Origin of the sequence: Acidovorax sp. LjRoot74 (assembly GCF_964254355.1) — a bacterium.
Lineage (GTDB): Bacteria > Pseudomonadota > Gammaproteobacteria > Burkholderiales > Burkholderiaceae_C > Acidovorax.
On the sequence record NZ_CAXUTI020000001.1, the window covers coordinates 3,623,824 to 3,679,573 of the forward strand.

Below are 55,750 nucleotides of genomic sequence, written 5' to 3' on the forward strand. Positions count from 1 at the left end.
GCTTTCTTGTTCGCGGACACGGCCACCATCGTGCTCAAGCAGCCCGAGGACTTGACCATGCTGGTGAAGGCGCGCGTGGCCGAACATCAGGCTGCAGAGCAAGCCCGTCTGGACGCCGAGCGCGAGCGCATCCGCAAGGAAGAAGCAGACCGCGCCGACCGTGAGGCGCGCGAGAGGCTGGCCGCCGAGGAACGCGCCGCGCAGGCGGCCATCACGCAGGCGGCGAAGGCGGAAACGCTGCACCCTGCAGTGGCGGCCGACCTGGGCGGCCTGGTGCGCGAGCAACACGCCGAGGCAGTGGCAACACTGGACGCCCAGCAGGTGATCGGGACCGCGCAGCGCATGGCCGCCGCTCCGGCTGCAGCACCTGCAGCCCGATCCAGCGTGCCCACCCTGCGCATCGGGACCATCAAGGAGCGGCTGCAGCACATGACCGTGACGGCCGAAGACCTGCGCGCCCTGGGCTTTGAGCCCGCTGGCCGCGAGCGCGCTGCCCCGCTGTACCACGACGACGACTATCCGGCCATCTGCGATGCCATCGCGGCCCGAGCCCTGGCGTCCAAGGCTGAGTTCCTGCAATCCCGGGCTGCTGTCGCCGCCTGAACCCGCCCCACCCCGCAACCAAGGCCCGCCACGCGCGGGCCGCTTTCATTCTGGAGACCCCCATGAACATCAACCGCATTGAACCCGCCGCTTTCTCTGACGAGCCCTACACGCCCATTCCCATGGTGCAGGTCACCAGCAACCAGGTCGCCTGCATTGGCTACGACCCCAGCACCAAGACGCTGGCCTGCCAGTTCACGCGCGGCCCCGGGCACATTTACCACTACCCCAACGTGGAGCCCGAGCTGCACGCCCAGTTTGTGGGCGCCGAGTCCATCGGCACGTTCTTCGGGGAGCACATCAAGCCGCTGCCGTTCAAGAAGTTCCCAGCGCCGAAGGCGGTGGGTGAAGAGGCCAAAGCAACCGCCTAACGAATGAGCAATCCAGCCACTGGAATGACCACGGATGCGATGAGCCACTTCCAGTGATGTGCTGCCCAAGCTAGCACTCGCCACCTGACTGTTTCCATCGTGCGTGGCATCAGCCGCCATGCACGAACGGCTGCTTCATACCCTCCATTTCTCTCGCGGTAGATACCCCAGAGACGTTGAGAGGCGCTTGCGTTTCGGCTTTTGTAGTAGGTCATGCGCCGATGTTCGCAGCAAACCAAAAAATCCTTCTGCGGTTCGATTTCGCAGTTAACCCAAGCCCGCCGAGTGCGGGCTTTTTCATGGAGTCCCCATGTTCAAAAACCTGATCGTGTACCGCATCACCCAAGGCTGGGCGCCAGACCTGCAGGCCGCCGAGGAAGCCCTGGCCAAGGCCCCATTCATGGAATGCGGCGCCACCCAAGAGAAATCCATCGGCTGGGTGCCACCGCGCGGCGAGGCCCACGGAGCCCTGGTGGAGAGCATCGGCGGCCAGTGGATCGCCCGCCTGATGACAGAAACCAAAGCCATCCCCGCCAGCGTGCTGGCGCGCAAGGTCAAGGAGAAGGCTGAACGCATCGAGCAGGAAACGGGCCGCAAGCCCGGGCGCAAGGAGTCCAAGGAGTTGAAGGACGAGGCCAAGCTCGACCTGCTGCCCATGGCCTTCACCAAGCAGGCCAGCATGTGGGTGTGGATCGACCCGGCCGCCCGGCTGCTGGTGCTGGACACGGCCAGCCAGGGCCGCGCTGACGAGGTGGTCACGCTGCTGGTCGAGGCCCTGCCCGGCCTGTCGGTTTCGCTGATCAACACCCAGACCAGCCCCCAGGCCGCCATGGCCCACTGGCTCAAGGAGCAAGAGCCGCCCGTGGGCTTCACAGTGGACCGCGAGTGCGAGCTCAAAAGCGCCAGCGAGGAAAAGGCCGTGGTTCGCTACGGCCGCCACCCGCTGGACATCGAGGAGGTTCAGGCCCACATCGACGCAGGCAAGCTGCCTACCAAGCTGGCGATGACCTGGGATGACCGGGTTTCGTTCCTGCTGACTGAGGGCGGCCAGGTGCGCAAGCTGCAGTTCCTGGACACCGTTTTCGAGGGCCAGAAGGCAGACGCAGGCGGGTTCGACACGGACGTGGCCATTGCCACGGGCGAGCTGGTCAAGTTGGTCCCGGACCTGATCGATGCGCTGGGCGGCGAGGCCGAAACAAGCATGGCACAACCTGGAGGCGAAGCATCATGACCGACCACCGACCACCGACCACCGACCACCGACCACCCGGGCGCCGTGGCTTCCACCCGGCACGCTGAATACGTGGCGCTCCGCACAAAGGCCCAGGGGTTGAAGATCCGCGCTGCAACGCTACGCCGCGAGGCCAAGGCCGCTACGTTGACAGTGGATGCCCACAAGTTCCGGCTGGACGCCAAGGCGGCAAGCAATGAGGCCCGGGAACTGCTCGCCCGTGCCAAGGCCGTGAAGGCCGACGTGGAAAGCAGCATCCGAGCAGCGGCGCAGCTGCTCACCAGCCGGATGCCGCCCGACTACAGCCAGTGGGGCGTGGTCAAGACGCGGGCCTATGTGAAGGTGCTGGGCGTCGTCTCGGCGCAGAGCAAGCGCTCAGCGCCGAATCTGGCCCTGGCTACCCACGGGATCGGCCTTCTGCTCAGCCACAGTACCTGGAGCGAGTCGGTGCTGTCTCAGCTCGCAGCCATCACCACCATGCCGAAGGCGCTGCCCTGACGGGCGGCCCCGCAGCTCATCACCAAAACACCGCAGCGCGACACCACCAAACGCCTGCGGACAGGAGAAACACCCATGGCATCAGTCAACAAAGTCATCATCGTCGGCAACCTGGGCCGCGACCCTGAAATGCGCACCTTCCCCAGCGGGGACCAGGTGGCAAACGTCACCGTGGCCACCACCGACAAGTGGAAGGACAAGCAGTCGGGGGAAATGAAGGAAGCCACCGAGTGGCACCGCGTCATCTTCAACGGGCGCCTGGCAGAGATCGCGGGGCAGTACCTCCGCAAGGGCTCGCAGGTGTATGTCGAAGGCTCTCTGCGCACCCGCAAGTGGACCGATCAGAGCGGGGTTGAGAAGTACAGCACCGAGATTCGCGCAGACAGTCTGCAGATGCTGGGTGGCCGACCTGATGGCGCGTCCGCACCGACTACTGCCGCCCGCCCTGCACCTCCACCGCAACGACAGGCCCCAGCGCCAGCGCCGCGCGGCTCCACCGGATCGGGTTTTGACGACATGGATGACGACATCCCGTTCTGACCCACCCAGCAACCCCAACCCTCAAGCCCGCCCAGTGCGGGCTTTTTTACGCCCCTACACACCATGCGAATCATCACACTGCTTCTGTTTGCCCTGCTGACCGCGTGCGGCGGTGGCGGCTCCCTGTACTCGGACGGGTCGCCCGACTACTACGATTTCAACTACCAGCCCGAGCTGGACGAGCCGCACTATGCGCTGGGCCCCGGTGTCACGCTGCAGGCCCGCATTGTGTGGGACGGCACGCCCGGCGCACCCATCGAAACCACCCAGCATGTCCCTATGGGGTTCGTGCAGATCACCGACAAGAACACCGTGAAGAACTCGGACGGGCAGCCCATTTGGACGCACGGCGCCGGGGCGTTTGTTGGGGCCAATGGCCTAGCGCTGGAGCTGTGGAGCCGCGTGGACGGCGTGACCGTGGGCACGTTCTGGACGCAGGCAAGCAACCGCTGTGTATTCAACACACTTGGAACCTCGGTGGGCACGGATCAGTGTTTGGCTGATACCCCAAATCCAGCTGGGTATCTGACCCCGGCGCCAGGGTTCCAGCTCAAGAAGGGCACGCCGTACATCCTGACCATGTACCTGCAAGAAACGTCACCAGGGTGGATGACGCTACGGGCGAAGCTGTACGAGGCCACACAGTTTGAAGCTGTGGAGGTTCAGTCTGGACTGATCGGGTTTGAAAAGGCCCGCCACTTCCCGGACCAGGGCCAGCAGCTACGGGCGGCCATCGCGCGCACGCCTGGCAGCAAGGGCGAGCCTTCGGTGAGCTACGACTTCTTGGGAGACCTGATCGCCTGGGAGGACACTGGGCGCAAGTTCAGCGCCAAGGAAATCGCCATGCTGGCGGGGGAGTGAGGACGAAATGAGCACCTTCCTGAACTCCAAGGAGCTGGCCGAGCTCACTGGCGTGCGCATTGGCAAGGACGGCAAGACGCGCGAGCAGCTGCAGGCGGCAGAACTCAAGCGCATGAAAATCCCGCACTACGTGAACGCACGCGGCTGCCCGGTGGTGGCCAGGGCGGTTGTCGAAGGCGGGGCCAAACAACCCACACCACAACACAAAGGCTGGGAACCGGCCTTGGCCTGACCATGCAATATTTCCGCTCACGCACCCACCGCTCCGGCACCACGTACTACTATTTCGACAAGGGCGGCAAGCCGCGCAAGGAGATCCCCCTGGGGAAAGACTATGTGCTGGCCGTGCGCAAGTGGTCCGAGCTGATCGCCGCCGAGGACAAGAAGGCCGTTGCCAACTTCAAGGAGCTGGCCGACAAGTACGAGCGCGAGGTGGTGCCGCTCAAGGCCAAGAGCACCCAGACCCTGCAGGCTTCGGACATAAAGCTGCTGCGGGAATTCTTCTGCACGCCCTCCCCGGCCCCGCTGGACGAGATCAAGCCCAGCCACATCCACGCCCTGCTGCAGTGGAAGAAGCACCAGGCGCCGACGGCCAACCGGCTCAAGCGCACGTTCTCCCACATGTTCAACATGGCCCGGGCCTGGGGCTACACGGAAAAGCCGAACCCGTGCATGGGGATCAAGGGCCTGCCGGAGAAGAAGCGTGAGCAGTACATCACCGACGAGGTGTACCGCGCGGTGTGGAACGTCGCGGCGTGGCCGCTTCGGGATGCGATGGATCTGGCTTACCTAACCGGCCAGCGGCCCGCCGACACGGTGGGGATGACGGACGACGACATTGAAGACGGGCGCCTGAAAGTCACCCAGGGGAAGACCGGGGCGAAGCTGCGCATTCGGGTCGAGGGGGAATTGGCTGTGCTACTGGACCGCATCAAGGCGCGCAAGGACGCCTGCAAGATGTGGAGCTCATCGCTGGTAGTGAACCAGGCCGGGGAGGCGCTGTCGCAGAAGGCCCTGGGCGAGGTCTACAAGCGGGCGCGGACGAAGGCGGCAAAGCTGAATCCGAAGCTGGCCGACCAGATCAAAACCATGCGGTTCTACGACCTGCGGGCCAAGGCTGCGGATGACGTGTCCGAAGTGCGCGGCGAAGCGGCCGCCGCCGAGCTGCTGGGCCACGACAGCGTGACCACCACCCAGCGCCACTACCTGCGAAAAGGCCGGGTGGTTGGGCCGACCAAGTAGGCGCAGCAGGTATGATTCGGCACCTGCATAAGGTGAATTTGCGTAGCAATACGCAAGAAGTTAGTAAGCGCTACCGCTGAAAACTCTACTGCCCGTAGCTCAACTGGATAGAGCAATAGCCTTCTAAGCTATAGGTCGGGGGTTCGAGTCCCTCCGGGCAGGCCAAAACAGCATTTCAGACAGTCTCAGAACCTCTCAGAACCCGCACGTTTCCTAGCGTTGCGGGTTTTTTGTTGTCTCACACCATTTCACTACGTACCATGAGATACCGTCACAAAAACGGTATCTCTGACGGTATCTCTGAAGTACCGCACCCCAGATACCGTTAGCAGGGGAAGCAATGGCACTCGCAGACACATTCGTTCGGCAGGTGAAGCACAGCGGCAAAGCCAGCGGAGACAAGTACGCCGACGGCGGGGGCATGTACCTGCTGGTCAAGGCCAGCGGCAGGTACTGGCGGATGGACTACACCCACGCCGATAAACGCAAGACACTTGCATTAGGCGTGTACCCCGAAGTCTCTTTGGCGAAGGCCCGAAAGCGCCGCGAAGAAGCCCGCGAACTCCTGGCCGAAGGGCTGGACCCCAGCGCCGCCAAGAAGGCCGAGAAGCTGGCAACCCGCGTAGCCGCAGCCAACACCTTTGAAGCCGTGGCCCGCGAATTCCACGCCACACAGGCCAGCGGCTGGAGCCCCCGCTATGCAGCGAGGTGGATCGAGCGCATGGAGAAAGACCTGTTCCCACATATCGACAAGCTGACGTTGCCCGCCATCACCGCCCCCGTGCTGCTGGACGCACTGCGCAAGGTAGAGAAGCGCGGGGCCAACGAAACCGCCCACACCCTGCGCCAGACCGCCGGGCAGGTGTTCCGCTACGGCGTGCAAACCGGGCGCTGTGAGCGTAGCCCCGTAACTGACCTGCACGGCGCCTTAAAGCCCATCGTGGTCAAGCACATGGCCGCTGTGCTGGAGCCTGCCAAGGCGGGCGAACTGCTGCGGGCCATTGATGGCTACACCGGCCAGCCCATGACCAAGGCGGCGCTGGCGCTGTCTGCCCTACTCTTTCAGCGCCCCGGCAACATCCGGCAGATGGAGTGGGCGTGGATCGACTTCGACAAAGCCCTACTGACCATCCCATCCCAAGACATGAAGCGGCGGCTGGCGCAGAAGATCAACGGCAGGCCGCACTTTGTACCCCTGGCCCCGCAGGCCATTGCCATCTTGAAAGAACTACAGCCCTTCACCGGCCATGGGCGCTACGTGTTCCCCAGCCTTCGCACAGGCGAGCGGGCCATGAGCGACAACACCATCAATGCAGCCCTGCGGCGCATGGGCTTTGCCTCCGACGAAATGAGCGCCCACGGGTTCCGGGCGATGGCGCGCACGCTGATGATTGAACGCATCCACGGCATATCCGCCGATGTGATCGAAGCCCAGCTGGCGCACGGCAAATCTGGTCCTCTGGGGGCAGCCTATGACCGAGCGGAATTCATGGAGCAGCGGCGCAGGATGATGAAAGAGTGGGCGGACTATTTGGACAAATTACGCAAGGGGGCTGACCTAGTAAAGCTTTTTGCATCAGCATGAAAAATATTTGCTAAACGACTAACGTTTTAAGGGAGGAGCGAAATGCTAGACCAGATCGATGAAGCCGGTAAGAAGTTGTTTCTGAAAATGATACAAGACTCTCTTTTTAATGCAAAAACCGACGCAGATGACCTATATCGACACTTAGACGCATCTTCTCGGGAAAAGGAAACAACTAAGGCGCATTTACTTGGCCTAGCTAACGAGATGAGGACAAAAGGATTCTCTATCGAATTGCCTTTACAGGGCTCGAATAATATTAAAGAAGGTCTTATTACCCAGATTGCCATTGCGGAGCTTCTTGCTGATCAATTCATCGAAGCCAGTTTTTCAGAGCCTGACTTGGAGTGGCTGATGCTCGGAGCTTGGCAAGTCCAAGCTTGTCTTAAAAAAGCAGCAGGCAGTTGCTTGGGTCTACAACTAAAGATAGCCGACATAAGTGCCATCGAGAAAACTCTTAAGGCACGTAAGGCCGCAAATGCGCGCCATGACAGAGCGGGCGGATCCCGCGAGAAAGCTCAGAAAATTCGTGATATTTGGGCTTCCGGAAAATATACCAACAGAGATCGCTGTGCCGAAGAAGAATGTGGAGCACTTAATATGTCCTACTCATCTGCGAGAAAGGCGTTAATAAATAGGCCCGCCCCCCGCTAGCCGGTGCAGCGCATAGGCTAGCCGATGCGCTGCACACGGGGTTCTCCTTCTCAAACCGCGAACCGATATTCGAAGCCGTAACTTCACAGAACGGCACGAAATGTCAAAACATATCTCACCATTCGACGCCCTGCCCGACAGCGCATTCATCCGCGAAGCGCAACTGGTGCAGAGCCCCAAGCGCCCAGACACCCCAGCCCCCCTACCCTTCAGTGCCCCGACCCTATGGCGTATGGTGAAAAATGGCAGGTTCCCCAAGCCCGTCAAATTGTCTGAGCGCGTGACGGCCTGGAAGGTGGGCGATGTGCGTGCATGGATCAACGCACACACCGCCGATGCGTAAAGGGGCACACCATGCACACCGACGCAACCAAGCGGCAGGCCCTGGCCGAGATTCTGGCCGCGCATCCGGGCACCGACACCACGGCGCAATGCACACGCATCCGGGCAGCGCTGGCCCGCTTTGCACTCACCACGTTTGAGGCTTCACGTTATCTGGACTGCTACGACCCGCGCGCACGGGTGATACAACTGCGCCATGCCGGTGATGTGATCCGAACGCACTGGCAGACGGTGGAAACCGAAGGCGGTGGCAAACACCGCGTGGGGCTCTACGTGCTGGAACCCAAGGGGGGCCACCATGCAGAGCGCCATTGACGGGTTCAGCACCGCCATGGAGGCAGCGGGCTTGCCACCACCGCCCACCATCGAGGCCGATGGCAGCCTGCACCGCTTCAACACCAGCGGCAAGCGCGGCGACGATTCGGGCTGGTATGTGCTGCACCCGGACGGCATTGCGGCAGGTGCGTTTGGCTGCTGGCGTAACGGCTGGTCACAGACCTGGAGCAGCAAGCCCGACACAGCCATGACCCAGGCAGAGCGCGAAGCGCACCGCCAGCGCATCAAGGCCATGAAGGCACAGCGCGATGCAGAGCAGGCCCAACGCCAGCAACAGGCGCGCCAAACAGCGGCGGCGCTATGGCAGGCCGCAGCACCGGCCATGCAGCATGAGTACCTGGCGCGCAAGGGCATACAGCCCCACGGCGCACGGTGTGATGGGCATCGGCTGGTGATCCCGCTGCGTGATGTGGATGGCACTCTGCACAGCCTGCAGACCATTGCACCCGATGGCGACAAGCGATTCCTGCCCGGCGGGCGTGTGGCGGGCTGCTATCACTCCATGGGCAAGCCACAGGGCGTGCTGGTGGTGTGCGAGGGCTTCGCTACCGGGGCCAGCATCCACGAAGCTACGGGGCACGCGGTGGCGGTGGCGTTCAACGCGGGCAACCTGCTGCCCGTGGCCCAGGCGCTGCACGGCAAATACCCGGCGCTGCACATCATCGTGGCCGCCGACGATGACTGGCGCACCGATGGAAATCCCGGCCTGACCAAAGCCACCGAGGCAGCACAGGAAGTGGGCGGCGACCTGTCAAAACCTGACTTTGGCGACAGCCGCCCAGAGAAGGCAACGGACTTCAACGACCTGCACCAACTGCTGGGGCTGGACGCTGTGAAGGCGTGCATTGATAGTGCTGCGACGGCATCCACCGACAGCAGTTGGCCTGACCCCGTGCCCTTGCCCAGCGGCCTGCCACCCGTTGCGCCGTTTGATGCAGAGCTGCTGCCCGAGGGCCTGCGGGGCTGGGTGGCCGACATTGCAGACCGTATGCAGTGCCCACCCGACTTCACGGCGGTGGGCGCGCTGGTAGCGCTCTCCAGCCTGATCGGCGCGCGTGCGGTGGTCAAGCCCAAGGCCCGCGACGATTGGGCCGTGACGCCCAACCTGTGGGGCGCCATCGTGGGCCGCCCTGGCGTGATGAAGTCGCCCGCATTGAGCGAAGTATTGAAGCCCCTGCAGCGCCTTGAAAAAACAGAGCGGGAACAATGGCAGGCCGCGCACGAAGCCTGGCAACTCGATTGCAAGGTGGCCGAGCTGGTAGCCAAGGCCAATGAAAAGCAGGCCGCAGCCCAGGCCGCCAAAGACCCGGCCAAAGCGCGGGCGCTGCTGCAGCCAGCCGACAACACAACCGCAGAGCCCACCATGCGGCGCTACGTGGTCAACGATGCCACGGTGGAAAAGCTGGCCGAGCTGCTCACGGTGAACCCGTGGGGGACGCTGGTGTACCGCGATGAAATCCACGGCCTGCTGTGCAGTATGGACAAGCAGGGGCAAGAAGGCGCACGGGGCTTCTACCTGACGGGCTATGACGGCAACCAAGGCCATGCTGTGGATCGCATTGGGCGCGGCGAATCATTTGTGCCCCGCGTATGTCTGGCAATGCTGGGCGGCATCCAGCCCGGCAAGGTGCAGAGCTATGTGCGCGAGGCGGTGGCAGGCGGTGCCGGTGATGACGGCCTGCTGCAGCGCTTTGGGCTGACGGTGTGGCCCGATGTGAACCGCGAATTTGTCTATGTGGATCGGTGGCCCGACACCCCCGCCAAGCAGGCAGCATGGGCAGTGTTTGAGCGCTTGAATCAACTGCAGCCAGCCACCGACAGCGATGCACAGGAATGGCGCTTTACCCCTGAAGCACAGGCCCTGTTTGAAGAATGGCTGATCCCATTTGAAACCGAGCTGCGCGGCGACGAGCTGCACCCGGCGCTGGTGTCTCACCTTGCCAAGTACCGCAAGCTGGTGCCTGCGTTGGCACTGATCTTTGCCCTGGTGGACACGCCCGATAGCGGGCATCTCATCCACAACCGCGAACTGCTCCGTGCATTGGCATTGGCCGACTACCTACGCACCCACGCCGAGCGCCTGTACGCCGCAGCGGTAATGCCCGAAACCAGCGCAGCCAAGCAACTGCTGGACAAGATCAAGGCGGGCAAGCTGGCCGACAGTGACGGCGTTTTGCTGGATGCCTTTGCCCCCCGGCAGGTCGCAGTAAAACACTGGGCAGGACTGGGCACGCCAGAAGCAGTGCGCAAGGCCGCCGACCTGCTGGCCGACTATGGCTGGCTGGAACGTGAGGCCACAACCAGCGGCGCAAAGGGCGGCAGGCCCGGCGAGCGATACGTGCTGCACCCCGTGCTGGTGAAGGGAGGCGCGTGATGAAGTGGCTACAGCGCCTGAAATCGGCAACACAGCCAGACGCCAACGCTACGAAACCTACAGAACCCGGTTTCGTAGGTTTTGTAGCGTGCCCCGATGGGCCTTCTGAGAAATTTACAGCCCCGCAGCAGCCCCCCGCCAACGAAGCGAACGCAGACCCTGACCGCTGGTGCTGGCCCCACGGTGATGCAATGAACATGGCGGAGATTGACACCTTCACGGCGCGGCTGGCGCGCTTCACCGACAAGGGGCTGCCCCTGGATGATGCCGAAGCACTGGCCGACACGCTGGTGAAGCGCGACAGGGACGACGACCACCGCCGACTGTGCCTGGAGTGCGCCCACCTGCAAGGCGTGGGCCGCTGGAGCTGCGGCAACTGGAAACAGGCCGCCGTCTGCACTCGCCCGGCAGACACAGGGCTGGCGCATGTGCTGGTGGTGACGCCCCAACACTGCCCAGGGTTCAAGGGGCACAAACGATGACAAAGAAGACCCAGACCCCGGCGGTGCAAAAAGGCAACACAGACCCCAACACCCTGCAGCTACACAAAGACCCCGCGCAGACAGACGCCGCCCAGATCGCAGCAATGGCGCTGGGCAGCGTTGCGGCCAACGCGATGACCGCGCGCTCCTTTGCAAAGGGCACGTTTGGCACGCTGGACGTTACCGAGTGCGTGATGACGTTGAAACAGCGCGTGGACACCACCCACGGCGGCGACCTCAAGCACGCAGAAACCACCCTGACGGCGCAGGCCGCAACCCTCGATGCAATCTTCAACGAGATGGCCCGGCGGGCAGCATTGAACATGGGCGAGTACCTGGACGCCACCGAACGCTATATGCGGCTGGCGCTCAAGGCCCAGGGTCAATGCCGCGCCACGCTGGAAACGCTGGCTGCCATCAAGAACCCGCCGATCGTGTTCGCACGGCAGGCAAACATTGCCCACGGGCCGCAGCAGATCAACAACGAGGCCATATCAGGCACCACCACCACGCGGGCGAGAAAAACCAGAACACGGCAGAACGAACTATTAGAGGAACCGCAGCATGGCAGCACGCAACTGGACGACCGAACAACGCCAGCGTCAGCGCGAGGCCATACAGCGGTGGAAGCCGTGGAGCCAATCCACCGGACCACGAAGCGCCGAAGGGAAAGCAGTGGCGGCGCGTAATGCTTACAGCGGCGGGCAGCGCGATGCGATGCGCAGAGCCATCAAAGAGCTACGCGAGGCCCTGCGGGCGCAGAGAGACATGCTGGCCGAAGCGTAGGCAACGGCGATGAAAGACTGGAGTCGCTGTTCAAGTGAGGCCACTTGACGGTCGCGGCCTTGGGGATCGCTCGCGGCTTGTTTAACTACACGACCGGCAGGGAAGGTAGTGACGCCTAACAGAAAATCGGGGCAAGCCAAGCTACACCGGGCTTATGAACAAAAAAACCGCCTCGGTTAGCGGTTTCACGGGGGTGCGAAAATCAGTAGCAAGTGGTGTTCACCGTATCAAAAAATCGCGTGCTTCGGCAATTCACCGCTGGCTGTGGCCGGGCCATTTGGAGCAAAAGCAACCCATTGGCGATCTCGCGGTTGGCTTGCTCCTGCCTTGCTCGCTCTATTTGGCGCTGCTGTTCTTCCGCCCGCTGCTGTCGATCAAAATCGGCCCGCAGCGCCGCCTTGCGCTGCTCCTCCGCGTGGGCTGCTGCCATCGCCTGCTGCTCTGCATTGGCCTTGCGTTGCGCTTCGGCCATCACGGACAGCTCGCCAATTCGTTTGTCAAATGCCGCCTGGTTAGCATCGTTTGCTTCAATGACCGCACCCCAAGTCAAATCACCCGAATAGGCGCGAGTGAGGATTGCGCGATACCCCGTTTCAAATGCATCAACGGCCTGCTTAGCCAGGGGGTGATAGTTAACTCGATTGGGTTGATCCAGAGACTGGCAGTTTTGCAGCGCATCGGCCACGAACTCCAGCGACTGCTGCTCCTGCTTGTTGGCCTTGGCTTTGGAGGCCCTCAGAGCCAGCGGGATCGGCGACTGACCAACACCCAAACGAGAGACGACCGGCGCGGCTCGCGCATCTGACCAGACGGCGCGGTAACAGTCACCCACCTTGAACGCTTGCTCCTCCTGTTGCGCATTCGCGAGCAATGGCAGCAAGGCTGCGATCAGCAAAAGTTTCTTCATATCCGACCCCTTAGATTCGTTCGCTCTGCTTGTGAACCACTTCACCAATGATGATGCAATTTTCATCACACAGCTTGCGGCAATTAGAACCCGGTGAAAACATCAACGAAGTTGAGCGCGCACTCATCATGGAACACAACACGTCTGGCAATCAGCCATGGCAACTTAACGACTGAAGCTGCGCGAGTCTGCAGACGTCCGACATCGTGGACACTTTCACAAATGACGGTACTTTTGACGGTACTTTTCTAAATCGAAAACATGAAACTCAGTATCCATGCGGGTTTCAAGGCACTATGTGAACTCCTCCGGGCAGTAAAAATCATCCGACTGGCGTTGATTGCGCCAGGGGAAAATGCCGAAACATCCACTTCGGCCAGGCCACACGCCGCCCCCATCCTCGCTCCATGATGGTTGGCCGAGGAGTGCAACCCTATTGCCGCTAGCGATTGGGTTGCGGCACAGCCGCATAGTTCATCGCAATGGCCTGTACGACAGCGCCAATCAACGCTGAATCCCCGGCACTCTGTGGCAGCACTTCCTTCACAATCTTGACTGCGTACTCCAACTGCTCTTTGGCCAGGGCGGCAGACATGGCGTTTCCACGCTTCTCACTCGGCGACGCATCGCGGACTACCAGATTCATCAGAGACTCCCAGAAAGCAGTTAAACAAGCAGTATGCGCTGCCGTCTTCTCGCAGCGCGACCGTTGGAGAAACTAAATGGGAGTAGCAGGTCGCAGCACCTGGAGCCGGGGCCTAAAAGCCATTGCACAAAGCAAAAAGCGCTGCAACGTTTCCGTTGCAGCGCTTTGCATTTTGGGGTGGCTGATGGGGCTCGAACCCACGACAACAGGAATCACAATCCTGGACTCTACCAACTGAGCTACAGCCACCGTAGCTTTGTATTATAGCCTGGGTTTTCACCCTAAAGGCCAAATTGCTTAATTTTCTGCAGTTCCTTGGGCCACGGTCTCCGGACGGGGCGCTTTGATCTGCACCTTGAAGCGCTGCTTGAGCAACTCGTAATAGGCCAGGCCTTCGGCCGTCGTCAGCCACTGCTCGTACTGCTGGCGTTCTTGCTGCGCACGCTGGACATCAGGCGCCTGGCGAGGCACCACGCGGTTGACCTTGACCACCACGTAGCCCGCAGCGCCCAAGTCCACACCCGTCCAGCTAGGCAGCGCATCGGCAGGCGCGCGCAGGGCGGCATCGATCACCGGGCGCGGCAGGTTCTGGGTTTGCTCACGCGACACTTCGGTGGCAGCCGACAGGCCTGTGGCCGAAGCGGGCGTCGCTTTCCACGCAGCCAACTTGGCCTCGCCTTCCTTGCGGGCCAGCTCTGCCGACTTCTCTGCCACGTAAAGCGTACGAACCCGGGCACGCACTTCGTCCAGAGGCAATGTGCGGGCGGGGGTGTAGGTCGTTACACGGCCTGCGGCCATCTGGCTGGGGCCCACTTCAACCGCCTCGGTGTTGCGCTTGTTTTGCACGGAGTCCGATGCGAAAAGCGCTTCCAGGAACTTGGCATTGGCGAGTGGCCCCTTGGCGCCCGGCGCTGCAGTGCGCGTGACCCCAGTGGCCGTTTGCACCTTGAGCTTGAGCTTGTCTGCCACCGGCTGCAGGCTGTCGGCCTGCTCGTACACACCATTCGTGAAGGACTCAGCCACTTCGGCAAACTTGCGCTGGGCTTGTTGCTGCTTGAGTTCAGCCTCCATCGAAGGACGCAGTTCCTCGAACGAGGGTTGGCGGGGTGTCTTGATGTCGGTCAACTGGATGATGTGAAAACCGAAGTCGCTTTCCACCACATCGCTGATCTCGCCCTTCTTCAGTGCGAAGGCCGCATCCTCAAAGGGCTTGACCATGGCACCACGGGCGAAGAAGTTGAGGTCCCCCCCCACCACGGCCGAGCCTTTGTCGTCGGAGGATTTTTTAGCCACGTCAGCAAAACTCGCGGGCGCCTTGCGCACCTGGGCCAGCAGTTCGGCGGCCCGGGCCTTGGCCTTTTCACGGTCTGCGGCCGGTGCGTCTTTGGCGGCATTGACGAGAATGTGGCTTGCGCGGCGCTCTTCCTTGGCAGTCATCCGCGCCACGTTCTCCTTGTAGTAGGTGCGCAGATCATCTTCGCTCAGCGAGATGGTGGCGCGCACGCTGTCGAGGTCCAACACCACATACTCCACAGCCGCCTGCTCCAGCTGCTGGAACTGCGCGGGGTGGGCCTTGTAGTAGGTTTCGAGGTCCGCATCCGTGGGCGCGACCTTGCTGGCGAAATCGGAGGCATTGAAACGTGCCACCTGAATGTCGCGTCGCTCGTACAAGGCATTCAACGCCAGCTTGACCTGGGCATCCGTGCCAAAGGCAGAGCTCATCACCCCCCCCATGACCTGATTGATGGAGATGTCCCGGCGCACATTGGCCTCAAAGCCCGCAGGCGTGAGACCTTGGCCGGCCACCAGCGTGCGGTAGGCTTCTGCGTCCAGTGTTCCATCCGCGCGCTTGAGCCCTGCAATCGCCGGGATTTCCTGCAGGCTGCGCGCCAAGCGCGCATCGCTGGTGACGAGGTGCATTTTTTGTGCAGCAGCTGCCAGCACGCGGTCGCGCACCAGACGTTCCAGCGTGGCGTAGCGGGCGCTGGGCGAGTCCAGCAACTTGGGATCGACCGTGGGAGACTGCGCACGAATACGATCTGTCTCCATGCGGTGGGCATTGTCCCAGTCTGTCTGCTTGATGTTGTCTCCATCGACACGCGCCACCACTGGGCTCTTTTCAGAGAAGTAGTTGCTGTCAATGCCTACCAGCACAAACGAAGGAATGATCAGCAAGAACAAGAAGATCATCACGATCTTGGAGTGCTTGCGGATGGATTCAAACATGGTCGATCTTTCAGAGGCAAAAAACAAAAGGCGAACTTGCGTTCGCCTTTGTTCGGTGATGGTGGGTCCTGACGGTCTCGAACCGCCGACCTACTCCGTGTAAAGGAGCCGCTCTACCAACTGAGCTAAGGACCCCACCTAAACTTGATCCTCAGTTCAAGGCATCTTTCAATGCCTTGCCAGGACGGAACTTTGGAACTTTAGCAGCTTTGATTTTAATCGTAGCACCAGTACGGGGATTGCGACCCGTACGGGCAGCGCGCTTGCCCACAGCAAAGGTGCCAAAACCGACGAGCGACACCGTGCCGCCCTTCTTCAGAGTCTTCTTGACCGCTTCGATCGTGGATTCCAGGGCGCGCGCAGCAGCGGCCTTGGAGATGTCGGCGTTGGTAGCGATGTGCTCGATCAGTTCGGTTTTGTTCACAAGAAGCCTCTCGGAAAAGAGTTGATGGAATGTCTCGCGGATATCTGGTCTTCACACGTCTGACGGCACAGCCGAGGGCTGATGGAGAGCAGGCGGGGGAATGACTGGCATACACAGCAGTGGCTGCTGCATCAGATTAAAGCCATCGAGTTTCAGAGTGTCAATACAGCACGCCGTTTTGACGCAGCGCTGCAATGAATTCTAGTCGTATTTCACGCTGCGACAGGGCTTGCAGGCCGGTTTTGTCTCAAACACGCCGTATGGGCAGCATCCCGTATTGACACCCCAATCCCTGCGCCACTCAAACGGCCGACAGGGCTTCGGCAATGGCCTTGCCAACGTCCTGCGTGCTCGACTTGCCCCCCAGATCCGGGGTGCGTGGTCCACCACTTTGGGGGTCGAGAACGGCTTCAATGGCAGCCAGCACTGCATCGTGTGCAGCGCGATACCCCAGGAAGTCCAGCATCATCGCACCGCACCAGATCTGCCCGATGGGGTTGGCAATACCCTGCCCGGCAATGTCGGGCGCCGAGCCATGCACGGGCTCGAACAGCGACGGCATGGTGCGCGTGGGGTTGAGGTTGGCACTGGGCGCAATGCCAATGGTGCCAGTGCAGGCAGGCCCCAGGTCCGAAAGGATGTCGCCAAACAGGTTGCTGGCCACCACCACATCAAAGAAGTCGGGGCGCTGCACGAAGTGGGCCGTGAGGATGTCGATGTGGAACTTGTCCACCTTCACATCAGGGTAAGCCTTGGCCATCTCGGCCACGCGCTCGTCCCAGTAGGGCATGGTGATGGCGATGCCGTTGGACTTGGTGGCGCTGGTCAAATGCTTCTTGGGGCGCGACTGGGCCAGCTCAAACGCAAACTTGAGCACGCGGTCCACGCCATGGCGCGACATCACCGTCTCCTGCATCACGATCTCGCGCGGTGTGCCTTCGTACATGCGGCCACCGATGCTGGAGTATTCACCCTCGGTGTTCTCGCGCACGATCAGCATGTCGATCTCGCCGGGCAGGCGCGGGCTGCCGTCGCGGCGCACCACAGGCGCAATCACGCCGGGCATGAGGCGCGCGGGGCGCAGGTTGATGTATTGATCGAACTCGCGGCGAAACAACAGCAGCGAACCCCAGAGCGAGACATGGTCGGCAATCTTCTCCGGCCAGCCCACGGCGCCGAAGTAGATCGCCTCGTGGCCGCCGATCTGGTCCTTCCAGTTGTCGGGCAGCATCTTGCCGTGCTTCTCGTAGTGGTCCCAGCTCGAAAAGTCGAAGTGGTCGAAGTGCAGGTCGATGCCAAACTTGCGCGCGGCCACGTCGAGCACGCGCAGGCCCTCGGGCATGACCTCTTTGCCAATGCCGTCACCGGCCACCACGGCAATGCGATGTTTCGCCATGCAAATGCTCCTGAAAATATAGCTACCAGCGCTTATCCAGCGCGCGCAAGCAGCCTAAAACGCCTGGAATTTACTTGACGCGGGCCCGGATTTCGGGAAGCGCCTTCTGCAGGTAATACACCATCGACCAGACCGTGAGCACGGCCGAGGCCCAGATGAGCCAGGTGCCCCACACGCCTGTGTCGATCACGCCGAACAGCCGCCCGTCGTACAGCAGGAAGGGGATGGCCAGCATCTGCACCGTGGTCTTCACCTTGCCAATCATGTGCACGGCCACACTCTTGCTCGCACCAATCTGCGCCATCCATTCGCGCAGGGCCGAGATCGCGATCTCGCGGCCGATGATGATGAGGGCCACGAACACATCGGCACGCTGCAGATGCACCAGCACCAGCAGCGATGCGCACACCAGGAATTTGTCAGCCACTGGGTCGAGGAAGGCGCCGAACGACGAGGTCTGGTTGAGCTTGCGGGCCAGGTAGCCGTCCAGCCAGTCGGTGGCGGCAAACACCACGAACATCACGGTGGCAATCAGGTTGCGCGTGGCAGGGTCCAGCGGTGCGTAGAACACCCCCACGATCAAAGGTATCGCGACGATGCGCGTCCAGGTCATCAAGGTGGGGATAGTCCAGAACATGGCGGCGATTGTGTCACGGCACAGCCGGGGCACTGTCCATAAGGCTTATCTCAGCGCCCTATAAATTTCTTCGGCCAGCTCACGCGAAATGCCATCCACCGTGGCCAGGTCTTCCACACTGGCCGCCGCCACGCCACGCACGCCGCCAAACCGCTGCAGCAGCCGCGCGCGCTTCTTGGGCCCCACACCCGCAATCTCTTCCAGTTGCCCGCCGCCCACACGCACCTTGGCCCGCGCCGCGCGCATGCCTGTGATGGCAAAGCGGTGCGCCTCGTCGCGGATCTGCGCCACCAGCATCAGCGCGGCCGAGTCCTTGCCCAGGTACACCTTTTCGCGCCCATCGGCAAACACCAGCTCTTCCAGCCCCACCTTGCGGCCTTCGCCCTTCTCCACGCCCACGATCCGCGTCAGGTCCAGCCCCAGCGCGGTGAACACCTCGCGCGCCACACCCACCTGGCCCTTGCCACCGTCGATGAGCACCAGGTCGGGCAAACGCGCCTGGCCCTTGGGCCGGGCCGCTGCTTGCGCCTCAGAGGACTTTGCATAGTCAATACCGCCCTCCTCGCGCTGCGCCTCCACCACCTTGCTGTAGCGGCGCGTGAGCACCTGGCGCATGGCGGCGTAGTCGTCTCCACCGGTGATGCCTTCGATCTTGTAGCGGCGGTATTCGCTGCTCTGCATCTTGTGGTGGTGGAACACCACACACGACGCCTGGGTGGATTCGCCCGCCGTGTGCGAGATGTCGAAACACTCGATGGTGAGCTGGTCCAGGTCTTCGGGCGGCAAGTCCAGCGCCTCGGCCAGCGCCCGCGTGCGGGCCTGTTGAGAGCCTTCTTCGGCCAGCAGGCGAGCGAGCTGCAGGTCCGCATTCTTCTGCGCCATGTCCAGCCAGGCACGGCGCTGTTCGCGGGGCTGGTGGATGGCATTCACGCGCAGGCCACTTTGTTCGGTCAGCGCATCCAGCAGGGCTTTGTCCACCGGCACGCTGGTCACCAGCAACGGCGGCACGGGCACGCCGATGTAGTGCTGGGCGATGAAGGCTTCGAGCACCAGCACCTCCACGGGCCGCGCAGACGGCACAGGCGCGGCGTTTTCCCCTTCAGCGCCCTCAGCAGCGTCAGGCCCCTCACCGCCCTCCTCCGCATACACCGCCGCAGCGTCTTCCACATGCACGGGGAAATACGGCCGGTCGCCCAGGTGACGGCCACCGCGCACCATGGCCAGATTCACGCAGGCGCGGCCACCCAACACGCGCACGGCAAGGATGTCCACATCCTTGTCATCCACCGTCTCGATGGACTGCTGATGCAGCACGCGCGACAGCGCCTGGATCTGGTTGCGCACCTCGGCCGCCTGCTCGAATTCGAGCTTGTCAGAGTGCGCCATCATGCGCACCTCCAGCGCCTGCAGCAGCTCCTGCGTTTCACCACGCAGCAGCGCCTCGGCATGCGACACATCAGCCGCATACGCCTCGGGCGAGATCAGATCCACGCAGGGCCCGGTGCAGCGCTTGATCTGGTACAGCAGGCAGGGCCGGGTGCGGTTGGCAAACACCGTGTCTTCGCAGGTGCGCAGCCGGAACACCTTTTGCAGCAGCTGGATGGTTTCCTTCACCGCCCAGGCGCTGGGGTACGGGCCGAAGTAGCGGTGCTTTTTGTCGACCGCGCCCCGGTAGTAAGCCATGCGCGGAAACACCTGCCCCGGCGCGTCGCCCCGGGTATGGGCGCCCGGCGTGCCGGTGATCTTGAGATAGGGGTAGCTCTTGTCGTCGCGGAACAGGATGTTGAACTTGGGGTTCAACGTCTTGATGAGGTTGTTTTCCAGCAGCAGCGCCTCGGCCTCGGAGCGCACCACCGTGGTCTCCATGCGCACGATCTTGCTGACCATGTGGCCGATGCGCGTGCCGCCATGGTTCTTCTGGAAGTAGCTGGACACCCGGCGCTTGAGGTTGAGCGCCTTGCCCACGTACAGCAGCGCATCCTGCGCGTCGAAATAGCGGTACACGCCCGGCAGCGCGGGCAGCGCAGCCACCTGCGCCAGAAGTTCTTCGGAATGCACATCAGACATGGCGCGTATTGTGGCCTCGGGCGTCGCCTGCCCCATTCACTATCAAAAAAATAGCTGCCAGCGCATATTCAACTAGCGCTTGCAGCCATTTTGATCAAAAACACCGCCCCTCGGTCACTCCGCCTCGATCTTCGAGGTCTTCACCACCTGCGCCCAGTTGGTCAGATCCGCCTTCACCTTATCGCCCAGTTGTGCCGGGGTCTGGTAGTCGGCCGTGGCGCCCTGCTCTTGCGCCTTCTGCTGGAAGGCTGGGTTCTGCACCACGGTGCGGATATCGGCCGTGAGCTTGTCCACCACGGCCTTGGGCACACCGGCCGGGGCAAACACCGCAAACCACGAGGTGGCATCGACCTTGGGGTAGCCCGCTTCGGCGGTGGTCGGCACATCGGGCAGGCTGGGCAGGCGCTGCTTGCCCGTCACGGCCAGCACGCGCAGCTTGCCGCTGGCGATGTGCGGCATGAAAGGTGGCGCCGTCCCAAAAGTCAGGTCAACCTGGCCGCCCAGCAGGTCCTGCAGCGCGGGGCCCGTGCCCTTGTAAGGCACGTGGACCATCTTGATGCCACCTTGCTGCTCCAGCATGGCACCGGTCACATGCTGCAGCGAGCCGTTGCCCGACGAGGCGTAGTTGAGCTTGCCAGGGTTGGCCTTGGCGTAGGCGATCAGCTCGGGCAGCGTCTTCACCGGCAGGTCGGCCCGCACCACGATGATCTGCGGGGCGGAGATGACGTTGGCCACGGGCTGGAAGTCGCTCTGCTCCCACTGCTTTTGCTTGGTGATGTGGGGCGAGATGACGTGGTAGCCCGAGTACTGCATCAGCAGCGTGTACCCATCGGCCTCGGCCCGCTTGACAGCGCTGGCCGCAATGTTGCCGTTGCCCCCGCCCTTGTTGTCTGCGATGACCGACTGGCCCAGCACCGGCGCCAGGGCCTGCGCCAGCATGCGGGCAGACAGGTCGGTGGTGCCGCCTGCGGCGGTGGGCACCACCAGGGTGACGTTCTTCGACGGGTAAGCGCCCTGCGCCGCTGCGTGGCCGATAAATCCCGTGGCCAGTGCGGCGATGGCGAGGGTGGTGAACTGCTTGCGGGTGGTTTTCATGAAAGCGATGTCTCCGTTGTCGTTGTTGTCAAAAATCTGAAAAGCGAGAAACCGTTGGGTGCCAAGAAAAATGCGCGGTCAGTCGACCGTGGCCCCCGTCTCCTTGACCACGCGGCTCCACTTGGGCAGGTCGGATTGCACCAGCGCCGCCAGTTGCGCCGCCGTGCCCTTGAAGGGCTCGCAGCCCACAGTGGCCAGTTTCTCGACCACGTCCTTGTGCTCCAGCGCGCGGGCCACCTCGGCCTGCAGTTGCGCCACGATGGGCGCGGGGGTGCCCGCCGGGGCAAACAGCGCATACCAAGGCGCCTGGCCAAAGCCCTTGATGGTTTCGCCAATGGTGGGCGCATCGGGCAGCGCGGCCACGCGCTTTTCATTGACCACGCCCAGCACCTTGAGCTTGCCCGCCTTGATGAACGCAATGGCCGACGGCAGGCTTTGCACCGACAGCGGCACCTGCCCGCCCACCACGTCGGTGGCAGCGGCGGCAGAGCCCTTGTAGGGAATGTGTTGCAACTGGATGCCTGCGGCCTTTTGCAGCATCTCGCCAATCAGATGGTTCAGCGTGCCATTGCCCGCCGAGGCAATCGAATACTTGCCAGGGCTGGCCTTGGCCAGTGCCACCATTTCGGCCACGGTGTTGGCGGGGAACGAAGGGTGCGCCACCAGCACATAACCCGCAGTCGCCACCGGCGCCACAGGGGCAAAGTCCTTCACGGGATCAAAGCCGGGGTTCTTGTACAGCGCAGGGCCGATCACATGGGCGCTATCGGCCGTGAGCAGCAGCGTGTAGCCGTCGTTGCGTGCCCGGGCCGTGGTGCCCGTGGCCAGCGTGCCGCCCGCTCCAGGGCGGTTCTCCACGATCACGCTCTGGCCCAGTTGCTCACCCAGCTTTTGCGCCACAACACGCGCAATGGCGTCGTTGGCACCGCCCGCAGCCTGGGGCACCACCACGGTGATGGGTTTGGATGGGTATTTTTCCTGTGCGCTCGCCGTGAAGGCGGCAGAGCACAACACAGCAGCGGTGAAGAGGCGGCGGGACAGTGAGTTGGCGAAGGTCATGGCTTTTGTCTCCTGTTGTGATGGGGAATGCAGGCGTGTCCGCCTTCAGCGGGACAGCGCTCTTTCGCGGATGGCATCGAAATCGGCAGGCACCGGGTGCAGCATCAAACGCGGCCCCGCCTTAGCGATCTGGCTCGGAATGTCGTGGCCGATGAGCGCAGGCAACTGCTGCGCGGCGGCCACCAATTGCGCCAAGTCCACGCCCGTGTCATAGCCCATCAGTGCCAGCGCATGCACGATCTCTTCGCTGCACACATTGCCGCTGGCGCCCGGCGCGTAGGGGCAACCGCCCAGTCCGCCCAGAGAGGCATCAAACCGGTCAGCACCCGCTTCAATGGCCGCCAGCACATTGGCCAGCCCCATGCCCCGCGTGTTGTGGAAATGCAGGGTGAACTCCACCCCCGGCCAGCGCGTGCGAGCCGCTATCGTGAGCGGGTGCACCTGCGTGGGGTAGGCCATGCCCGTGGTGTCGCACAGCGTGATGCCGCGCACGCCCAGGTCCACAAAACGCTGCACCCAGCCGAACACATTGGCTTGGGCGACATCTCCTTCCATGGGGCAGCCGAACACGCACGACAGCGACACGTTCACTGCCACGTTGGCGCCCTGCGCCAGGGCCACCACCTGCGCCAGTGCCGCAAACGACTGCTCCTGCGTCATGCGCAGGTTAGCCAGGTTGTGGGTCGCGCTGACGGACATGACCAGGTTCAGCTCGTCCGTGCGCGACTCGATGGCGCGCTCTGCCCCGCGCAGGTTGGGCACGAGCGCGGTGTAGACCGTGCCCGGGAGGCGCGTGATCTCGCGCATCACGATCTCGGCGTCGCGCAGCGCGGGGATGGCGGTGGGCGATGTGAACGAAGTCACCTCGATCTTGGACAGGCCTGCGGCCGACAGAGCATTGCACAACGCAATCTTGTCGGCTGTGGGCACAAAGGCCTTTTCCATCTGCAGGCCGTCGCGCAATCCAACTTCCTGCATGTGGATGCGGCGGCCTATGCCTTGCCAAGCGGTACTGGGTGCATTCATTGCACGACTCCTTTGCTGCGCAGCAATGCAATCTGCTCGGCATTGAGCCCCATTTCTGCCAGCACCGCATCGGTGTCATCACCCAGGTGCGGCGCGCTGCTGCGGATGGTGCCCGGCGTGGCCGAGAGCTTGGGCACGATGCCCGGCACCTCCACGCTGTAGCCATCGCGCGTCTCTTGCGTCAACAGCATGTCGCGCGCGCGGTAATGGGGGTCTTCGGCAATGTCCTTGGCGGTATAGACCTTGCCCGCAGGCACGCGGTCGGTGCCCAGCGCGTCCAGCACCTGCTGCACGGTGCGCTGCGCGCTCCAGGCACCGATGGCGGCGTCGATCTCTTCCACACGGGCCACGCGGCCGGTGTTGTTGGCCAGGTCCGGCGCGGCGCCCAGGTCGGGCCGGCCGATGGCATCCATCAAACGCTTGAAAATGCTGTCGCCATTGCCTGCCACCAGCACCCAGCCGTCCGTGCAGGGGTAGGCGTTGCTAGGGGCAATGCCCGGCAGCGCACTGCCTGCCGCCTCGCGCACCGCGCCGAAGGCGCTGTACTCGGGGATCAGGCTTTCCATCACGTTGAACACCGCCTCGTGCAGCGCCACGTCGATCACCTGGCCTTTGCCACCGTTGACCTTGCGGTGGTACAGCGCCGTGAGCACGCCGATGGTGCCGTGCAGCGCCGCCAGCGTGTCGCCAATCGACACGCCCACACGCACCGGCACGCGGCCGGGCTCGCCGGTCAGGTGGCGCAGGCCGCCCATGGCCTCGCCAATGGCGCCAAAGCCTGGCAGGTCGCGGTAGGGGCCCGTCTGGCCGTAGCCGGAAATGCGCAGCATCACCAGGCCAGGGTTGAGCTGGTGCAACTCCTCGGGCGACATGCCCCAGCCTTCGAGCGTGCCGGGGCGGAAGTTCTCGACCAGCACATCGGCCTCGGCGATCAGCTGGCGGGCGATGTCCTGGCCTTCCTTCTGGCGCAGGTCCAGCGCCACCGAGCGCTTGTTGCGCGACTGCACCTGCCACCAGACGGAGGTGCCTTCCTTGATCAGGCGCCAGTTGCGCAGGGGGTCGCCGGTCTCGGGGGCTTCGATCTTGATCACATCGGCGCCAAACTCGCCCAGCGTCTTGCCGCAGAACGGCCCGGCAATGAGCTGGCCCATTTCGATGACGCGCACGCCTTGCAAGGCGGCGGGGGAAGCAATGGAATCCATGGGTGGGGTTGTCTCCTGCGGCCAGCCCCACGCTGGGACGGCTCGGGGCGAATGATGCGCAGGGCGCGCGGGGCCGTAAATCGCTCAAGCAACAAGATGCCATCGCAAACCGGCATGGCAGTTGCTGCGCTTGTTACCATCAGGCCCCCATGAAACTCGACCCCGTCTCCCTGCGCCTGTTTGTGGCCGTGATGGAAGAAAGCACCATCGCCGCCGCTGCTGCGCGCGAGCACATTGCCGCATCGGCCGTGAGCCGCCGCCTGGCCGACCTGGAAGACGCGCTGCACGTGGCGCTGTTCACCCGCAGCAACAAGGGCACCGAGCCCACGGCTGCAGCCTATGCGCTGCTGAACCTGGCGCGTGGCGTGCTCAATGATTTGGACGGCATCGCCAGCCAGATGCGCGACTACGGCGCGGGCTTGCGCGGCCATGTGCGGGTGGTGGCCAACATCTCGGCCATCACGCAGTTCTTGCCGGCGCAGCTGCAGAGTTTCATGGCGCTGCACCCGCAGGTGGACGTGCGGCTGCAGGAGCAGATCAGCACAGCCATCGCCCAGTCCGTGGCCGAGAACGCGGCTGATGTGGGCATCCTCAACGAGGGCCAGTACGGCGACCGCGTGGTACAGCTGCCCTACCGCACCGACGAGCTGGTGCTGGTGGTGCCCACGGGCCATGCGCTGGCGCGCCGCAAGTCGGCCCGGCTGGCCGACGCCCTGCCCTACGACTTTGTGGGCGCGCACCCGGGCAGCGCCATCAACAACCAGCTGACCCGCGCGGCCTCCGAAGCCGGCCTGCCGCTGCGCCTGCGCATGCAGGTCACCAGCTACGACGCACTGTGCCTGATGGTGGCGGCTGGCCTCGGCGTGGGCGTGATGCCGCGTGGCAGCGCCGCGCTGTACAAGGGCTCGCAGCCCATCCGCGTGGTCACGCTGAACGAGCCCTGGGCGCACCGGCAGCTGGTGCTGTGCGTGCGCTCGGAAGAATCCCTCTCCAGCGTGGCGCGGCTGCTGGTGGACCATTTGCGCGCTGGCGCAGCACCTGAGGACAACAGGGTATGACAGCCAAGCCCCCCGTGAAGCCCGCGCTCCCCGCCCTGCAATGGGACGTGTTCTGCCGCGTGATCGACAACTTTGGCGACATCGGCGTGTGCTGGCGGCTGGTGGCGCAACTGGCCACCCTGGGGCACCACGTGCGCCTGTGGGTGGACGATGCCTCGGCCCTCAGGTGGATGGCGCCTGCAGGCTGCCCGGGCGTGGAGCTGCGCGCCTGGGGGTCGCCCCCGCCCGGCGCCCACGAACGGACGCCCGATGTGATGGTGGAAGCGTTCGGCTGCGAGATTGCTCCTGAATTCATAGCTTATAGCGCATACCAGTCGCGCGCAGGCAGCCAAAAACCTGTGTGGATCAATCTGGAGTACCTGTCGGCGGAGCGTTATGTGGAGCGCACCCACCGGCTGCCGTCACCCCTCCTGTCAGGGCCCGCTGCGGGCTGGACACGCTGGTTTTTCTACCCTGGCTTTACGCCCGCCACGGGCGGACTGCTGCGCGAGCCCGACCTGATGGTGCGGCGCCAGGCATTTGACAGCACCGCGTGGCGCAGTGCGCACGCCAAGGAATTCGGCCTGGGCGAGGCCGCCCCCGGGCAGCGCTGGGTGTCCTTGTTCTGCTACGAGCCCGCCGCCCTGCCCGAACTGCTGCAGCACAGCCAAGCTAGGCCCACGCAGCTGCTCGTCACGCCGGGCCGCCCCAAGGCTGCGGTGCAGGCCGCACTGGGCGCCACCGAAGTACATAGTCAAAACACCCTCCCTGGCGCATCTGGCAAGCGCGGACAGCTATGCATTTCATACCTGCCAGCACGCACCCAAACGGCGTTTGACGACATGCTGTGGGCCTGCGACCTCAACCTGGTGCGCGGCGAAGACTCGCTGGTGCGGGCGCTGTGGGCCGGGCAGGCACTGGTCTGGCACATCTACCCCCAGGATGACAACGCGCACCATGACAAGCTCTGGGCGTTTCTGGACTGGTTGCAGGCCCCACAATCGCTGCGGCAGTTCCACGCCACCTGGAATGGGCTCAACACTGAGCCCCTGCAGTGGCCCGGCGACGACACCCTGGCAGAGTGGACCGCCTGCATTGCAGCCGCCCGTGCCCGCCTGCTGACGCAGGACAACCTCGTGGCACAACTTTTGGGCTTTGTCGCCGAAAAACGGTAAAATCCGAGGCTTTGCGCAAATCAGGTGCGGCACACCGGTGTCCAGCCCTCGCGCATTCCCGCCGCGGAACATGCATCGGCACGGCGCGCCTTCTGCCCTCCCAAGAGACCACAGAAAGCCACCGGCCCGCGCGTTGAGCGGCCCCAACCCAAGCAACTCGCTATGAAAATCGCTCAAGAAATCCGCGCCGGCAACGTGATCATGCACGGCAAGGACCCCATGGTTGTCCTGAAGACCGAATACGCCCGTGGCGGCCGCGGCGCAGCCACCGTGCGCATGAAGCTCAAGAGCCTGATCGGCAACTTCGGCACCGAAGTCGTGTTCAAAGCCGACGACAAGATCGACAACGTGATCCTGGACAAGAAGGAGTGCACCTACTCCTACTTCGCCGATCCCATGTATGTGTGCATGGACACCGAGTACAACCAGTACGAAGTCGAAGCCGAAAACATGGGCGACTCGCTGAACTACCTGGAAGACGGCATGGCCGTTGAAGTGGTGTTCTACGACGGCAAGGCCATCTCGGTCGAACTGCCCACCAGCGTCGAGCGCGAAATCACCTGGACGGAACCCGCTGTCAAGGGCGACACCTCCGGCAAGGTCATGAAGCCCGCCAAGATCGCCACCGGCTTCGAAGTGCCCGTGCCCCTGTTCGTGTCGCAAGGCGACAAGATCGAAATCGACACCCGCACCGGCGAATACCGCAAGCGCGTCTGAGGCAGCTTCTGCCCCGGTCCACAAAAAAGGCTTCCCTCGGGAAGCCTTTTTTATTGGTTTTTTTGGGGCTTGGCGCCTGATAGACAAGCGCTTAAAGCTATAAAAACAATAGCACCCGCCCCTCAGGCCTCATCACACCGGCACAGCCACCAGATCGTGTCCCTGCGTGCCCACGATGCGCGCCTTGGTGAACTCGCCCACCTTGAGCTGCTTGCTGATCTTCTCGGGCGGCAGCAGGTGCACCACGCCATCAATCTCAGGCGCATCGGCATAGCTGCGGCCCCGGCCGCCCTTCTTGCCCAAAGCGGGCGCATGGTCCACCAGCACCTGCATGGTCGCGCCCACGCGGCGCTGCAGCTTGGCGATAGAGACTTCCTCGGCCACCGCCATGAAGCGGGCGCGGCGCTCTTCGCGCACTTCCATGGGCAGCATGCCGGGCAGCTCGTTGGCGGCGGCGCCGTTCACGTCGCTGTAGGCAAAGCAGCCTGCACGGTCGATCTGCGCCTCACGCACAAAGTCGAGCAGGTGCTGGAACTCTTCCTCTGTCTCGCCCGGAAAGCCCGCTATGAAGGTGCTGCGGATGACCAGCTCGGGGCAGGCCTCGCGCCAGCGCTGGATGCGCTCCAGATTGCGCTCGCCGCTGGCGGGGCGCTTCATACGCTTGAGCACATCGGGGTGGCTGTGCTGGAAGGGCACATCCAGGTAAGGCAGTACCTTGCCCGTGGCCATGAGCGGGACCACTTCGTCCACGCTTGGATAGGGGTACACATAGTGCAGGCGCACCCAGGCGCCGTAGGGTTCGGCAATCTCACCCAGGGTCTGCACCAGCTCCAGCATGCGGGTCTTGACGGGCTTGCCGTCCCAGAAGCCGGTGCGGTACTTCACGTCCACGCCGTAGGCCGAAGTGTCCTGGCTGATGACCAGCAGCTCTTTCACGCCGCCTTCGAACAAGGCCTTGGCCTCGCTCAGCACATCGCCAATGGGCCGCGACACCAGGTCGCCGCGCATCGACGGGATGATGCAGAAGGTGCAACGGTGGTTGCAGCCCTCGCTGATCTTGAGGTAAGCGTAGTGCTTGGGCGTGAGCTTGATGCCCGCGATGCCAAAACCGCCGGGCACCAGGTCGATGAACGGGTCGTGCGGCTTGGGCAGGTTCAGGTGAACGGCGTCCATCACCTCCTGTGTGGCATGCGGGCCAGTCACGGCCAGCACGCTGGGATGCATCTCGCGCACCATGTTGCCGCCACCTTCGGACGCACGTGCGCCCAGGCAGCCCGTGACGATGACCTTGCCGTTTTCGGCCAGCGCCTCACCAATGGTGTCCAGGCTTTCCTTGACGGCGTCATCAATGAAACCGCAGGTATTGACGATGACCAGATCGGCGCCGTGGAAGGTCTTGGAGGTTTCGTAGCCCTCGGCGCTCAGTTGCGTGAGGATGAGTTCGGAATCGGTCAGCGCCTTGGGGCAGCCCAGGCTGACAAATCCGACTTTGGGAGTTTTTGTGGGGGAGAGTGCTTCGCTCATAACCCTGTATTGTCCCAGTTCCGGCGCCTGGCCGGTGAGGGAGTCCCTCCAGTGCGGCCGGAGCGGCGTTTTGCGGTGGCTGAACAGGGGTGGAGCAAAGCCCCCCGGTGCGCCGTGAATCCGGCTGCGCTAGGCTGCCGATAGCGCCCTCCCCCTGGCACCAAACGAACCGCAGCCCGGGCAGCCCCGCGAGCCTTACCGCTTCAAGCCGAACGCTCCCAGCATCTGCTCGGTCTGTTTCTGCATCTGCTCCTGCATCTGCGTGAGCATGGATTGGGACTGCTCCACATAGTTGCCCATCATGCCCTTGAGCATGGGCGACTGCAGGTTCATGAACTGCGCCCACATCTCCGGCGTCACACTCTGCGATTGTTCGGCCAGCTTGGTCTGCACATCCGTGAAGGCTTGCACGTTCTTTTCCAGATAGGCCCCCATGAAGCCCTGCATGGCATGGCCATAGAACCGGATGATGTTGGCGAGCACTGCCTCGGTGAACATGGGGGCGCCACCGGCCTCTTCTTCCAGAATGATCTGCAGCAGAATGCTGCGCGTGAGGTCTTCGCCCGTCTTGGCATCGCGCACCACCACCTGCTGGTGGTCCATGACCAGTTGGCGCACTTCGGCCAGGGTGATGTAGGTGGAGGTGTCTGTGTCGTACAGACGGCGGTTGGGATACTTCTTGATGACACGCTGGGCCGACTTGGACGCGGCACTTTTCTGTTCGGACACGACGAACTCCTCGGGCTCGAAACCCATGTATTGCAGTGCAGCACATTCTAGGGAAGGTGCACCACCGCAGCGGCAAAGGAATACCCTGATGGGGTGCTGACGCCACCTGTCACGGCTGCGACACCCGGGATTCTCCTGGTCTGGCTGTGCTGTGGATCACGGGCGCATCACCCGTTCAGTTCGCTCCACTCTTCACGATATCGCCGCAGAAAAAAAGCAGCCCGCACGGGGGCGGGCCGAACTCTTGCCAAAAGCAAGAGGGAGGGAGGTCGTCAACAATAAGAGCATGGCAGAAGTGCCTTATGAGCCCCTTAAGACGCGCACCGAGCAAGAGGCGCGCGGCAGGCAATCCGAGGAAACTCGCGTCAGAAGCAAGGACACAAGAGACACGAAATGGAGAGGGAAGAAACGGGTGGCGCGGAGCCCGTTGATGCAAGCACGCGCCGTGGACACCTGCCTCGGCTGCAGCATTACGAGGCGGGCAGACAAACAAAAAAGCCGACCATGAGAGGTCGGCTTGATTTTCCAAGTTTTTTGATGCGCTGAAAGCTGGTTTCTTTCAGAAAAAACTTGGTAGGCGCGATTGGACTCGAACCATAATTTCGCGCATTGCACATCAATGCCTTACAGCTAGACGCAGCGCAACAGCACCCCTATTCTCCCCTCAATTCCCCGGATTTCTCCCGCAGGAATCTCCCGCAAATGCACGACTTGATCGCCCTGCTGGTGGACGCAATCTACTCGGAGCCACGGGCTGGGCGCCTCATGCCAGCGCGCATCGAACTGGGGCCCGACCTGTTCCGCCAGTTCCAGCGAAAGCACCGAGAGGCCCTGGCTGCCATGCTGCCCGAGGCGGGCAATGTGTACCCCGGATCACTGGCATGCGTGCCGGTGGTTGAGGCGACGACACCAGGGCCGTGCTGGTCCGGTTGGACGGTGCCCGGGTCGCCCTGGCCCTGCCGGAATAATTTCTGGAATATTTTGCAGTCGGTTTTGTAGTCGTGGGCCCTCACCCACGCACCGCACCATGCAGCGCCATCAACCGCTGTGCGATGCCCTCGGGGTCGATCCGCATGTTGCTCATCGTGGTGGTGCCCACGCAGACATGCTCGTACCAAATGTGGAACCCAGATAGGTCGGGCATCTCGGCCTGGCTGCATTGCCGAATGGCGGCGCCGATGTTCGGGGCGCCCCACTGGTCCAGCTCTTCCCGGCCGTCCAGGACGAGCACTCGATAGTTTCCGGGTTCAATCTTGCTGATGTGCAGGGTCAGGAGCATGCTGGACGAGTTGAAAATGGATGGTCCAAAACTGGACCATCCCCACGAAGATCAGGATGGTGGCTCAGATTTGAGCCATGGGTCGCCGCACTATTTCAGGCGGCTCTCTGGTGGCAGCGACAGCATAGCGATACCCGACGGCGGCCGGGGCGCTAGCCAGTGAACCCACAAACCCTTGAGCCAGGCCAGTGCACAAACCACAGCCACCACGCCCACGCCCCACTGGCCACTGCTCCAAACCGACCAGAACCAGAACGGCTGGCTGACCAGGCCGACGATGCAGGCCCAGCGCTGCCACTGGGCGCTGCGGCTCTGCGAGAGCCAGATGGCGGCAGGACCAAGGATGGCGAGGGCGGCTTGAACGATCTGGTCGGGAGGCATCCGGAGATTTTGCACTACTGGACAAAACAACAGCCAAATCAGAACAGCCGCAGGTCCAGCCCAGAAAACGGCAGGGTCGCCCCAGAGCCTGGTCTTGGAGATAGGTCCTCACTCGGGCCTGAAGGCGCAACAAAGCCGCCGATGATGGCCATGGACACCTTGTGCGAGCCTGACCAATCCCAGCCCCACCCCGGGGCCACCCCGGAGAACAGCAACGGCCCATAGATGCCAGCCCCCGCGCGCACCTCGATGGTCATTGTGTTGGCCCAGAGGCCCGTCCGGTAGCCAGCCTTGATGCGCACCGTGAAAACGGGATTGGACGCCGGGTTGAAGGTCGTCCCCGAGGTGTTGGTGATGTCCAAAAAGGCTGGGCTGAATGTGCCATTCCACTGCTCGGCCTTGATCGAGCCATCCGCAAGAATGATGAAGCCCCGGCCCACGGCCCAAAGGTTCGCGCCGTTGCGAATGATGGGGGCCGAGTGCGGGTTGTTTGAGCCCTGGCCGCCACTGCAGTCGAGAGCAAACACAACGTGCGCATACGGGTCGGGGACCGAACTGTAGAAATTGGACGTGTCTACCGTGGCGATCAGGTCGTTGTAGATCGCTGGGTCGCTGCTGCTGCCGGTCGGCAAGTACAGGAAGTCCAGGCCATTCTGGGCCAGGCTCAGCTGCGTGGGCACCGGAGTGCCCGTATCGGTCACGTTCACCGCCGAGGCCGTGGCCACAATGGTCCCGCCAGTGCTGCCCGTGCGCAGCTGCAGGACGATGGTCTCCGCCCCCTCCGTGACCCCGTCCGACACTAGCGTGCGCGAGATCGAGCCAGCGCCACCCGAGATCGCCACGCTGCCGCTGTTCTGCCCGTCGGAGAAATCCGCCCCATCCGTAGACCCGGCATTGGTCCAGTACAGCGTGCCACTCCCCATCGATGGCGCTGACACGGTAAAGGTGACGGTGCCGCCCTCAGCCACCGAACCGGCGCTGGATGAAACACTGTAGGTCGGCGAGCCGCCACCGAAGGACAGCCAGCCAGTGGCAGCGGCATTGCGAGCCAGCACACCTGAGAGGCTCCCCGTGCGGTCAATCCACCCCGTGCCGGCTGCGTTCCGAATCTTGAAACCTGCGGCGCTGGCGGCGTTGAACCAGCCGGTGCCAGCCGCATTGCGCACAAACATGGTTGCCATTACGGCTGCACCCAGATGTCGCCCGGCTTGACGCCGACCGTCGGCTCAGCGGACTGCACGTAGACCCCGCCCACCGGCTTCTCGTAGGAGCTGCCAACCAAAACCCCGGACTGGCGGCACTGGTGGAAGTCGTTCGAGTGCCCGATGAAGCTGTCGCAGCTCTCGGCGCGCCAGGCGTCCACCAGCGACGAACTCATGTTGTAGGACAGGAAGCGGTTGCCCACCACCGCCACGATGGCGGCTGACTTGACATAGAGCAGCGTGCCCGCCGAATGGGTATCGCTGGCGTAGATCTGGCAGCCCGTGAAGCCGATGCGCTCGGCCGACATGGGGTAGGTGCCATTGATATAGCCGTCCAGCACCACGATGGGGTTGCTTGACCCCGGAACGTAGTTCACGAACTCGCAGTTGTGAGCGGTCAGGCCCACGGTGCGGCTGCCCAGCGGCGAGCCACCAGGCCGACCATAGGCGGCCACGCCGCTTGTCACTGGGGCAAGATAGCCGGGCACGCCGCTGAACAGCGCCACCGCGTTGTTTGCCGCCCCATAGTACGTGTTCGAGGTCTTGGAATAGGCCGCCCCGCTGAGGAACAAGGGCACGCCGCAATAGTCCAGCAGGCAGCTGTCCACCACCAGGAACGCGCACTGGTCCGCCACGATCCCATAGGTGCAGACGGCAAACTCGCAGCCGATGAGCTTGATGTTCTCGCCACCTGGCCAGCGCAGGGTCTGATCGCTCGCCCGCGTGATCCACACCCCAGACTCCGCCTGGTTCTGCCAGCGGCAGCCCGTGACAATCCCATTCGTGCAGCTCTCGAACCGCGCGCCCGCCACCACGTTGTTGAACTCGCAGTTCGCGATCTGGAACCCGATCATGTGCCGGGCCAGCAATCCCTTGTTGCCGTAGAAGTTGCAGCGTGTGATGGAGAACGTGCTGATGAAACCGCCCTGCTCTGCGGTCAGGAGCTTGAGCCCGTAGTCGCTGGATGTGCTCTGGAAGTTGATGCCTACCGCCGAGAAATACGGGGCCGTGGGGGTCAACGGCGTGATGGTGGCGGCCGACAGGGGGAAGTTGTCCTGATAGGTAAAGGTGCCGCGCAGGGTCACGCCGCCCGATCCGTTCAGGAACACCCGCCCGGACTGGGCGGCGAGCGACGAAATGATGTACACGCCGTCCGGGAAGTAGACGCCCTTGCCCACCGCCTTGGCCGCAGTGATGCAGGCCTGAATGGCACTGGAGTCGTTGGTCACGCCATCGCCCTTGGCGCCAAAGTCAGTGACACACAGCACATCACTGAGCCTGTCGCGCAGCGTGCGCACTGTTGCGCCAGCCGCTGCGGGCTTGTGGCTGACTTGTTTGGATGTCAGGAGGGTGGCCATCTTTTTCCTCGGTGTTCAGGGGGTGGGCCGGGGCGGTTTGGTCAGCGCGTCGTAGTCGCGCTCGCAGGACTGCCCGGCGATTCGGGCTTTGTCGGCGTACTCAGCCAGGACTCCCGCTCTTTGGTCAGCGCGGCCGAGCACGTCGGCAAGCACTCCGATGGGATCACCGGTTGACGCGACTGCGGGCTCAGTGCCGGGATTCGCGCCTGATCGACGGGCTGCGGCGACAAGGGCATCGATGCGTTGCTGCAGGCGGCCAGAAGCACGGCGAGCGCTGGCAGCATCAGCGTTAGCAGCTTCGATTTTTGTAGCGGTTTCACGGGCATTCCTTTCTTGGTCGGCGGCCCAACGGGCTTCTTGCGCACGCACAGCGCGCAGGGCCTTGGCTGTCAGGTCGGCGATATGCGCCAGGGTCTGGGCGTTCTTGGTGCGGGCGGTCGCCGCATCGAGCTGGGCGGTGTGCAGCCGCGCGGTCTGCACCACCAGCAGCGCGCCCAGCACCAGGGCGGCAGCGATGGCGCCGTAGGCCTTGAGCTTGTCGAACATCACGACCACCCCTCGCGGCGCTGCTTCACGCGCTCCCACACGATGTATCCACACAGCGCCACCACGACCAGCAGCAGCACGGGCACCAGCCAGTCGCCCAGGCTCTGCGCGCTGTACTTCACATCAGCTACGGTGCGCGCGGTCTCGGCCACAGTGGCAACGGCAGCAGTGCCACCGGCCACCACACCAGCGCGGTTGATGGAACTGGCGGCCATAGGGCGCTCGGGCTCCACGGCCTGAGGCATGGGCTGCGGGCCCTCTTCCTCGCGCAGGTACAGCGCGGCCTCGGCGGCGCGGCGGCGCGTTAGGCCCGGCCACACCTTGCCACCGGCCTTGTTCCACAGCGCGAACGCACGCGCCGCTGCCTGATAGTCGCCGCGCACATGGGCCTTGATGACGCTGGATCCCGCCATGCCCTTCACGCCCACATTCCACGCGAATGAAACCAGCGCGTCGAACTGCGCCTGGGTGAGATTGCCACCCGTGACGCGCAGCACTCCCGCCTCGTAGTCGGCCAACTCGACGCGCAAGCGCTGATCCGCCTGCTCGCGGGTCATCGTGTCGCCCTGGCGCACGCCTTTCGTAAAACCGTAGCCGATGGTCCAGATGCCCACGGGGTCGCGGTAGGCCTCAGCGCGGAAGCCTTCGAATTCACGGATCAGAGCGATGCCCTGGGGGGATGTCTTCACGGCGTACCTCCGCTAGAGAACAGGGTTTTGAACAGGGTTGCCAGTGCGGCCCAGCCGCCGATGGCATAGACGATTCCGCCCAAAGTCACGAACAGGCTGGCGCGGCGCAGCAGCCCCCACAGCCCGCCCAGAACGAAGCGGCCGGCGTGCTGTGTGGCCTGCCTCTGCAACACGGTGAGGCCTGCGGCCCAAAAGGCTGCGGCGGTCTCCTCGGTCATTGCGCCCTTGATGCCCTCGCGCACGGCGGCGGCCATCTTTTCTTCGAGCCATGCGCCGGTCTCGTCGGTGAGGCGAACTTCGGCGGGAGAACGAGCGCGCCGCTCTGGACCTTGATAGTCGCTCATGCGCGCCCCCCAGGCAGCACCGACCAGGTGACAGGCGCGCGCAGGTCGTGACCTTGGATCGGGAACCAGAGCCGAATGCCGTCATCGCGCAGCACGTTGTCGATTTCGTAGCCGATGCGCACACGCACAGGCACCAGGCCCAGCCACCGGTCGGCAGCCAGAACCATCCAGGCGCCGTTGTGGCGCCGCACGGTCACGCCACCGCCTCGCCACACCTGCACGGGCTGGGTCGGGTCCGCCGGAGCGCCCAGGCGCCACGCGCGGTACTCGCCAGCATTGCGGCGATACCAGGCCTTGCGGGACTTCTGGCTGCGAGGGTGCTCACCCTTGCACCAGTAGTTGGCCGCGCGCGCCTCGGGTGTGTCGTCCAGCCAGGCGCCCGGTGCGGGGCGGCCATCGGGCCAAGGCACGTTGTCGCCGTGGGCGGTGATGTTGACCATGGGCGCGATGTCCCAGTCGGCCAGGTCGGGCCGCACGTCGATCAGGCGCTCATCGCCCCAGGCCAGCAGTCGCGAAATCTGACCGGCCTTGAACAGGCGCACCTTCCACTTGGCCCAGTTCAGCCCGCTGGCGCGCTCGCGGGCCTCTTCCAGACAGGCCACGGCTTCGGCGTGGAGGTGCGCGGGCACGCCTGCGGTTGTGAGGTGCTTGACGAAGTTCATGCTGGCCAACCTTTCGCCACATCAATGGCAAGGAGTGCAGCAAGGTCGTCGCCTGCTGCACCGATGTCGTCTTCGATGCGCTGCCGAATCCCAGTCAGCGCGCCATGGATGGAGCGATAGGCCGCGTCCTTGGAGACGATGCGCGCGGCAAGCTCTGCGCGGTCCAGCGCGCGGGCAGTTGCCGCAGCGTCAATCCAAGGCGTTGCGGCCTTCGCGTCCGCGAGCAGCGCCCGCGCCTCCGCCGTCTGCACGGGCCAGCTCTCGCGCTCGCTGGGCGGATAGCCGGAGGCGATCACCCGCATGCGCTGCTCGTACTCCCAAACCAGCTGGGTGCGCAGCCAAGGCGCCAGCGTGCTGGGCTGCAGCTCAGACAAGGCCCAGCGCTGCGAGCCGTTGACAGGCTTCTGTTCGACAGGCTGCTGCAGCGGGTGGCCTGCTGGAGGTTCGGTGGGCTCGTACCAGGCGAAGTCGCCGCAGGGCTTGCCATCCGGTACGGACGTGCGGGGGTTCGCGGCGCGCACTTCTTCGACGGTGTGGCCGAAGGTGCCAGTCTTGGTGTTGCGGTATGGCATGGCGCTGTCAGGTGAGGTTGAATGCTTGCCAGCCCGTCCAGGCTGCGACAGCGGTGAAGGACTTCACATCGAGCCAAGAAGAGCCGTCGGTAGAGCCTTGAATCTTGAAATCCCTGGGGCAATAACCGGCCGACGGGTAAGGAAGGATTGCAAATTCCACGACACTTTTTGGGGTTCCAAGGTCGTACCGCACCCACGCTGGAATTGCTCCCGATGGGGTGAGCCAGCCATCGGATAGGTAGTTGTCTATCGTGTATGCACCCAGGTAAACCGTGCCTTCGCCGTTGTCGAAGAACGAACTTTCTGCCACCGGGGTGGTGCTGTAGTCGGTGAGGTCAGCACCGCCCACCGATGCTCGCAGCTCCACTTCAAAAATGTAGAGCTGCGAGCCGCCTGAATTCAGCGCTGTGATGTAGAGCCGCCAGTACCGATAGGACGCACCACCCACTACGGCAGCCCCGGCAAACAGTGCCCGCGTGCTCACTTCACATCCTTCAGGAACGAACCGTCCCAGGTGGCGCCGCCGTCGTCGGTCTCGAAATACAGGTTGTCCCGGCCGGCAGCCGTGAGCCCTGGGGCCGTTCCGCCCGGCCACTTCACCCCAGAGAACCAGGTCACCGTCGCACTGCCACCATTGGTCAGTTTCAAGATGAAGGACGCGACGGTGCCGGCCGCAGGCACGTTGCTCACAGTCAGCGTGGCGGCACCGGTGATGGTCTTGGTGAAGACATTGCCGGTTGCCAGGTCGATATTGACGGCGGCCATTGCCACCTTGACCTCGCGCAGGCCGGTGATGGTGGGGGTTGTGGTTGCCGCTTTTGCATCCAGCGCTGCCTGCAGCCCGGTCACATTGGCAATGGCGTGGGTGTGACCCGGTTGCGAGTAGCGCGCATCGCCTCGCGCCTGGTTGAAATACTGGGTGTGGTCGTCGTCCTCAAGGCCGCTCAAAGCACCGTGGTCCGTGGCACCAGAACCCGCAATCGAGATATTCCCCGAACCCAGCAGGCTGGCGCCGTTGATCGTTTTGATGTTGGTGCCGCTGACGAGTTCTGCCTGCTTGCCGTTGATCGCCGTCACCATCGCGTCCAGAGTCGCGACCAGGCTGTCGATGTCGGACATGACGTGGCTATGGCTGGACGGCGGGAAGGTGGAGGGCTTGCTGCCCACGCCACTCCACGGCACGGACTCGGCCGCATCCACCACCCCGCTGTTGTTCGTGTCGTACACCGACTTGAGCATGTCGCCGGAGCCAGATCCGCCACCACCCGGGGCGGCAACGCCGATGACGAACGTCACCCGGTCGTCTGCCTCCAGGGCTTCCAGGAACGTCACTCGCGTGGCGTTCGTTTCCGTGAAGTCCACCCCACGGGTGGCGCGCAGGCCGTTCACGAACACCGACAGGCTGTTGTTGCCCGGCGTGTATGCGTTCGTCAGGTTGAACACCGTCTGCCCTGCAGTGGCCGTTTTCAGCTCCACGATGATCGTGGCCGTGCCACCACCCCCACCACCGCCAGGCACACCGCTGAGCGGGTAGGCCACGGGCTTGCCCGTGGCGTCAAAGGCCAGGATGGCATTGGCGCGGTCAGCAGCGCCTGGCAGCACCATGGACAGGCCTTCAGGATCGGTGATAGGTGCACGAAGCGTGCGGCCGATGCGTGATGCCAGTTGCTGGATGAGGATGACAACCCGGTCAAAAGCAGCGTTGATGACCCCTGGGAAGAACCCGCCCTGGTTGGTCAGCGCCAGCGGCTGAAGGTTGGGGACATTGCTGGTGATCGTCAGCTTGGCATTCAGCGCCAAGGGGACGAAGGTTTGCACCTCTCCGCCGGGAGACACTTCTTGGTCAGGATTCAGGGTGACGCTATAGTCATCCCCGAATGTGAGAATTTGTTCCACCCCTTCGGGCGATGTGAAGTACACCTCCACGTAAGTGGCGGCAATGACTTTGAACGCGAAGGGGAAGAGTGTCGCGACGCCGTTCCCGTCATAGGGCCCAGCCTTGCGGTCCTCAGAGGAAATTGTCATGCGGAGGCACCCAGAAATTGCCGCAAGGCTATTCGTGGGGGCTGCCGATACGTGCACCTATGCGGCGGAGGGCCGCTCACAATGCAAAGGGGAAATCATGAAGCGTCTTTTCGTTGCCTTGCTGGCTGCGGCTGCGGGTTCTGCGTTTGCGCAGGCCGAGTGTTATCCGGTGAACAACCGCCCAGGCATTCTCTCGAACGTCAGCTCCACGGGCGTTGCCACGCGCGGCAATCCGGTCACGGTTTGCTCGGTGATCAATTCGCAGGAGTCCTTGGATTCATCGACGTTGTTCATGGCCGAGTCGGACAAGGGCGACGCCGTGCTGGAAATCTTCTACCCCTACGAGAGGTCCAGTTTCCCGAACATCCAGGGCGACAGCTACAACCAGAACCTGTTCCCCCGCCGCACGTTCGACAACTACCGCGACACGATCAACCCCAGCGAAATTGACCTGCTCAAGGAAAAGCTGCGCCTGCCCTACCGGGAAACCGACGCTGCCGCCCTGATGACTTCAGATGACCGCTTCTACGGCATGCTGTTCATCGCGACCTTCTACACCCAGAGCAAGACGAGCTACAAGTTTGGGGTGTGCGCCACCGGATACCCCAAGGAAGGCAGCGCCCAGGTCTCCGTGTCTATCACCAACATCGGCCCCACCAAGAACGGCGTTTGCTACCGCCGCTCCGGCTACTACTTCGAAAAGTAGGCCTACCTTTTCTCCTGAAACCCGAAGACCACGGCCGCAGGGTTTTCGGTCTTCCCTTCTGCCAGCGCGTTGACGCCAGTGATCGTGCGATTGGCCTGCGCGCTGGGCAGCCCGAAGAGATCGCCAACGACATTGATCGCGGCTTTGCGAAACGCGGTGTCGAATTCGCCCTGGTGCACCTGCTTGGCCAGCGTGCCGGTGTCTGAAACCAGCCGCAGGCCAGCGGGGCCGGTGTAGTCCCGGCCCATGTCATTGGCGCCGCTCACCGTCTTGGCCGCCTCTCCAAACTCGCGCACCACCACCATGAGGCCCATCAGGTAGTCGATCTGGTTGGCCAGCAGCTTTTTGGCGATCTTCTCCCAGTCGTCATCCCCTGAATCCCCAGGGGTGAGCGCGTTCTTCAGGAAGTACCCCAGCACGGCGGGCACCACGTACAGCATGGCGTAGTCCACCGCCAGCTTGCCCTTCTTGGCGGCGGTGTCGGCCGTCATGGTTTGCGCCACCCCGAGGTTCAGGGCCGTGTTCATGAAGGAGTAGTAGACCGTGAACAGGCGTTGTGCGGGACCACCGCGCTCCATGGCCGACAGATCCTTGGTCTGCCCGCCCCCCTGGGCATCGATCACCGCCTGATCGGCCAGCGCCACCGCGCGGTTTTCATCGTTGCCCTCGGCCGTGGCCTTCTCGTAGGCACCCCACCAGGTCGGCAGGTCCACCACCTGCTGGCAGCGCATCATCAGGAAGTAGGCATAGCGCCCCACGTACTCGTTGAAAGCGCTCTGGTCCTGCACTTGGTTGCGCAGCTCGTTCAGCTCGCGGAAGCGGGTGCGGGCCCGGTTCTCCATGAAGGCGGATCGCCCGTTGATGTCGCGCGCCAAGTCCCTGGGGTGGGCGATGTACCGCGCCACCCCACGGCCGATCCAACCCACACCCACCCGGGTGATGGACTGGGTCAGGCCCAGGGGCTGGATCAGCGCGCTGACCACGTTGAAGCCCAGGCCGGCCGCGCTGACGCCCTGGCGCAGCCGGGACAGCGCCTGGTCCACTGCCGCGTCGCTGCCCTTCTCACCCTCGGCCACGTCCTGCACCCAGCTCTTGAACTGCTGCTTGACCTCGGGGCCATAGTGCTCACGGATCACGGTGTCGATGGTGTTGGAACGCAGCAGCCGGTTCGCGTCGATCAGCCACTCATGCCAGGCCAAATCGTGGATCACGTCGTTGACCCCGCCGTACATCCCCGACAGCGTGTAGAGCAGCGGTCGCCCGGACACCTCCTCCACCCGGGACTTGGTGAAGCTGCGCCGCGTAGTGGCCGTTGTGTAGGCGCCTTGCATCTGGCGCTTGGCGCCCTCGGCGTCAGCATGCTGCTCCGCGCGCTGGCTGGCGGCCGGGTCGTACTTGATGGGGTAGTACCCGCCGCGCAACGTCAGCGTCTGCCCGTCCTGCGTGGTGATGGCCAGCGGCGAGGGCTCCACCCAAGCGGGCTCCTTGCCATACACGCGCAACTCCTTGGCGGCGATTTGCGGGCGGTAGCTCTCGAAATGGTCCCAGACCGCCTGCACGGTTTGCCATTCCTGCGCCGTGAGCGACTGCAGCACCGGGCCGATCTGCGCGCGGGTCCAGCCCTCGCCCCCCAGCAGGCGCTGGATGTTCCCCTCGTTGCCCATGTTCAGGGCGATTGCGATCCGAGACTCGCGGTTCAGGCTGCGCCGGATGGATGGGAAATACTGCCCCTTGCCGCCCATTTTCCCCAGGGCAAACACCGGGGCCATGATTTCCGCCAGGCGGGCCGTGGCCTCTGCACGCATGGTGGTCTCCATGTCGCCCCGCTCGTTCGCGCTGCGCAGGAAGTATTCCCATACCGGGCCGCCGTCCTTGCCCCCGTCCATCACCCGCGCCCAGGTCGCCACCTTGATGTGGGCAGCCCAGAAGCGCTTGAGCCCTTGCACCGCCCGCCCCGCGTTGGTGGTGGGCGTGCGCGTGTCAGCCTGCCGCCCCTGGGCATGCTCGGCAATGCCTGCCGCAATCTCGTCGCGCGCCGCCTGGTAGCTGCGCTGGTCGGCCGCCGTGAGCAGTTTGTTCTTGAGGCGGCCCAGGTGCTCAATCTGCCGGATGGTGTCCACCAGCCCACGGAACTCCTCGACAGTGAGGTTCTTGTAGGACGTGCGGTAGGCCTCATTCTCCAGCTGCGCGGGAATGTCGGGCTCCAGGCCGGCCTCGCGCTGGGTGGCCAGCCATTGGGCCAGCGCCGTGCGCTTGTCCACGGCCTTCAGGCTTTGGCCCTTGCGCAGGTCGAAGCGCTCCAGCAGGTTGGCGATCTGCTCGGCATAGTCGGCATCGAGCGACTTGATGTCGCCGTCGAACTTCTTCAGGTAGCGAAGGCCCCGGTCGATCTCGTCCAGCGCGTTGTGCGCGGCCCGCGTGGCATGGTGCTGGATCAGCTGGTTTCGTTTCTCGGCCGCCGCCTGGGCCAGGTCGCCCGCCTTGGCCGCCCGCTCTGCCGCCTTGGCGGCGCGCACCTCGGCGCCAGCGTATTGCCCAGTGCGCACAGCGCGGACTTGCAGGCGGGCGATCATGTCGGCGGCGAAGGTCTTGGCCGCATCCGAAAGCACGCGGCTCTCGCCCGTGGCCTTGGCCAGCGCGTTCGCCTCGGTCGCCAGCAACCGTGCGCGCACGTCGTTGTGGATGGCCTGGTCGGCCGCCCGCTCGATGGCCTCGGGCGTGGCAAGGTCGCCGTGGCGCTCCAGCATCAGCAAGTCGGTCAGGTTCTCGATGGCTTCGCTGGGCGGGACGGCCTCGGCCAGTGCGCGCACCATTTCATCGCCCGAGGTGAACGCAGCCTGACCTTCAGCGGTCAGGATCAGCTCGGCGGCCACATCAGGGTGCAGGCCATCCGGTGCGGTCATCTTTCGCTCCTTCAGCAGGGCGACGACCTCGGCGGGCACACCCAGGCCGCTCAGGGCGGCCAGGTCCAGCCGCGCAGCCGATAGGGCGGCGGGGTTTGCGAAGCCGGGTGCCTCGGGCTCAAACTGCGCGCTGTAGTCGAAGGCGGCGGAATACTGCGGGCTACCACCGATCTCTGAGGCGATCTTGTCTTCCAGGTCGTGCAGGTCGTGCTTTCCATGCTCGTCGCGAGGCAGGTAGCCATACTCCGTTAGCGCCTCGGCCATGCTGTCGGCGGTCATCCCGCCGGTCTTGCGGAAAACCGGCTTACCGAACACGCCCGACTGCGCCTTGAAGTCATCCGGGTGCACGCCCAAGTGATTGGCTGCAGACTCTCGCGACAAACCACCCAGCTTGGCAATGGCCACCAGCAGCGAGTCCATGGAGGGGTCGATCCGGTTGGGGTCCGACTTTGGGCGGTAATCAGGGTCAAGTGGCGCGGGGTTCTGTTGCTCCCATTTTTGTAGCGCCGCACGGGTCGCCGCATCGATAGCTGCAGTCTCGCGCTTGAGAACCTTGGCCTGCGCCTTGGCGGCGCTATCCGCCTTCCGGTACTTGATCTGGCCTTCATCCGACTGCTGCCAGACCATGGCCTGGGCCTGCTCGATGGCGTCGGTTTCGGCAGTCTTCCGCTGGGCATTCCATTCAGCCAGGGCCTCGCGATAGGCTGCGCGGGCAGCGTCAGCGGGTAGCATGTCATCACGCGAGATTCGACCCGACAGCAGCTGCCACGCCTGATACACCGGCTGCCTCATGACCTCGCGGCGGGCGTCAATTTGCGCCTCGGCGCGCAAGTCCTTGGCCTCCCGCTGCAGGCGCTTGAGCATCCGCCCCCGCGCGTTGTGCAGCCACTGCATGTCGCGCAGCCCGCGTGCCTGCAGCTCCTCGGTGGCGGTGTTGGTGGCATCCAACCCCAGTGCCTGGTAGGCAGCGAACGCCTCGGGCGTCATGCCGGCCTGATCGGGAGTGGCGAACAACGGCATCATGCTGCGCCCCTGCTCGGCCAGCGCGATCTCTTCGCTGGTGGCCAGCATGCGGTCGAACACGCTGCGCACCTCGGGCGTCAACTCCACGTTGAGCGCCTTGAAATTCTTGTACACAGCCACCAGCCACGCGCGAAAGCGCTGGAACAGGCCCTGCAGTTCGATGCTGGGCGCCTTCCCCTCGAACAAGTACGCCTCGAAGCCTCGCGCGAATTGTTCATGGTGCGCACGGCGCTCCTCGAAATCGAGGTTGTGCCACTCGGCCAGGCTCTGGATGCCAAACCAGTCCAGAACGGCGCGTGCGTCGGCAAGGATCTGGGCTTCGTCGGGCTGGTTGGTGTCGTCCCCAAAGGCATCAGCCTCATGCTGCAGGCGCGAAGCCATGTCCATCTGCACCTCAAGAAAGAAGTGCCCCGTCTCATGCAGGAACGTGGACAGGTCCGCAGCCTTGAGCAGCGCAATGGTGTTGGTTGCGGGGTTGAAGCTGCCGCGCGCTGCCTGGTTGAGCGTTTCGCCCGCTGGCCCTACAATCCCATCCATGCCCCCATACGTTTCGGACGTTAGCTTGGCGACAGCCCGCTTCACGGCGGTCTGGGCATCAACCGATGGGGGATACTTCCACAGCGTGGCTCCACGCACATTCTGGCGCTTGCTGGAAACCAACCCGGTGTAAACCACCGTCCCATCCTCATACTGCTTGGCGAACACAACGCCCCGCACCTTCTCCGGCCCTACTTCCGCCGGAACTGAAACGTTGGCGTCGATGGCGTCATAGCCCGTGACGATCTCGGGGATGCGCGCCACGTCTGCGCCCGTCACGGCAACCTGCCCGCGTGACGCTTCGGCGGCTTCGTTGCCGTGGTTTTTGCGAATGTGATCGACCCGGCTTCGGTCCACCGAATGCGAATACCCTGCCAGCTCCGGCGCGTCCTGCGCCAGCTTGCCCCCCAGGTCCGTCCAGAACACAGCGTTGGTGTCACCCTTCGGTGCGCCCCACAGTTTCGCCGCGTCCTGCCCAGTGGTGGAGTGTGCCCACCCCTTGGGCGGATGGGCTGCCAGAGCCTGGTCAAATTGCTGACCATCCACCACGGATTCAGCCACTACCCGCAACGGGTAGCGCTCGAAAAGCGCCTCGGGCGTCATGCCCAGCTTGGCGGACTGCACTGCGTAGAAGCTGCCCACCATCGCCGCATAGGCGTCGTTCGCCTGGGGCGTGAAGCGGCCCGCCGTGTCCAGCTGGGTTTTCACGTTGGCGCGCACGGCGTCGGCCGACTGCTTGAACGTGCTGTCGCCCTCCTGCTGCTGCAATGCCTGCTCTACCTGGGCTTTCAATTCGTCGGCCCGGGTGTCCATGAAGTGCTGGGCCTCAGCCCGGCTGAACCCCTCGGGATCGGTCTTGATGTGATCGACCAGGCTCTGGGCGTACTCGCTGCCCGCAATGCGGCTGGCATATTCCTGCACCGGGATTGCAATCTGCCCACCAACCTGCAGCGCTTGGGGCAGCTGTGCGGCCACCGCCGGGGACACAGCCGCAAGTTGCTCGGCCATGCCAGATTGCATGAGCGTCTGAGCGTCGATGAAAACCTGTGTGGCCGGGCCGCCCTCTGCCGCGCTGGCAACGAATTGCTCGAAGGTTTCAGGATCGCGGGCCAGCACCTTGTCAGCTTTGGCAAGGTCCGTCAGTTGCTGGAGCAGCTGAGCCTGCTGCTCGGAGGCCTGCGCGCGCCGCGCTTTCTCTTCGTCCCCGGTGATGACGCTGTCGATGCCGCGCATCACCGCCACATTGCCCCCCACCCCGACCAGCGTGGCGATCAGGGTCTGGGCTGCGGCGCTGGGGCGCTCTTCGAGGTACGAGGAAAAAGGTTTCTCTGGGTGCAGAACGGCCCACTCGTTCAGATCCTGCAGCACGGTGGCGATTTGCTCGCCGGGAACCTCCAGGGCGGACTGGTGGCCCAGCGTTTTGAGCAAGGATGAGCCCGCCCGCACATCGCCCAGCAGCCGCGACACCGGAAGCTTCTCGGTGGCGTACTCGATGGCGGCCTGCGATGCGCCGAAAGTGAGCGAAGGCACAACCCCCACCCCTTTGTCGCGCGCCTCGCCGTAGGCCTGCCCGCCCACTGGTGCTGTCATGGCGGCCATCGCTGCAGGTTGGCCACCGGGGAGGAACGCCAGTGGCAGGGCCGCCATGTTGCTGGCAAGTGATGCAAAGCCGGAGAAAACACCCGACTCCACCAGCCCCTCCGCCCGGGGCATGGACGCCTTTGCCTGCGCTTCGATGCTCTGGCGGTAGCGTGCCAGCCCTTCCGCCGTGGCGCGCAGTGGGTTACCAGGCAGGACACGCCCCACCAGCGGATCGGCCAGCGGTGCGGCCATGTCAAAAGGAGCCTGGGCTAGGCCCACCACCCCGGCGCTGGCGCGTTGCAGCCCGGACAGGCCAGCGCTCCCAGCGCGGCCCACGTCGCTGGCGAACCCACCACGCGCCGCCCCGGGGGCGCTGACCGCATATTTCGCGGCCCCTCCCAAAGCGGTGAGCACGCCCTCAATCCCGCTGAAGCTGTCCACGTTGTCGTGCGCAATCTTCGCTTGGTCCACGTCGGCAAGGATGGCCGCCGTGGCCGGAGACATCGCGGCCAGCCGGTCGAAATCCATGGAGCCCATGCGGTCCTGGCGTTTCATCTCCTGGGGAAGATTGAAGGCCGTATCCACTGGGACACCTGTGCGCTTGGCCACGCGCCGCGCTTCGGCGTAGGCCTCGGGGTTTGTGTCAACCGCTGCTGCAAACCCGATGCGGGCGGCCTGGGCGGGCTCGGGCTGCAGAGACTGGGTGATGAGGTCGTCGTATTCGTTCATTTGCGTGCGATCTGGCGTTTCCAGTAGATGTCCATGACCTGGGCGTCTGTGGGTTTCTCCACCCCCTGGCGCTTGTAGGCCGCCTCAATGGCGGTTCGCTCCTGGCTGGGGATGTCCCCGACTTTCATCGTCAGCATTGGTCCCGAGGAGTTGGAGAAGAACCCTCGGAACGTGGCATTGCGGGCGAAGAGCCCATCAACGTGCTGCGCCACCTCGGCGTCGGTGAACTTCTTGCCGGCCTCGCGCTGGGCCGTCATGAAGTAGTCGTTGACGAACTTGCGGATTCCGCCGATGCGCGCCGCGTCCTTGCCGCCGTCGTCCTTGGGCGTGGGGTCGATGCCCAGCACGCGCAGGCGCTCGTCCATTACCTGCTTGATGCCCTGGCTGTTGAGATCGCCCGGGCCATTGCTGCCAGGGGCGGCGCCCGTGCGCTTGGCGCGCTCGGCGCTGAAGTGCTTGTAATCAGCCTCGGACAGCTCGCGCCGCAGGGCGAAAAACTGCGCATCGGAGAGCGCGGCCAGCTTCTCAGGGTGCGAGGTCAGGTCGTTGTAGAGCCACAGGCTGGTGGAGTCATCGCCCTTGGACACCTTCTGAGCGAAGCCCATCAGGCTGTCCACCTCCTTCGGGGGCACGGCCGCACGCACGCTCGCCGGGAGTTCCGTGAAGCGCCCCCCGTTCTGGATGATCCCGCGCATGGCCGTGGCCACCGCCTCTTCGTCCCGCTGCTTGATGGCCTTGGTCTGTTCCTCAAAGCGGCGCGCGGCCTCATCCCGGGCCACCTTGTAGCGATTGGGGTTTCCAGCCAGGCGGGGGTCGCTGCGCAGCTGGTCGTCAATTTCCTGAAACGTGGGGCGCTGCGCCTGGCCCTGCCCGGCCTCGAACTCGCGCATGTTCTTCTCGACGTAGGCCTGGGTTTCCTTGGGCATGTACTGCAGCCAGGGCACGGCCTTCAGGCTGCCGTCCACTTTCGCGAAGTCCGCGGACTGGGCGGCCTTCTTCATGGCGTCCTGCAGGCGGCCCGGGCCAGCGTTGTAGGCGGCGTAGGCCTTGGCCAGGTCGCCCCCGTTGTCCTGCAGCTGTTTCTGGAAGTAGGCCATGCCGATGGCCTTGTTGTAGGCCGGATCGTTTTTGTACTTGGCCTCATCCCACTCCAGTCCCGCGAGTCTGGCGGCATCCGGCCCAGTGCCGGGCATCACCTGCGCGATGCCCACCGCCCCCTTGGGCGAGGTCAGTGGTTTGCCGTCGGCGCCAAACTGCCGGTGGTTCGACTCCGTGCCAAGCGCCACATTGAAGGCGCGCTCAGCTTCGCTGGTCTGGATGCGTGGCTGCATGCGGGTCACAACATCCGCCGCAGCTGCCACGCCGACCTGGGCATCCATGGTCTTCGTGATGAGCCCACGCGCGGCCAGGATGTCATCCATATCCATCTGGCCTGAATACTTCTTCAGGTAGCCGTCTGCATAAGCAACGTTGTTGTTTTCAATGGCCGCCTTCAGCGCAGTCCTGTGCCCGTCACTTGTGAGCTTGCGCGCTTGTGCGTCCTGCCACTCTGCGGACTTGCCCAGTAGCTGGGCCTGCCGGTAAGTCTCCGCACGGATGCGCTCCACGGCAGAACTCACTGCATCGGGATTGTTCCAGTTCAGCTCAATGTCGCGTTTGGCAGTCGCCTGTATCCCCTCGGTGACAGAGAGCGCATAAGTCTTGTATTCCTGCGCCTCATGCTGGATGGCCTGGCCGCGAAACGAGGTCAGGATGTCGTTGGAGTGCATCGCGAAGGCCTGGCGCTGCGCGGGGTTGCCCAGCGTGCCAGCGATCTCGTCCACCTGGCGCTTGAGGTTTTCGCTGTACTCGTCGGCCAGCGGCTTGCCGTCAGGGCGCTGCAGGGCGTTCACGCCCTTGAGCGCAGAGAAGCCCGCATCCTTGTCGTAGGTGAGGCGCAGCGCCGCCTCCTTGGCGCGGTTCAGGGCGTCATCGACCCGCAGCTGGTTGGCCTGCTGCTCCATATCGGTAGCCATCTGGCCCAAGGCCTGTCCGGCACCGGCCATGGCCCGCCCCATCTGCTGGGCCTGCTGGCCCGCAACATCAGGCAAATCCGGCGCGTTGATGCGCGCCTGTGGCAGGGCCGACGGTGCGGCCTGGAAGCTGTCATAGGTTGGAACGCGGGGCATGCTCAGTTCCTCCCCCACTTGTAGGTGTCACCCCAGTTGTCCTGCGGCGCGAGTGCGCCAGCCTTGCCCAGTGCGTACCAGCTACCTGCCACGCTCCCGGCACTACCCAGCAAGGATGTGGCGGCCGAGGCCACGGGGCTGATTGCGCTGGCCGTGGCCCGCTTGCCCAGGGCCTCGTTTTGGTAGTTCACGGCCTGGGTGCGGTAGCCCCAGGCACTGCGTACGGCGTTGGCCTGGATGGTGTTGGAGTCGATCTCCTTCATGATGTCCGTGCTGGCCTGAATCTCGGCGGCGTTGCCCGCGCCCAGGTCCACGCCATTCGCAGCCAAGGCCACGCGCTGGCCGCTCTTGAGCTGCCCGGCCTTGAGGGTGAGCGATGCGACTTGCTGCTCACCCTGCTGCAGGGCCGACTGGGCGCCCAGCTCGGCGATGCGGGCATTGGTGTCGGCAATCGCGGCCTGTCCGCGCAAGGCGGTTCGTTGCGACGCCGCGCCGTAGTAGCTGCCAACGGTGGACATGGCTGCGCCGCCGATCTGGCCAATCAGCGCGGCGGATGCCATCTGGCTTGAGGAAAATCCCATGCTGTTCTCCGGGAGGATGCGGCATGGTGCGCGGCAAACCCGCTGCTACGTGCAACCCCTACGAGCCGCCCAGCGCCACCTCGGCGACCAGCGAAACCACGGTGAGTGGCAATGGGTACGGCTGGCGGACAAACACTTGCCCGCTCTGCCCCCAGCTGGGCGTCAGAGTGACATCGATCACATCCGTTCTGAGCCCAGGCGGCGCACCGAACACCTCAGTGGTGCGCTGCTTGGCCTCCGTCAGCTTGTCCTCGGAAGGGCCCACGAAGATCCCGGACGAACGGAACACCCGCAGGGATACCTTGTTGATTGCCTTGATCCACCCCTGGCCGAAGCTGCCGTCCTGCAGCTGCAGCGCGAGGGGAAGCGTCTCCAGATCCGCCTCGATGGGCAAGCCCACATGGATCACGCTGGCTGGGGCCTCCAAGGAAACGCTCCCCCCACTGACCACGCGGGAGGGATGCACCGCACCATCGGCCAGGATGCTGACCGTCTTACCCTCAAGGTGCCAAAGGCCTACGACGGTGGATGCAGGCGCTCCCGAGTAGGTGGCGCCGCTGTCAACGAAAAACGCATCGCTCGGGGTATCAAACTGTCGGGATGCCATGCGCTCAACGTACCGTACCGACACGCCCCCGATGACTCGCCGAACCACGACATAGAGCACGTCTTCTCGCCCTTCGGCCACCACCGCGCAAGACTCAAAGGTACCGTCAGTGTCGTGACGGTGCCACGCCCCCACCTGCTGCTCTGGCACATAGGTCAGGCCCAGCAGTTTGCCCGAGGTGGACACGAACCAGACGATGGGCTGCGGCGCCTGGGCATAGGCCATATCGACCACCTCCTGGCCGTCGAAGAGGTGCGCCGCGCGCAGGGACAAATCCCCGCTCACGAAGCCCTCTGCTTGGCGGTTGTAGGCCAGCTCGCGGATGTGACCGCCCCGGGCAGCCCCATAGATCAGGGTGTTGTTGATGACCACCGGCTGAACATTGGACGAGCCCACATAAGACTGCGGCCGCACGCTGATGGTGCTGGGCGTAATGGCGTCACTGTTGACCGAAGTCACGCGCCACTCCGCCGACGAGGTCATGAGCAGGAGCTGGGTTAGGGGCACGATGTGGCGGATGGTGTTCGCCTCGCGCGCAGCCACGCGGAAAGAAATCCGGTCATCGTCGCGGATGGGCAGTGAGTAGCTCATGTTCGACTCGGTGCCCGACTTGGTCATCAGGATGCCCTGCGGCTTGTTCAGCGTGCCCGCAAAGCAGCGCCGCTGCTCGAAGTACGACACCGCGCCCGGGTATTCCCCCGCCGCCTGAAACACTGGGTCATAGACGGGTGGCGTCTTGCTCAGATCCGGCGCCACGTTGTCATCGATCATGGTCAGCGCGCCGGTCTGGCCGATGTAGCCGAACACGCCAGCCGTCATCTTGTAGACGTTGTAAAGCGTGGCCCCCGCCACTGCGCTCCACGCGATCCCGTTGGTGCAGCCGGTTTCGTACAGGTTGCTGTTCACGCTGCCAAAGGCGGAAGGCGGCGACTCCGAAACGCCGTCGGCACCGATGGCAGTGACGACATAGCGGTAGGTGTACCGTGGGGTCGTGACACCGTCGGTCGTGATCACCAGGCCGGTGGGCGCGGCGACAGGGCTACCGAATGGGATGGTTACCAGCGACCAGTTGACTGCCCCCAGGCGGCGCAGCTCGCGCGGGGCGTAGCCAGGGTGCACCAGGGTCAGAACGTCGGCCGACTGCACATAGTGGATGTCGAACAGGTCTGCTTCGCTGTAGGGGTTCGCCACCTCATAGGGCACGCCGCCATCCAGCAGCGTGGCGCCCATTGTGTGGAAGCGGAAATAGCCAGCACCCAGCTCAATCACCATCGTCTGGGTAGTTGAGTAGGTGAAGGGGATCAGACGCGTGCGCTTGCTGGAGTCCTTGACGGCCCGCACGAAGGCGAAGCCCGCCCGATTTTCTGCGGGCCCCTGGGGCTTGGTGATGAAGTTGCGACACCGTGCCAGGCCGGACTGGTACTTGGCGTCATCGATGCGGCCAAACAACTCCGGCGCCACCTCACCACCGGAGAAGGAACGCTGCAGAGGGCGTGCACTGGCCATGCTCAACCCCTCGCGACGATCCAGGGCGCCGTGTGCTCCTGGCGCACCATCTGCTGGTTCGCATTGGAGGTCTTGGCGTTGGACATCGAAAGCATGAATTGCCGCAGGCAGTCTTTTGCCATGGCGCTGCCAGCCTCTCCCTTGAGGATGGGCCCGGCGAGGTGCGAGGCCAGCAGCCACCCCAGAGCATCAACAAACAGTGGTGAGAACTTGGTCGTGTCGGTGATGCGCGAGACGTAGAGCAAGCTGGCGCTGGGCAGGTTCGTCAGGATGATGGCCGCCCCTGTGTCAGTGGCCTGGGCCTCGAACGGCTGTGTTTCGGCTTGAGCCGGGGCATCTGCCGCCAGGACCGACAGCAGACGAACCGCTCCGGCGGGCTCAGCGTAGGCATATGCCCAGTTCCAAGCGGCCGTCACCTGCGGGGCCAGCATGGCGCGGCGCGTGGCGAACTTCCAGGGGTGCATCTCCAGGAGCGCATCCCGGGCGATGGGGTAGAACCGCGCGCAATGCTCGGCCTGCGCCGACCCCTCGGGCGGCTCAATGCTCGCCACGGTGGCCTCGTCACCAAGGTGGGCCAGGGCGAGGTTGCAGATATCGACTTCGGATGCCATGTGATCTCCCATGAAAAACGGAGGCGCTGGGCCTCCGTTTGCTTGATGCCCAGCCGGTGAGGGTCAGGGCTGGGTCTGAGGAGCTGCGTCCAGCAGAGCGGCCAGCTCGTCCTTTTTCGCACCATCAGGGAAGGCGATGCCCTTGGCGACCAGGGCTGCCTTGAGCTCATCGACCTTGAGGCCGTCAGAAGGCTTGGCATCGCCCTTCCCTTCGGCTGCACCCTTCTTGTCCACTGGCGTGAACCAGGAGGCCTTCTCGCCGTCAGGTACTTCGAACACATCGTCGGGTGCGCGCAGCTTGCCGAAGTAGCCCTGCTTGATTGCAATAACTTTCATAGCAGCGGCTCCTTATGCGATGCGGGGGCTGTCAGGCTTGGCCGTGTTCTGCTGGATTCCGGTCACGACCTGCGCAGAGAACTTGCCAGCAGTCAGGGGCCCGGTGCCGACGGTGTAGTACGCACGGCAATAGCGGCGCAGCTTGACCGGCATGGGGATCACCACCTGCTGGCCCAGGCCCAGCGCGGCCTTTCCGATAGCGGCAGTGGCCGCCACATCCGCAAAGGTGGAGTTGTCGGCCGAGTCCTGGATGGAGAACGTCACCGTGGCGGCACCAGCGGCAGCGGCTGCCTCACCCACAGTGAAGACCATCATGCTGCGGTCGTCCAAACCCACATCGGGGTTGGCCTGGCCGAAGTCGATGGTGTCGGTAGAGGCGGCCGAAGCCGTGACCACCTGGGCGGTGGACACCTGCAGAAGTTTGTCGATGATCATGGCGGTTTCCTTTCCTGAGTTACACCACGCGGGCTTCGGTGAGCAGCAGCGCATCGGTACGGCGGCAGGGGATGCCGTCGAACGCCACCACCTTCTTGCCAGCGATTTCTTCCATGGTCAGCGTCGAAGCCGCGACCTTGTTGGTGATCTGGCGGCGCAGGAAGCTGCGGATCTTGCGCGGCAGATAGAACACCGGGCGGCCCATGCCCACGTTGGGGATCAGCTCCACGGCCTGGGTCAACAGGTCGATCAGGTCAGCGCCCGCGCTGGCGTTCTTGGTCAGGTCCGACACATCGATGTTGGCGATGCGCACCACATAGCGCCAGTCGCGCAGCGTCAGGCCGATGTCCCACTTGTAGTGGGTACGGTAGCCCTGGTAGCGACCACCGGCCGCGTCGAAAAGGGTCTGCTCGCCCAGGTCGCGGGACTGCAGGCCGGCCGGAGAGCCCTTCGGGTAGATGCCGTGCAGGGTGTTGGGGCCCCACACCGTCAGCCAGATCGAGGCGTTGTCGCTGCCAGTGCCGCCTGCGTCCACGATGTTCATGCCGTTCTCGGCCGACAGGGTGTTGTAGCGCGGCGCCAGCCCCATGTACTTCTCGGGGTCGGCGCTGGAATCGCCATAGAACAGGGTGGTGGCCATGTTCTGGTTGATGCCTTCCACGAATGCGCGGTCTTCCGACAGACGCCACGCGGCAGAGTTGCCGTTCAGATCGGCGAGGGCCTTGTCCACCTCGGCGTAGGTTTCCAGCATGCCCATGCTGTCCTTCACGGGCACGGTGCGCGACTTCTCGGGCTGCACACCGTAGTTGAGCTTGCGCCAGGTGCCAGATGGCAGGCCGGACCGGACCGTGGTCTTGTGCTCGGTGAAGCCGTTGGCCTCGATCATGGTCATGTCATCGAGGACTTCATTGGTCTCGCTGAGCATTTCCACAATGCTCGGGTCGATCTTGCCGTCGGTGGTCATGCGAGCCGCGACATCGGCCAGGGTGGGGTTGGTGCTGGCGAGCGTTACACCCGCGAAGCCCAGCAGCGCGAGATCCTGCGCGCTGGCAATGCCGGTGTGGAAGAACAGCAGCGCAGCCGCTGCGAAGAGCAGCATTTGGACGGGATGAGATTTGAGGATGTGCTTCACGGTGGCTCCTTTTGAAAATCAGGGGTTCATGTTGGATGCGCCATACAGGCGCCGAGGGTCAGCCTGGTTGCTCTTGCCGCCCTGGCCGGCCACAAAGCGGTCTTCGCTCATGGCCTTGCCGGTGCGGTAGAACATGCGGATCACCTCGGGGTGATTGCCCAGCCCAGAGTCCTCCAGCAGCGTGCGCAGCTCGGGCGTTGCAAAGGCGTCCAGCGCCTTCTTGGCGACTGCCAGGTTTTCGCTGAGCTTGTCGCCCCCGAATTCCTTGTCGGCCTTGGAGGTGTTGGTCCACTCGGTGCGCGCCGCAGCGAACTGCTCAGCATGGCGACTGGCTATGGCCGGGGCCATCTTGTCCAGCACCTGCTGGGCTTTGTCCTGCGGCAGGTCCAGGGTTTTGGCGACCTCGGAGAACGCACTAATGACGGTGTCATCGAGCGTCACACCCTCGGGCGCCTTGAACTCGTAGCTCTCGGGCGCACCCTGCGGCTTGTCGTCCTTTTCGCCCTTCGCGGCTTCGCCCTCGGCTGGCTTCTGTGCTGGGTCGCCCTGCCCTTCGGCGGCTGGCTTCTGGCCGGACGGCTCTGGTTGGCCGCCCTCGCCCGCACCAGTAGCGGGTGGATTGGCGGCCGGGGAAGACGACGGAGCGCCCTGGTTGGGTGCTGCGGGGTCCGTCATCAGGTTTTCAGGTGATGGCATTGCTCTGTTCCTTCGCCATGGCGGTGTAAAGCTCCGGGCACACGGCGTGGATGGTGGCCAGGGTGCGCAACCCTTCGTTGCGCCCGCCTTCGTTGAACGCCATCTGCATGGCATTGGTGTTGAACGAAAGACGGAACACCCCAGCCCGATCCAGCTGACGCCACACGATGCGGCGCCCCCGCTTGCTGCCCATGAGCCACTTCAAGTCAGACTCCTCCGTATCGCGTGCCAGCTTGCCGCGCAGCTCGGTGTCAGCCGCTGCGCTCTCCTGGCCTTCGATGTCGGTGGGGTCGTAAGCACTCATGAGCCCGCAGTGTGTTTGTGGGCGGCGGAGATACGTGCACCTTTTCAGGTGTAGCCGCTGAACGCGCGTGTCACATCGGTGAGTGCGCTTTGCTGGCTGGTATCTACGCCCCCCAGCTTCGCGGCTGCGTCGGCGCCCTGACTGAGCATCTCGGCCTGCTGCTGGGCCTGCGCCGCCTGGGCGCGCTGCTGGCGGATCAGCGCCACCTTGTCGCTGGGCACGATCAGCTCAGGGTCGATTCCCAACATGTCGGCGTAGGTGTCTGCCCAGCGGTCCGCATCGAACTTGTCCATTACCTCGGGCTTGATGGAGGCGATGGTGCCGAGGCTCATCACGTAGCGGTCGATGGAATTGGTCGCGATGGCGCGCTGGGCCTGGGCCAGCATGGAGACGAACTCCACATTCAGCTCGGCGCCCTGCAGCTCCTCTGGCGGCTCGGGCACGATCCCCGCCTCCAGCATGCGCGCGAAGGTCATCTCGATCTTGGGGTCCAGGATCTCGTTGTGCATGCGCTCCAGCACCGGGCCCAGCATCAGCAGCTTTTCCTCATGGCGTTCTGCCACCTCGGTCGCTGTCATCTGCGGGTTGGTGCCGTTGGCCAGCATGAGGAACAGGTCGGCATAGAAGCTGGCCTTGATCCGCTCGCGCACGTCCTGGATGTCGGCCAGCAGGTGGGACAGGTCGATGTTGGCCTCGAACGCAGAGCGAATTCCACCGCTCGGGGTGGCCGCATCGACGTAGGAAATGCCGCCCGGCAGCGTGTCCACCTGGCTTTTCGACATCGAGGTCGGCGCCTGCAGGGGCGGCCTGACCTTGTAGTCGATGCCCTGGGCCTTGCGCAGCTGCTGGTGCTGCAGCTGCTTGATGTCGCCCAGCGCCTCCATGGCCGGGCTGTTGCCGTACACATCACCACCGGCTGCAGCCCACCGGGGGCACAGCGCCGTGAAGTCACGGAAGCCCGACTCGCTCAAGAGCCGGTCTTCGCTGCCCGCCTTCTCGAAATACACCGACTTCCAGCGCATGTTGCGGCTGTCGCGCTTGGTGGTGTCGCGCTGCGTGCGCGGC

The 55,750-nt window shown here is 63.9% G+C and carries 55 protein-coding genes and 3 tRNA genes (2 of these 58 running past the window's edge); 21 read left to right on the plus strand and 37 right to left on the minus strand.

All coding sequences use genetic code 11. The features are described from left to right. From ACSQ3O_RS17135 to ACSQ3O_RS17210, 16 genes are all read left to right on the plus strand, one after another. Positions 1-603, plus strand: the 3' portion of a protein-coding gene (locus tag ACSQ3O_RS17135; protein WP_436139797.1) for a YqaJ viral recombinase family protein. The gene continues 1,206 nt to the left of window position 1, outside the view; 603 of the gene's 1,809 nt are visible here — the last part of the coding sequence; its start codon lies beyond the left edge, outside the window; it ends in the stop codon at positions 601-603. A gap of 62 nt (positions 604-665) precedes the next feature. After that, a complete protein-coding gene (locus ACSQ3O_RS17140; RefSeq protein WP_436139798.1) occupies positions 666-974 on the plus strand; it encodes a KTSC domain-containing protein in 309 nt (102 codons plus the stop codon). Positions 975-1,284: 310 nt separating this feature from the next. Next, the gene (locus tag ACSQ3O_RS17145; RefSeq protein ID WP_436139799.1) at positions 1,285-2,205 is read left to right on the plus strand and encodes a recombination-associated protein RdgC; all 921 of its coding nucleotides are present in this window, start codon (positions 1,285-1,287) and stop codon (positions 2,203-2,205) included. Between the two features lie 72 nt (positions 2,206-2,277). Further along, positions 2,278-2,703 carry a hypothetical protein gene (locus ACSQ3O_RS17150; protein ID WP_436139800.1) on the plus strand — a complete coding sequence of 142 codons (426 nt, stop codon included), beginning with the start codon at positions 2,278-2,280 and terminating at the stop codon, positions 2,701-2,703. Between the two features lie 75 nt (positions 2,704-2,778). Beyond that, the gene (gene ssb, locus ACSQ3O_RS17155; protein ID WP_436139801.1) at positions 2,779-3,243 is read left to right on the plus strand and encodes a single-stranded DNA-binding protein; all 465 of its coding nucleotides are present in this window, start codon (positions 2,779-2,781) and stop codon (positions 3,241-3,243) included. A gap of 63 nt (positions 3,244-3,306) precedes the next feature. Continuing rightward, positions 3,307-4,104: a hypothetical protein gene (locus ACSQ3O_RS17160; RefSeq protein ID WP_436139802.1), complete on the plus strand. Its 798-nt coding sequence runs from the start codon at positions 3,307-3,309 to the stop codon at positions 4,102-4,104. Positions 4,105-4,111: 7 nt separating this feature from the next. Then, positions 4,112-4,336: a DUF4224 domain-containing protein gene (locus ACSQ3O_RS17165; RefSeq protein ID WP_436139803.1), complete on the plus strand. Its 225-nt coding sequence runs from the start codon at positions 4,112-4,114 to the stop codon at positions 4,334-4,336. Positions 4,337-4,338: 2 nt separating this feature from the next. Beyond that, positions 4,339-5,346, plus strand: a complete 1,008-nt coding sequence (locus ACSQ3O_RS17170) for a tyrosine-type recombinase/integrase (RefSeq protein WP_436139804.1) — start codon at positions 4,339-4,341, stop codon at positions 5,344-5,346. Between the two features lie 88 nt (positions 5,347-5,434). Beyond that, positions 5,435-5,511: transfer RNA gene (locus ACSQ3O_RS17175), tRNA-Arg, on the plus strand. Between the two features lie 175 nt (positions 5,512-5,686). Next, positions 5,687-6,931 (plus strand): tyrosine-type recombinase/integrase, encoded by a 1,245-nt coding sequence (locus ACSQ3O_RS17180; RefSeq protein ID WP_436139805.1) that lies wholly within the window; start codon positions 5,687-5,689, stop codon positions 6,929-6,931. 42 nt (positions 6,932-6,973) lie between these two features. Further along, a complete protein-coding gene (locus ACSQ3O_RS17185; RefSeq protein WP_436139806.1) occupies positions 6,974-7,585 on the plus strand; it encodes a hypothetical protein in 612 nt (203 codons plus the stop codon). 100 nt (positions 7,586-7,685) lie between these two features. Then, positions 7,686-7,928 carry a helix-turn-helix transcriptional regulator gene (locus ACSQ3O_RS17190; RefSeq protein ID WP_436139807.1) on the plus strand — a complete coding sequence of 81 codons (243 nt, stop codon included), beginning with the start codon at positions 7,686-7,688 and terminating at the stop codon, positions 7,926-7,928. Positions 7,929-7,939: 11 nt separating this feature from the next. Then, the gene (locus tag ACSQ3O_RS17195; protein WP_436139808.1) at positions 7,940-8,242 is read left to right on the plus strand and encodes a helix-turn-helix domain-containing protein; all 303 of its coding nucleotides are present in this window, start codon (positions 7,940-7,942) and stop codon (positions 8,240-8,242) included. Beyond that, the gene (locus ACSQ3O_RS17200; protein ID WP_436139809.1) at positions 8,226-10,637 is read left to right on the plus strand and encodes a DUF3987 domain-containing protein; all 2,412 of its coding nucleotides are present in this window, start codon (positions 8,226-8,228) and stop codon (positions 10,635-10,637) included. The genes ACSQ3O_RS17195 and ACSQ3O_RS17200 overlap by 17 nt, the downstream gene beginning before the upstream one ends. Before the next feature lie 197 nt (positions 10,638-10,834). Continuing rightward, entirely contained in the window at positions 10,835-11,119 is a 285-nt protein-coding gene (locus ACSQ3O_RS17205; protein WP_436139810.1) for a hypothetical protein, read from the plus strand. Then, positions 11,116-11,808: a hypothetical protein gene (locus ACSQ3O_RS17210; RefSeq protein WP_436139811.1), complete on the plus strand. Its 693-nt coding sequence runs from the start codon at positions 11,116-11,118 to the stop codon at positions 11,806-11,808. The genes ACSQ3O_RS17205 and ACSQ3O_RS17210 overlap by 4 nt, the downstream gene beginning before the upstream one ends. A gap of 299 nt (positions 11,809-12,107) precedes the next feature. Here ACSQ3O_RS17210 and ACSQ3O_RS17215 read toward each other — a convergent pair whose 3' ends face one another. From ACSQ3O_RS17215 to ACSQ3O_RS17275, 13 genes are all read right to left on the minus strand, one after another. Next, positions 12,108-12,812: a hypothetical protein gene (locus tag ACSQ3O_RS17215; protein ID WP_436139812.1), complete on the minus strand. Its 705-nt coding sequence runs from the start codon at positions 12,810-12,812 to the stop codon at positions 12,108-12,110. 442 nt (positions 12,813-13,254) lie between these two features. Then, positions 13,255-13,458 (minus strand): hypothetical protein, encoded by a 204-nt coding sequence (locus ACSQ3O_RS17220; RefSeq protein ID WP_094287754.1) that lies wholly within the window; start codon positions 13,456-13,458, stop codon positions 13,255-13,257. 173 nt (positions 13,459-13,631) lie between these two features. Beyond that, positions 13,632-13,707, minus strand: a tRNA-His gene (locus ACSQ3O_RS17225). A 48-nt stretch (positions 13,708-13,755) separates the two neighbouring features. After that, positions 13,756-15,684: a SurA N-terminal domain-containing protein gene (locus tag ACSQ3O_RS17230; protein WP_436139813.1), complete on the minus strand. Its 1,929-nt coding sequence runs from the start codon at positions 15,682-15,684 to the stop codon at positions 13,756-13,758. A gap of 59 nt (positions 15,685-15,743) precedes the next feature. Beyond that, positions 15,744-15,819: transfer RNA gene (locus tag ACSQ3O_RS17235), tRNA-Val, on the minus strand. Between the two features lie 16 nt (positions 15,820-15,835). Beyond that, complete coding sequence (locus ACSQ3O_RS17240) at positions 15,836-16,108, minus strand: HU family DNA-binding protein (protein WP_008906675.1); 273 nt, start codon at positions 16,106-16,108, stop codon at positions 15,836-15,838. A 301-nt stretch (positions 16,109-16,409) separates the two neighbouring features. Continuing rightward, positions 16,410-17,504 carry a tartrate dehydrogenase gene (locus tag ACSQ3O_RS17245; protein WP_436139814.1) on the minus strand — a complete coding sequence of 365 codons (1,095 nt, stop codon included), beginning with the start codon at positions 17,502-17,504 and terminating at the stop codon, positions 16,410-16,412. Positions 17,505-17,574: 70 nt separating this feature from the next. After that, a complete protein-coding gene (gene pgsA / locus ACSQ3O_RS17250) occupies positions 17,575-18,141 on the minus strand; it encodes a CDP-diacylglycerol--glycerol-3-phosphate 3-phosphatidyltransferase (protein WP_026436902.1) in 567 nt (188 codons plus the stop codon). A gap of 45 nt (positions 18,142-18,186) precedes the next feature. Further along, positions 18,187-20,208: an excinuclease ABC subunit UvrC gene (gene uvrC / locus ACSQ3O_RS17255; RefSeq protein ID WP_436139815.1), complete on the minus strand. Its 2,022-nt coding sequence runs from the start codon at positions 20,206-20,208 to the stop codon at positions 18,187-18,189. A gap of 114 nt (positions 20,209-20,322) precedes the next feature. Further along, positions 20,323-21,303, minus strand: a complete 981-nt coding sequence (locus ACSQ3O_RS17260) for a Bug family tripartite tricarboxylate transporter substrate binding protein (RefSeq protein WP_436139816.1) — start codon at positions 21,301-21,303, stop codon at positions 20,323-20,325. 78 nt (positions 21,304-21,381) lie between these two features. Continuing rightward, on the minus strand, positions 21,382-22,362 hold the full coding sequence (locus ACSQ3O_RS17265) for a Bug family tripartite tricarboxylate transporter substrate binding protein (protein WP_436139817.1): 981 nt from the start codon (positions 22,360-22,362) through the stop codon (positions 21,382-21,384). A 45-nt stretch (positions 22,363-22,407) separates the two neighbouring features. Then, positions 22,408-23,388, minus strand: a complete 981-nt coding sequence (locus ACSQ3O_RS17270; RefSeq protein ID WP_436139818.1) for a hydroxymethylglutaryl-CoA lyase — start codon at positions 23,386-23,388, stop codon at positions 22,408-22,410. Next, complete coding sequence (locus ACSQ3O_RS17275) at positions 23,385-24,590, minus strand: CaiB/BaiF CoA transferase family protein (RefSeq protein ID WP_436139819.1); 1,206 nt, start codon at positions 24,588-24,590, stop codon at positions 23,385-23,387. Before ACSQ3O_RS17275 ends, ACSQ3O_RS17270 begins: the two co-directional genes overlap by 4 nt. A 149-nt stretch (positions 24,591-24,739) precedes the next feature. Between ACSQ3O_RS17275 and ACSQ3O_RS17280 the strand changes: the two genes are divergently transcribed. From ACSQ3O_RS17280 to efp, 3 genes are all read left to right on the plus strand, one after another. Further along, entirely contained in the window at positions 24,740-25,648 is a 909-nt protein-coding gene (locus ACSQ3O_RS17280) for a LysR family transcriptional regulator (RefSeq protein ID WP_436139820.1), read from the plus strand. Further along, the gene (gene earP, locus ACSQ3O_RS17285) at positions 25,645-26,802 is read left to right on the plus strand and encodes an elongation factor P maturation arginine rhamnosyltransferase EarP (protein ID WP_436139821.1); all 1,158 of its coding nucleotides are present in this window, start codon (positions 25,645-25,647) and stop codon (positions 26,800-26,802) included. Before ACSQ3O_RS17280 ends, earP begins: the two co-directional genes overlap by 4 nt. 162 nt (positions 26,803-26,964) lie before the next feature. Continuing rightward, positions 26,965-27,519, plus strand: coding sequence for an elongation factor P (gene efp, locus ACSQ3O_RS17290; protein ID WP_108616691.1), 555 nt, complete (start codon positions 26,965-26,967; stop codon positions 27,517-27,519). A 132-nt stretch (positions 27,520-27,651) separates the two neighbouring features. On the opposite strand, the gene rimO is transcribed toward efp, so the two are convergent. Together rimO and phaR are read right to left on the minus strand one after the other, a co-directional pair. After that, on the minus strand, positions 27,652-29,043 hold the full coding sequence (gene rimO / locus ACSQ3O_RS17295; RefSeq protein ID WP_436139822.1) for a 30S ribosomal protein S12 methylthiotransferase RimO: 1,392 nt from the start codon (positions 29,041-29,043) through the stop codon (positions 27,652-27,654). Between the two features lie 195 nt (positions 29,044-29,238). After that, positions 29,239-29,799, minus strand: coding sequence for a polyhydroxyalkanoate synthesis repressor PhaR (gene phaR, locus ACSQ3O_RS17300; protein WP_063459464.1), 561 nt, complete (start codon positions 29,797-29,799; stop codon positions 29,239-29,241). A 675-nt stretch (positions 29,800-30,474) separates the two neighbouring features. On the opposite strand from phaR, the gene ACSQ3O_RS17305 reads away from it, so the two are divergent. Further along, entirely contained in the window at positions 30,475-30,771 is a 297-nt protein-coding gene (locus ACSQ3O_RS17305) for a hypothetical protein (protein ID WP_436139823.1), read from the plus strand. A 10-nt stretch (positions 30,772-30,781) separates the two neighbouring features. On the opposite strand, the gene ACSQ3O_RS17310 is transcribed toward ACSQ3O_RS17305, so the two are convergent. From ACSQ3O_RS17310 to ACSQ3O_RS17360, 11 genes are all read right to left on the minus strand, one after another. Then, a complete protein-coding gene (locus ACSQ3O_RS17310) occupies positions 30,782-31,051 on the minus strand; it encodes a hypothetical protein (protein ID WP_436139824.1) in 270 nt (89 codons plus the stop codon). A gap of 90 nt (positions 31,052-31,141) precedes the next feature. Continuing rightward, a complete protein-coding gene (locus tag ACSQ3O_RS17315; protein WP_436139825.1) occupies positions 31,142-31,432 on the minus strand; it encodes a hypothetical protein in 291 nt (96 codons plus the stop codon). Positions 31,433-31,470: 38 nt separating this feature from the next. Beyond that, on the minus strand, positions 31,471-32,613 hold the full coding sequence (locus ACSQ3O_RS17320; RefSeq protein ID WP_436139826.1) for a hypothetical protein: 1,143 nt from the start codon (positions 32,611-32,613) through the stop codon (positions 31,471-31,473). Continuing rightward, positions 32,613-33,992, minus strand: coding sequence for a glycosyl hydrolase family 28-related protein (locus ACSQ3O_RS17325; protein ID WP_436139827.1), 1,380 nt, complete (start codon positions 33,990-33,992; stop codon positions 32,613-32,615). The genes ACSQ3O_RS17320 and ACSQ3O_RS17325 overlap by 1 nt, the downstream gene beginning before the upstream one ends. Positions 33,993-34,007: 15 nt before the next feature. Continuing rightward, positions 34,008-34,538 carry a DUF2514 family protein gene (locus ACSQ3O_RS17330; RefSeq protein WP_436139828.1) on the minus strand — a complete coding sequence of 177 codons (531 nt, stop codon included), beginning with the start codon at positions 34,536-34,538 and terminating at the stop codon, positions 34,008-34,010. Next, complete coding sequence (locus ACSQ3O_RS17335) at positions 34,538-35,227, minus strand: lysozyme (protein WP_436139829.1); 690 nt, start codon at positions 35,225-35,227, stop codon at positions 34,538-34,540. The genes ACSQ3O_RS17330 and ACSQ3O_RS17335 overlap by 1 nt, the downstream gene beginning before the upstream one ends. After that, positions 35,224-35,571, minus strand: coding sequence for a hypothetical protein (locus tag ACSQ3O_RS17340; protein WP_436139830.1), 348 nt, complete (start codon positions 35,569-35,571; stop codon positions 35,224-35,226). Before ACSQ3O_RS17340 ends, ACSQ3O_RS17335 begins: the two co-directional genes overlap by 4 nt. Then, positions 35,568-36,233: a hypothetical protein gene (locus tag ACSQ3O_RS17345; protein WP_436139831.1), complete on the minus strand. Its 666-nt coding sequence runs from the start codon at positions 36,231-36,233 to the stop codon at positions 35,568-35,570. The genes ACSQ3O_RS17340 and ACSQ3O_RS17345 overlap by 4 nt, the downstream gene beginning before the upstream one ends. Then, the gene (locus ACSQ3O_RS17350) at positions 36,230-36,805 is read right to left on the minus strand and encodes a hypothetical protein (protein WP_436139832.1); all 576 of its coding nucleotides are present in this window, start codon (positions 36,803-36,805) and stop codon (positions 36,230-36,232) included. The genes ACSQ3O_RS17345 and ACSQ3O_RS17350 overlap by 4 nt, the downstream gene beginning before the upstream one ends. 7 nt (positions 36,806-36,812) lie before the next feature. Beyond that, complete coding sequence (locus ACSQ3O_RS17355; protein ID WP_436139833.1) at positions 36,813-37,289, minus strand: discoidin domain-containing protein; 477 nt, start codon at positions 37,287-37,289, stop codon at positions 36,813-36,815. Continuing rightward, positions 37,286-38,830, minus strand: a complete 1,545-nt coding sequence (locus tag ACSQ3O_RS17360; RefSeq protein WP_436139834.1) for a hypothetical protein — start codon at positions 38,828-38,830, stop codon at positions 37,286-37,288. The genes ACSQ3O_RS17355 and ACSQ3O_RS17360 overlap by 4 nt, the downstream gene beginning before the upstream one ends. Before the next feature lie 97 nt (positions 38,831-38,927). Between ACSQ3O_RS17360 and ACSQ3O_RS17365 the strand changes: the two genes are divergently transcribed. Next, a complete protein-coding gene (locus ACSQ3O_RS17365) occupies positions 38,928-39,536 on the plus strand; it encodes a hypothetical protein (RefSeq protein ID WP_436139835.1) in 609 nt (202 codons plus the stop codon). Positions 39,537-39,538: 2 nt separating this feature from the next. Here the strand turns inward: ACSQ3O_RS17365 and ACSQ3O_RS17370 are convergent, their stop codons facing one another. The 11 genes from ACSQ3O_RS17370 to ACSQ3O_RS17420 form a co-directional block, all read right to left on the minus strand. Continuing rightward, positions 39,539-46,309, minus strand: coding sequence for a hypothetical protein (locus ACSQ3O_RS17370; protein ID WP_436139836.1), 6,771 nt, complete (start codon positions 46,307-46,309; stop codon positions 39,539-39,541). Next, positions 46,306-48,477, minus strand: a complete 2,172-nt coding sequence (locus ACSQ3O_RS17375; protein ID WP_436139837.1) for a transglycosylase SLT domain-containing protein — start codon at positions 48,475-48,477, stop codon at positions 46,306-46,308. The genes ACSQ3O_RS17370 and ACSQ3O_RS17375 overlap by 4 nt, the downstream gene beginning before the upstream one ends. Before the next feature lie 2 nt (positions 48,478-48,479). Further along, on the minus strand, positions 48,480-49,058 hold the full coding sequence (locus ACSQ3O_RS17380; RefSeq protein WP_291466673.1) for a virion core protein, T7 gp14 family: 579 nt from the start codon (positions 49,056-49,058) through the stop codon (positions 48,480-48,482). Positions 49,059-49,116: 58 nt separating this feature from the next. Next, positions 49,117-51,171, minus strand: coding sequence for a hypothetical protein (locus ACSQ3O_RS17385; RefSeq protein WP_436139838.1), 2,055 nt, complete (start codon positions 51,169-51,171; stop codon positions 49,117-49,119). Positions 51,172-51,173: 2 nt separating this feature from the next. Further along, complete coding sequence (locus ACSQ3O_RS17390; RefSeq protein WP_436139839.1) at positions 51,174-51,782, minus strand: hypothetical protein; 609 nt, start codon at positions 51,780-51,782, stop codon at positions 51,174-51,176. Positions 51,783-51,845: 63 nt separating this feature from the next. Further along, positions 51,846-52,118, minus strand: coding sequence for a HeH/LEM domain-containing protein (locus tag ACSQ3O_RS17395; protein WP_436139840.1), 273 nt, complete (start codon positions 52,116-52,118; stop codon positions 51,846-51,848). Positions 52,119-52,130: 12 nt separating this feature from the next. Then, positions 52,131-52,553 (minus strand): Bbp16 family capsid cement protein, encoded by a 423-nt coding sequence (locus tag ACSQ3O_RS17400; protein ID WP_291466669.1) that lies wholly within the window; start codon positions 52,551-52,553, stop codon positions 52,131-52,133. A 19-nt stretch (positions 52,554-52,572) separates the two neighbouring features. After that, positions 52,573-53,685 carry a major capsid protein gene (locus tag ACSQ3O_RS17405; RefSeq protein WP_436139841.1) on the minus strand — a complete coding sequence of 371 codons (1,113 nt, stop codon included), beginning with the start codon at positions 53,683-53,685 and terminating at the stop codon, positions 52,573-52,575. 18 nt (positions 53,686-53,703) lie between these two features. Beyond that, positions 53,704-54,381: a protease gene (locus ACSQ3O_RS17410; protein ID WP_436139842.1), complete on the minus strand. Its 678-nt coding sequence runs from the start codon at positions 54,379-54,381 to the stop codon at positions 53,704-53,706. Then, the gene (locus ACSQ3O_RS17415; RefSeq protein ID WP_436139843.1) at positions 54,368-54,685 is read right to left on the minus strand and encodes an endopeptidase; all 318 of its coding nucleotides are present in this window, start codon (positions 54,683-54,685) and stop codon (positions 54,368-54,370) included. The genes ACSQ3O_RS17410 and ACSQ3O_RS17415 overlap by 14 nt, the downstream gene beginning before the upstream one ends. Positions 54,686-54,729: 44 nt before the next feature. Next, positions 54,730-55,750, minus strand: the 3' portion of a protein-coding gene (locus ACSQ3O_RS17420; RefSeq protein WP_436139844.1) for a portal protein. Its footprint extends 647 nt past the window's final position; the window shows 1,021 of its 1,668 coding nt (coding positions 648-1,668); its start codon lies beyond the right edge, outside the window — the gene reads right to left on this strand; it ends in the stop codon at positions 54,730-54,732.

Bases quoted from the DNA above. Each gene is read 5' to 3' on its own strand.
- ACSQ3O_RS17140 (WP_436139798.1), top strand. From the start codon at position 666: ATGAACATCAACCGCATTGAACCCGCCGCTTTCTCTGACGAGCCCTAC.
- ACSQ3O_RS17145 (WP_436139799.1), top strand. From the start codon at position 1,285: ATGTTCAAAAACCTGATCGTGTACCGCATCACCCAAGGCTGGGCGCCA.
- ssb (WP_436139801.1), top strand. From the start codon at position 2,779: ATGGCATCAGTCAACAAAGTCATCATCGTCGGCAACCTGGGCCGCGAC.
- ACSQ3O_RS17160 (WP_436139802.1), top strand. From the start codon at position 3,307: ATGCGAATCATCACACTGCTTCTGTTTGCCCTGCTGACCGCGTGCGGC.
- ACSQ3O_RS17165 (WP_436139803.1), top strand. From the start codon at position 4,112: ATGAGCACCTTCCTGAACTCCAAGGAGCTGGCCGAGCTCACTGGCGTG.
- ACSQ3O_RS17170 (WP_436139804.1), top strand. From the start codon at position 4,339: ATGCAATATTTCCGCTCACGCACCCACCGCTCCGGCACCACGTACTAC.
- ACSQ3O_RS17180 (WP_436139805.1), top strand. From the start codon at position 5,687: ATGGCACTCGCAGACACATTCGTTCGGCAGGTGAAGCACAGCGGCAAA.
- ACSQ3O_RS17185 (WP_436139806.1), top strand. From the start codon at position 6,974: ATGCTAGACCAGATCGATGAAGCCGGTAAGAAGTTGTTTCTGAAAATG.
- ACSQ3O_RS17190 (WP_436139807.1), top strand. From the start codon at position 7,686: ATGTCAAAACATATCTCACCATTCGACGCCCTGCCCGACAGCGCATTC.
- ACSQ3O_RS17195 (WP_436139808.1), top strand. From the start codon at position 7,940: ATGCACACCGACGCAACCAAGCGGCAGGCCCTGGCCGAGATTCTGGCC.
- ACSQ3O_RS17200 (WP_436139809.1), top strand. From the start codon at position 8,226: ATGCAGAGCGCCATTGACGGGTTCAGCACCGCCATGGAGGCAGCGGGC.
- ACSQ3O_RS17205 (WP_436139810.1), top strand. From the start codon at position 10,835: ATGGCGGAGATTGACACCTTCACGGCGCGGCTGGCGCGCTTCACCGAC.
- ACSQ3O_RS17210 (WP_436139811.1), top strand. From the start codon at position 11,116: ATGACAAAGAAGACCCAGACCCCGGCGGTGCAAAAAGGCAACACAGAC.
- ACSQ3O_RS17215 (WP_436139812.1), bottom strand. From the start codon at position 12,812: ATGAAGAAACTTTTGCTGATCGCAGCCTTGCTGCCATTGCTCGCGAAT.
- ACSQ3O_RS17220 (WP_094287754.1), bottom strand. From the start codon at position 13,458: ATGAATCTGGTAGTCCGCGATGCGTCGCCGAGTGAGAAGCGTGGAAAC.
- ACSQ3O_RS17230 (WP_436139813.1), bottom strand. From the start codon at position 15,684: ATGTTTGAATCCATCCGCAAGCACTCCAAGATCGTGATGATCTTCTTG.
- ACSQ3O_RS17245 (WP_436139814.1), bottom strand. From the start codon at position 17,504: ATGGCGAAACATCGCATTGCCGTGGTGGCCGGTGACGGCATTGGCAAA.
- pgsA (WP_026436902.1), bottom strand. From the start codon at position 18,141: ATGTTCTGGACTATCCCCACCTTGATGACCTGGACGCGCATCGTCGCG.
- uvrC (WP_436139815.1), bottom strand. From the start codon at position 20,208: ATGTCTGATGTGCATTCCGAAGAACTTCTGGCGCAGGTGGCTGCGCTG.
- ACSQ3O_RS17260 (WP_436139816.1), bottom strand. From the start codon at position 21,303: ATGAAAACCACCCGCAAGCAGTTCACCACCCTCGCCATCGCCGCACTG.
- ACSQ3O_RS17265 (WP_436139817.1), bottom strand. From the start codon at position 22,362: ATGACCTTCGCCAACTCACTGTCCCGCCGCCTCTTCACCGCTGCTGTG.
- ACSQ3O_RS17270 (WP_436139818.1), bottom strand. From the start codon at position 23,388: ATGAATGCACCCAGTACCGCTTGGCAAGGCATAGGCCGCCGCATCCAC.
- ACSQ3O_RS17275 (WP_436139819.1), bottom strand. From the start codon at position 24,590: ATGGATTCCATTGCTTCCCCCGCCGCCTTGCAAGGCGTGCGCGTCATC.
- ACSQ3O_RS17280 (WP_436139820.1), top strand. From the start codon at position 24,740: ATGAAACTCGACCCCGTCTCCCTGCGCCTGTTTGTGGCCGTGATGGAA.
- earP (WP_436139821.1), top strand. From the start codon at position 25,645: ATGACAGCCAAGCCCCCCGTGAAGCCCGCGCTCCCCGCCCTGCAATGG.
- efp (WP_108616691.1), top strand. From the start codon at position 26,965: ATGAAAATCGCTCAAGAAATCCGCGCCGGCAACGTGATCATGCACGGC.
- rimO (WP_436139822.1), bottom strand. From the start codon at position 29,043: ATGAGCGAAGCACTCTCCCCCACAAAAACTCCCAAAGTCGGATTTGTC.
- phaR (WP_063459464.1), bottom strand. From the start codon at position 29,799: ATGGGTTTCGAGCCCGAGGAGTTCGTCGTGTCCGAACAGAAAAGTGCC.
- ACSQ3O_RS17305 (WP_436139823.1), top strand. From the start codon at position 30,475: ATGCACGACTTGATCGCCCTGCTGGTGGACGCAATCTACTCGGAGCCA.
- ACSQ3O_RS17310 (WP_436139824.1), bottom strand. From the start codon at position 31,051: ATGCTCCTGACCCTGCACATCAGCAAGATTGAACCCGGAAACTATCGA.
- ACSQ3O_RS17315 (WP_436139825.1), bottom strand. From the start codon at position 31,432: ATGCCTCCCGACCAGATCGTTCAAGCCGCCCTCGCCATCCTTGGTCCT.
- ACSQ3O_RS17320 (WP_436139826.1), bottom strand. From the start codon at position 32,613: ATGGCAACCATGTTTGTGCGCAATGCGGCTGGCACCGGCTGGTTCAAC.
- ACSQ3O_RS17325 (WP_436139827.1), bottom strand. From the start codon at position 33,992: ATGGCCACCCTCCTGACATCCAAACAAGTCAGCCACAAGCCCGCAGCG.
- ACSQ3O_RS17330 (WP_436139828.1), bottom strand. From the start codon at position 34,538: ATGTTCGACAAGCTCAAGGCCTACGGCGCCATCGCTGCCGCCCTGGTG.
- ACSQ3O_RS17340 (WP_436139830.1), bottom strand. From the start codon at position 35,571: ATGAGCGACTATCAAGGTCCAGAGCGGCGCGCTCGTTCTCCCGCCGAA.
- ACSQ3O_RS17345 (WP_436139831.1), bottom strand. From the start codon at position 36,233: ATGAACTTCGTCAAGCACCTCACAACCGCAGGCGTGCCCGCGCACCTC.
- ACSQ3O_RS17350 (WP_436139832.1), bottom strand. From the start codon at position 36,805: ATGCCATACCGCAACACCAAGACTGGCACCTTCGGCCACACCGTCGAA.
- ACSQ3O_RS17360 (WP_436139834.1), bottom strand. From the start codon at position 38,830: ATGACAATTTCCTCTGAGGACCGCAAGGCTGGGCCCTATGACGGGAAC.
- ACSQ3O_RS17365 (WP_436139835.1), top strand. From the start codon at position 38,928: ATGAAGCGTCTTTTCGTTGCCTTGCTGGCTGCGGCTGCGGGTTCTGCG.
- ACSQ3O_RS17370 (WP_436139836.1), bottom strand. From the start codon at position 46,309: ATGAACGAATACGACGACCTCATCACCCAGTCTCTGCAGCCCGAGCCC.
- ACSQ3O_RS17375 (WP_436139837.1), bottom strand. From the start codon at position 48,477: ATGCCCCGCGTTCCAACCTATGACAGCTTCCAGGCCGCACCGTCGGCC.
- ACSQ3O_RS17380 (WP_291466673.1), bottom strand. From the start codon at position 49,058: ATGGGATTTTCCTCAAGCCAGATGGCATCCGCCGCGCTGATTGGCCAG.
- ACSQ3O_RS17385 (WP_436139838.1), bottom strand. From the start codon at position 51,171: ATGGCCAGTGCACGCCCTCTGCAGCGTTCCTTCTCCGGTGGTGAGGTG.
- ACSQ3O_RS17390 (WP_436139839.1), bottom strand. From the start codon at position 51,782: ATGGCATCCGAAGTCGATATCTGCAACCTCGCCCTGGCCCACCTTGGT.
- ACSQ3O_RS17395 (WP_436139840.1), bottom strand. From the start codon at position 52,118: ATGAAAGTTATTGCAATCAAGCAGGGCTACTTCGGCAAGCTGCGCGCA.
- ACSQ3O_RS17400 (WP_291466669.1), bottom strand. From the start codon at position 52,553: ATGATCATCGACAAACTTCTGCAGGTGTCCACCGCCCAGGTGGTCACG.
- ACSQ3O_RS17410 (WP_436139842.1), bottom strand. From the start codon at position 54,381: ATGCCATCACCTGAAAACCTGATGACGGACCCCGCAGCACCCAACCAG.
- ACSQ3O_RS17415 (WP_436139843.1), bottom strand. From the start codon at position 54,685: ATGAGTGCTTACGACCCCACCGACATCGAAGGCCAGGAGAGCGCAGCG.